The sequence below is a fragment of the Streptomyces gardneri genome (assembly GCF_006539185.1).
Lineage (GTDB): Bacteria > Actinomycetota > Actinomycetes > Streptomycetales > Streptomycetaceae > Streptomyces > Streptomyces gardneri.
The window spans coordinates 1-57,671 of record NZ_BJMN01000039.1 but is presented as its reverse complement, the minus strand read 5'-3'; the positions used below and the strand labels follow the sequence as shown (position 1 = coordinate 57,671).

Sequence of the window (57,671 nt, the reverse complement as noted above, 5' to 3'; positions counted from 1 at the left end):
CCGTCCATCTCCGGCATCTGCACGTCCATGAGAATGACGGCGAAGTCGTCGTGGTCGAGGAGCGCTTTGAGTGCCTCCTTGCCGGAGGAGACGGTGACGAGATCCTGGTCGAGTGTGGCGAGGACCGCCGTCATCGCGATCAGGTTGTCCGGCTGGTCGTCGACGACCAGGATCTTCGGCATCCGCTGGGACACCGCGGGGGCAGGCAGCGCGGGAGTGACCGTCTCCACGGCCTCCAGCTGCCGTTCCAGCAGATCACACCGGTGCTCGGCGGCGGCATGCAGTGCCTGCGCGTTGCGGAGATCCGTCTCCAGCCGCCGCACCTCGCTGCGCAGCGCGTCGCGCTCCTCCAGCAGGCCGGAGACGTCGGGGTGAGCCTCCGCGAGCTCGTCCGCCCGCCTCCGCTCGGCACTGCGGTCGGCCTCCAGCTGACTCAGCCGCACCTCAAGGTCCGCGATGCGGTGCGTGCGGTCCAGCAGCGCATCGCCCAGGACGTCACCATGCACACTGGAACGCCTGGAGTCCCGGTCCGCGTCCGCCAGCTGCTGCTCCAGGATCTCCACCGCATTGTTGGGCGAAGACCCGGCATCGACAGCCGACCCGTACAGCCCACGCACGAACTCGATGGCCTCAGGAGTCACCACCGTCCCACGATGCTCACCCAGATCCGCGAAGAGTTCATTGATCACCTGCCACGGCGGTAACCGGGTCCCGTTCAGATACCGGGAGAACGTCCCCGGATCGCGCTGGCGACGCGCGGCGTACCGGCGCACGGACAACTCCATCCCTTCGAACAGCTCCCGCAGAGCCATCGCCAGCGCCCGGGAAGCATCGTTGAGGCCATCCCCCAGCGGCCGGAGCTCACCCATTGCCCTGCTCCTCGTGCGAGCGCGCCACCACCGCGTGAGCGCACGGTGCGGCCTCGTCGGCCTCGGTGCCCACGAGACGGTTGAAGAAGGGCACCGCCAGCGCCGCGACGGCGAGGCCCGCGAGCACGCTGCGCGGCACCCCCTCGCCCGCAAGCACGGACAGGCCTCCAGCCGTGCCGCCGGCGAGGAGCGCGAGCAGAAGGACCAGGGTCGTTCTCAACGACAGCAGCGGCCGTTCCATCAAGATGTCCAATCTTCAACCCATAGCGGAGCAGGGGTACCTGTCACTCATCCGGCGGATTGCCGGAGGGGAGGATCCAAGAATGTAGGCCCCTGAAACCGTTGCCATGCGCGATCCAAGAACAGACGCAACAACGTGCCCTTGTTGCCGCCACCCCGAAATCGCCCCCACGGTACGTTCCGGCTGATCAAGTAGACGGAGTGATCACCTGTTGCCAGGCCGCTGCGCCGCAACACCCGCTGACCTCCGGCAACAGCCAGCCTGGACCGCTGCCCCAGGACTTGTTCGCGGTCGCTGCCTGCGCGGGTGGACGTCATGCCGCGTGAGGCCGCCGCCGGGGTGCAGTTCACCATGTGTGCCCTGTCCTTGACCGTGCCAGCCGACAGTCCCTGCGGAGAGCGGGAATCCCGGGCCTCTCCCGCGGGCGGTGAACACCCCGTGTCAGCGGTCCGCTGACACACCCTTCGGTGTCCCCAGACTTGCCTGGTCCGGGGTACTTCCCTCCCCGTACGCGCCTAATGCGGCATCAGCGCAGTATGTGGGGCAGGCCTTAGCCAGCAGAGGGTTGAGCGGGCGACGGCACGCCTCGCACACCAGGCTCCCCGTCGGAACCCGGGGCGGCGGAGGCACGGGGGCAGGCGCCTGGCGCGCCGCTCCTGGGCGGCCCGGATGGACTTTAACGTCGCCAACATCGACGGCAAGGTGGTCTTCTTCGACTTCCAGAGCGGAAAGGCCAACCCTGCCGCCCCGAGATACAGGCACTACTACCTCATGAGGACGAACTAGATGCTCGAGCAGGCACAAGCCATGGAGCGAGCCGCCGCCTTCCTGGCCGAGGAACGCCGCACCTGGCAGGCGAACAGCGTCAGGATCATCCAAGAGGACTGTTTCGTCGACAAAGGCCGACTCATCGCGCCCTACAACACCACCGACTACCTTGACCACGGTGTCGATGGTGCCCAGCTAGCCGGAAACCTCCCCATCGTCGTCGATCTTCAGACAGGCGGATGCTCGTTCATCAGCTGGGAAGAAGCCGAGGACTTCATGGACCGGGACATGCTCTGAGACACCTCGAGTGTGGAACAGGATGGTCCTGCGTCAACAGGCGCCTGTTCCCCGCACCCGCGGGGGTGGTCCCAGCCCCACCCGCGGACCACCCACCGCGCGTACGCTGTTCCCCGCACCCGCGGTGACGATCCCCACCGAGGGCGGCGGCATCGCTTGCTCCCGGACTCACGGGGCCGTTCCCGTCCGCAAGACAGTCTCCGGCAGATGGGCGACCGTTCCCCGCGGGGTTGTCGGTGATCTGGAAGCGGCCGGACACCGGAAACCAGGTAACCCTTCCGCTTGCAATGCGGCCTTCGTCGTCTACTTCTTCTGTTGGCCGCTGAGGTTGGAGGCCTTGGAAGGGGGCCGGTGGCCGCCCGGAAGGGGGCTGGTAGGGAAGATGATCACTGTGGGTGGCTACGGGAGGCAACTTCTATGCCCGATGCCACGTCTGGCAGTCCGTACCAACCCTTCCGGAATGGAGCCATTCGGTGCTCATAGGACTGCTGACCGCCATCGCCGCCTCGATCTGTTACGGCACGGGTTCCGTCCTGCAGGCCGTCGGGTCGCGCAAGTCCGCCCGGCGTGAGGCGGTCGCGGGCCGGCTCACGGAGCGCGGCGGGCCGAGTCTGTCCTCCACCGCGAAGGCGGCGACGACCTGGGAGTTCGTCGTCGGCACGATCCTGGACTTCATCGGTTTCGGTCTCGGGGCGCTCGCGGCCCGGCTGCTGCCGCTGTTCCTGTCCCAGACCGTGATCAGCGCAAATCTGGTCGTCACGGCGGTCCTGAGCGTCCGGCTGCTCGGGATCCGGCTCACCCGCGCGGAGTGGACATCGATCGGTGTGGTCTGCTCCGCGCTGGTACTCCTGGCGAGCGCCGCCGGCCCGGAGGGCAGCGGGCACACTCAGGGCGCCACGCACTGGTGGCTGCTCGCGATCTCCCTGCTCCTGATGGCCGGTGGCACAGTCCTCGTACGTCTCCTGGGCGGGCGGGCGGCGATCCTGGCCGGTCTGCTTTCTGGGCTCGGCTTCGGCGCGCTGGGCGTCGGGGTACGGATCCTGAACGGCATCGACCCCTTCGACCCCGGCACGCTCCTGACCGACCCCGCGCTGTACGCGATTCTCGTCGCCGGGATCGGCGGCATGTATCTGCACACCGTCGCGCTCCAGATCGGCTCGGTGAACGGGGCGACGGCAGCCTTGGTGGTCGGCGAGACGGTGCTCCCCGGCATGATCGGGGTGTGGTGGCTGGGCGATGCCTCACGTCCGGGCTTCGCCTGGCTCGCCGTCCTCGGCTTTGTCCTTGCGGTCGCGGGCGCGGTCGCGGTGGCGTGGTTCGGCGCGCCGCAGGGCCACGGGGCGGAGGACGGGGCTGCGCCGGAAAGCCTCGGGGCGGTGCCCGGGAGCCATCCCAGTCCTGTACGCGTTCCCTGAGTACGCGACCCGCAAGGGCCGGCACTGCGGACTGTCCTGGTGGATGTCGAGATACGCCGGCCGATCGACCTGCTGCCCGACCGGGAAGAGGACGGCGCCGAGCAGGTAAGTGAAGGATCTGTTGCGCGTTCTGTTCTTCGTCTCCGTGGGGTTGGCTCGGCGCGTGGGGGAGGAGATGCCTGGTTTGCCGGTTTCGGCGAAAGTGGTTCAGGTGCGGGTGCTTGTGCGATAGGACTGCAGGTCATCGAGTCTGCTCCCTGCTCGCGCGGGGATGGTCCCGAGACGACGAACGCCACGATCAGTCACCCTCGCTGCTCCCCGCATCCGCAGGGCTGTTCCCTCCTCGCCGGTATCACGGATGCCCTCCGGGTATCCGTCCAGGGTCTCCGCGAGCACGCTGTTTGCTTAACCCGTAAAGCAGTTGACGTGCTCGTTCCCTCCGTCGGGCTTCCCTGGGCGGCCGGGTCTGGGGCGGTACCAAGGTCTGGTCGTGGAGATGAGGCTGTCCCCGCGCCGTGAGGGACGGAGTTCGCGGGGACTGCCGGTCGGGAGGGGTCAGTGAAGAGCCTGGGTGATCCGCTGGCGGAGGAGGTCGTCGCTGATGGTGTCGATCTCGCGCCAGGCGGCGTCGGAGACTTCTTCGGTTTGGAGGTCGCCGATGTCGGCGGTGGTGCGGAAGAGGAAGCGGAAGTCGAAGTGCTGGTGGGCGGGTTCGTCCTTGGCGGGGTTGGCGTCGATGGGGTGGACGTCGATGTGGAGGGGGGTCTGGCTGTGCGGGGTGATGACGTGGGGCGGGATGCCGGTCTCCTCGGTGCGCTCGCGGCCGGCGGCCTGGAGAAGGGTGCCGTCTGAGGCTTCGAGATGGCCGCCGGGCAGCAGCCACTTCTGGGTGGCGTTGCGAAGACTGTGCAGGATGCGGCTATCGGGGTCGACGAGGATGGCGCCGGCGGTGACGTGTCCGGGCAGCGTCTTGCGGCTGGTGAGATCGTCGCCGTTGTCGTCCAGGAGGCCGAGGATGACGCCGAGCTCGGTCTTGGCGTCGGGGTGCTGGTCGAGGTAGTCGGCGAGGGTGGTGCGCCAGTACGAGAACCTCGCGGTCGATGACAGGCTTTCCCGCCGCGACCGGGCCAGATCCCGACTGTGGGTGGGGACCGCGCTGAGCAAGGACGGCCAACACGACTATGCGACCCGCGTGATGCGACCCGCGACCCGCGACCCGCGACTTCGAGGACCTCGCCGAACCGGAGGACTGGTCGGTGGCCCACCAGAAGATCGCCCTGGCCCACCGAGGCGCCGGAGACCTCTCATCCGCTCTGCACTTCATCACCGTCGCCCGCGGCACCGCCACCACCGACGCCCCCATGCAGAAGGTCCGCCTGGACACCGCCCACGGACACATCCTGCTGAGCGACTCCGCCACCCGCAATGATGGCCTTCACGTCCTTGACAAGGCCGCGACCATGGCCGCCCGCTTCGGGCTGTCCCACCAGCTGGCCAGCATCGAGAACATCAAGGCCATGAGCACGGGGCCGTCCGGCCCGGTCAACCGGTGACCAGGGAGACAACAGCGTGGGCGATAACCAGCAGACCATCACCGAGGAACAGTGGCGTCAGACCAAACTGATCTGGGACTACCACCTCATGGGCCACCAGCTGCGGCCCACCGACGTGGCGATCGGCCTGGGCAGCCACGACCTCGGCGTCGCCGCGGCCTCCGCCGATCTCTATCACCGCGGCCTGTTCCCGACGCTGGTGTTCACCGGCGGCAACAGCCTCACCACGAAGGGCCGGTTCCCCCGCGGCGAGGCCGTCCACTTCCGCGAGCACGCTCTCGAACTCGGCGTCCCCGACACGGCGATCCTCATCGAGCCGAGCGCCGCGAACACCGGCCAGAACATCACCCTCACCCGCGCCCTGCTGGCCGCGGCCGGCATCGACCCGGCGACGGTGATGCTGGTCTCCAAGCCGTATATGGAAAGGCGGTCCTTCGCGACCGCCCGCAAGCTATGGCCCGACGTCGAGATCGTGTGTGCGTCGGAGCCCCTGGAGCTGGACGACTACTTCAAGTCCATCGGCGACGAGAAGCTCGTGGTGGACATGCTCATCGGCGATCTCCAGCGAGTGATCGAGTATCCGAAGCAGGACTTCGCCATCGCCCAGGATGTCCCGGAGGACGTGCATGCCGCATACGAGTCCCTCATCCGCGACGGCTTCACCAGCCGCCTCATCTCCTGACCGGCCGCCCGGCGGGGTGTGCGCGATCCACCAGCCCAACCTGTTCCCGAGACTGACCACCCTCGCCAAGCTGTTCGCGGCGGACACCTGGATCGTCCTCGACGACGTCCAGTTCACCCGCCGCGACTACCAGCACCGCACCCGCCTGGCCGCCCTGTCAGACCCGGACCGAACCAAGTGGCTGTCCATATCCCCACCCACCTGCCCCAGGGCCGCCAGACCGTCATCCGCGACGCTCTGATCGCCGACCCTGCCTCCGCCCGGCGACGGACTGAGGCGATGATCCGGCAGGAATACCGGACCAGCCCCCACTGGCCCGCCCTCCAGTCCGCTGTGGAGCCGGTCTGGGACGCATTCGACATCGGCCGGATCGCCGCCGTCGCCGAGACCTCCACCCGCATCCTGCTCGACCTCCTCGGCTGGCTGGGCCGCGTCCTGACGGTAGGCGGACTGCCCGCCCGCTCCGAGCGATCCGAGCGGCTCGCCGACCTCACCGCCGCCGCCGGAGCCGGCACATATCTGTGCGGGACCGGCGGGATGACATATCTCGACCCGGCCCCGTTCGCCGCCCGCGACATCGCCGTCGCCCCGTTCCTGCCCCCAGCCGCCGGGATCTGGGCATCCGCCCGGCGCGTCACCTCCCTGTGGGCCCTGGCCCACCTCGGCCCCGCCGGCCTTGCCGCCCGACTCCGGGCCCACACCGCAGCCCCGGACTCGCTCGAAGCTGCGACCTGATTACGAATCGCTGTGCTCCCCGCTCCTGCGGGGATGGTCCCTGCGTGATGCGGTCGGTGATCGGGTCCCACAGCTGTTGCCCGCGCCAGTGGGGATGGTCGCGCCCGCATGGGGTCGACGTCCTAGCGTACGACCGCTCCTGTATCCGTAGGGATGGGTTCACGCTCACCTACGACCGCAAGGCCGGCTGCTCTCCGCTTCCGTTGGGAGCAGCTCCGACGGCATCCACGTGGCCGCCGGACACAACCCCTCCCGGCCCCTTCTTGTCCGGTCGTCACGCTGTCGAGTCCGTGTGTGGTGAGTGTGGCCAGCTTGTCGGTTGCGAGTTTCCCCCGTCTCGATTTTGCGTTCGACAGGAACACGCCCAGTCGTACAGCGTGTTCCTGCGGCTGATGGCGCTCTTTGAATCTCCTCAGGTGTTGCTCTTCAGGTGGCCAAACCTGCTCAGGTGATCTCCCCACCCATTGCGTGATCTTTTCCGGCGTGTCGAACTGGTGTCGGCGTGTCGTGGAGAGCCTGCGTGAGCACGGAGTTCGGCCTGTTTGAAGGGCCCTTGATGCTCACCTGGGAGGAAGACGCGGATGCTCACGCACTGCGTCGCCAGGGCTGGTCGATCTCGGCGATCGCCCGGCACCTGGGGCACGACCGCAAGACGATCCGCGCCTATCTGAACGGCGAGAGAATCTCCGGATATCGCCGCCAGTCGCCGGACGCGTTCATGCCCTTCTTGGAGTACTGCCGCCAACGACGACCCCCACTTGTGGGCCTCGACGCTCTTCGACGAAGTCGTCGAACTCGGCTATGCGGGCGGATACTCCACCTTCACCCGGGCCCTGCGGCGATACAAAGCACGTCCGCACTGCGAACCATGCCGGGCTTCGAGCGGCCGCGACGTGGCGATCATCGCGCATCCTCCGGGCGAGGAGATCCAGTTCGACTGGGTCGAGCTCCCGGACCCGCCCGCAGAGTGGGGCGTCGGTGCCAACGCGCATCTCCTCGTCGGTGCCCTGGCTCACTCGGGCCGATGGCGGGCCGTGCTCGCGGAAGCCGAGACCTTTCCGCACCTGGTCCAGGCCATCGACGCCGTCCTGCGGCGCCTGGGCGGAACCACCCGAAGGTGGCGGTTCGACCGGATGGCCACCGTCTGCCACCCGCCGACCGGACGGATCCTGCCGGCCTTCGCCGCCGTCGCGAAGTACTACGGAGCCGGCGTCGACATCTGCCCGCCGCGACGGGGCAACCGCAAGGGCGTGGTCGAAAAGGCCAACCACTCAGCAGCCCAACGCTGGTGGCGGACTGTCCCGGACGGCATCAGCATCGAGGCAAGCCAGAACGGCGTCGACAAGCTGGCCGTGTAGATGGACAGCCGCAAACGCAAGATCGACGGAGCGTCGACCACGGTCGCCGCGCTCGCCGAAGCCGAGCCGCTGCTGGAACTGCCGACCCGCCCGTTCCCCGCCGAACTGGAGCAGACCCGCGTCGTCAGCCCGCAAGGACTCATTTCCTTCGCCGGCAACCACTACTCCGTTCCGCCCGGGCTGACTGGCGCCCACGTCACCGTCCGGATCCGCCTCGGCGAGGACGACCTGCATGTGGTCACCGCCGGTCGCGCGGTCATCGCCCACCACCGCCGGGCACCGGATGGAGCCGGGCAGACCGTCCGGGACGCCGGACACGTCATCGCCCTCGAACGGGCCGTACTCGCCTCGTTCTCCGACAAGGCACCCTGCCGCACCAAGGTCCGGCGGCCCCCGTCGGCCGCGGCCCAGGCAGAAGCCGAAAAGCTTCGCGGCCGACCTGAATCGGACGTCGCGAACCGGGTCGTGATCGACCTGTCCCACTACGCCGCCGTCGCCGACCGGCTGCGGCAGGCCCCCACCCACGAGGACCAGGAGTGCGAGAGTGAGTGACACCATGCCTATGAGCGAGGCCCGCCGCTACCAGCAGCTGCGAGGCCACCTGTCCTATCTGAAACTCAACGACGCCGCCGAAGCCCTTCCCCGCGTCCTGGACCAGGCACGGGCCGAGCGGATGACCCTCACCACCGCCCTGGAGAAACTCCTCGAGATCGAGGTCGAGGCGACCGAGGCCCGCAAACTCTCCTCCCGTCTGCGGTTCGCCTGTCTGCCAGAACCATGGACCCTCAACGACTTCGACTTCGCCGCGCAGCCCGGCGTCGACGAGAAACTCATCCGCGACCTGGCCACCCTGAGGTTCCTCGACAACGCCTCCAATGTCCTGCTGGTCGGCCCGCCCGGCGTCGGCAAGACGATGCTGGCCGTTGCACGCGCCCGCTCCGCGGTCGATGCCGGCCACCGCGTCTACTTCACCACCGCAGCCGAACTCGCGGCCAAGTGCCACAAGGCCGCCCTCGAAGGCCGCTGGTCGAGCATCATGAGGTTCTTCGCCGGCCCCCGCCTGCTCGTGATCGACGAACTGGGCTATCTCCCGCTTCCGGGCGACGGCGCTTCAGCCCTCTTCCAGGTGATCAACCAGAGGTATCTGAAGTCGAGCACGATCCTGACGACCAATGTCGGTATTGCCGACTGGGCAGGCGCATTCGGCGACGCGACCGTTGCCGCTGCGATGCTCGACCGGCTCCTGCACCGTGCTGCCGTGGTCGGCATCGACGGACCGTCCTACCGTCTCCGCTCGCACCAGTCCCACGCTGACAACCTCCGCAAAGGGGTGACCGGACGTGCTGGTTGAATTCCGGGAGTGCCCCATCTGCTGGACGTCGTTCCAGGTCAACCGCAATGCGGCGGCTCGGCATACCTATTGCACCTCCCGCTGCAAAGCAGAGGCCGCTCGGCGTCGACGCCGCGAACGCGACGAAGCCGCCGACGTCGCTGAAGGCGAACCGATGACGCCAGCGCCGCCAGACCCGACACCACTCGCGCCCACGGCCGTCCGGAACTGCCCGCACTGCGACAAGCCCGTCACCATCGTCGCCCTGCTGGCCACTCCCGAGGCCGCGCGACCCACCATTCCAGCAGCAAGTCGGGACGTGATCCCGATGCGCAGAAGCTGACACCGTCCGATGGGAACCGGCAGGACACGATCAGTCGCCGTTCACTACTGTCACATGGGAAAGGATGTGGACATGGCACTGGTCAAAAAGGGATCGCGGCTCATCAACGTGGACGGCACCGCCTACCGATGGCGGCTCCGCGGACGGCCGACCTACGACCAGGGACTGGTCCGGTCACCCCTCACCTACGCGATCGAACATGCCGACACTCCGGGCACCACACTGGTGGTCACCACCAACCAGCCGCATCCGAGCAACTGGTTCGGAACACAAGGCAGCCCGATCCTGCCTGCCCAGGTGGCTGACAGCATCCGCACCGCTCTCACCGGCGGCTGGACGCCGGCGAGCCCCGGCTCACCATTCCACCTCGACAAGTCAGCGGGCTTCGTCTCGTCCCATTGACCCACCCCGCGCCCAAGGACTCACCGACCCAGCGATCGGTGAGTCCTTCTGCTTTCCGCTCCCCACATTCCTCAGTTGGTTCACTTCGTGAACCAACTGAGGCGAAGAGCAGCGGTGGGGAAAATTCGAGATCGGCATCACAGCGGCCTTTGGCTCAGCCGTCTGTCTCGGGAAGGCCATCTGAGGGTCTCCAGGGGACACGTAGAGACGATCGTGATCGGCCCAACGCGGCTTGCCCAGGATCGAGTGTCGTCGGCAGTTGCGCGGCTAACCCCCCACTCCTCCACAGTGCGGACCGCCGCGTCACCCGACCGGCATTCCGGACCCACTCAAGGGGGGACTCCCACGTCCACGACCACGCTCCTCATCCTGCTGCTCCTCGGTCGCACCTCGGACCCGTCCGCCCGAGGAACGACCACTGCCGTACGGCCGCGCATCTTCCCAACTCGAAGGAGATATCACCCCTAATGCACAAATGCGATGAAAGGCCCGACGCCTGGCCAACTCCGCCGCCATGCGGGAGACCACCGACGCGACTTGGGCGAAGGACTTGCCGCCCTCGCCTTTTCGTTCCTGCACCTTGCGGACGTGATAGCCGCTACGTCTCTACCCAGCAGGACGGGTCCTGAGGGTGGCCGAGCCCGCGCGCTGCGGCTTCCGCAACCCGTGGCCCGGCTCCGGAACCAGCTGATCCGTGCCCCCACGGTCGCGCCCTGAGTCCGCACACCCAGGGAGTGGCCACGGCGGCACGGCCAGCGCCGGGCCGACTACCGGAAGCAGAACATGCCCGCTCCGCCCCCGCCCCGTCCGGGAAAGAGAGTGCGCTGAGCCTGAGCCGAGGCGGATCATTGGCACCTGATCGGCCATCACCCGGTCGGCCGATCCTAGGAGTTGCTCATGAATGATGAAGCCCCGATGACCTGGGAAGAGCTGCTGGCCAGCCCGTTCAAGATATCCACGGTCACCACGCACAACAGCTGCTACCTGACCGAGACCCGGCGCATGTTCAACATGAGCGACGAGGCCTTCCACAAGATGATGCGGGTCGCTCACCGCCGGCTCACCGACGACCTCGAAGGCCACGGGATCTCGTACGACAGCCTGGCCAAGGCCCTGCTGCCCCAGCATGGCCGCAAGGAGACAGCGCTCCTCTTCGACTCCGAGGTGGCCTCCGCCCGGTCCAGGGGCTTCTACGGACACGACGTAGCCGAAGCATGGATACCGGCGCTGCCGAAAGTGAAGAGCGGCGTCCCGGTGAACTCGATCCTGCGCGGCGACATCCTCGAAGGCCCCCTCGACCAGATAGCTCTCGCGCTCCAGGAGAGCGTCATCCACCACCGGCCCCACAGGTACGTCCACCCGCGACAGATGTACTGCGTCTACATCAACAACCTCTCCCCGACGCAGGACCGTGAGCTGAGGCGCGCAGTCGAGGAGCACCCCGCCTACATCGGCTACGCGGATTGCTCTGGCCGTAACGCGCTGAAGCAGTACCTAGGCATGTCGCTGATGAACTCGGGCCTGCGTGTGGGCGACCAGATCCTCGACGGAGTCCTCCACGACGGCCGGAGCTTCGACGGCACACCCAACGCGGCCGGCCTGCCCTACAAGGAGAACGGCTTTACGCCGACCGCGATCCGCGAGTACCTGTTCCTGCCGTTCCTCAGTTACCGCATCAACAGCCATCTCACCGGCAGGAACGCGGAAGACGCGTATGCCGCACTGACGACGCTCTCGCCCGACGCGTATCTGGTGGAAAGCCCGGCGATCTGGATGACCCCCAGCCGGTACGAATACCTCCACGACGCCAGCAAGCACCTCGTCTCCCTCCAACGGGCCGGCCTGGATCACCTTGACCACCCCGCGCTGGAGGCCGTCGTCAGCAAGCTGGTCGCGCAGGGCCACATCTACAATCTGCGCTTCAACGAGTACGGTGCGCTCCTGTACACATCCATGGTCGAGGTCGACACGGGAGGCGGCGAGTACAAGACCTTCACCATCGGCCTGAAGTTCAACCCCGGGGACAAGCGCGTCGAGCTGATCACCTTCTTCTGAGTCGCCTCGGCCGGGGCTGGCCATTGACGCCATGGAGTTGATCACCGGCGTCAGGGCCGTATCGACGACACCGAGATCAGGTGTCCCTGCTTTGCCACGTTAGCCACGGCGGCATCCCAGTCATCATCGGATGGTCGCCCGTCACCACCGCCTGATCCGTACGGCCGTGGTCGCGCCCTGGGCCCGTCCACCCAGGGCATGGCCACGGCGGCACGGCTGACACCGGGGCGGCGACCGGAAGCACAACATGCACGCTCCGCCCCCGGCCCATCCGGGGAAATGGAGTGCGCCCAGGGCGCCGAGACCGGCGTTCTGACCGCCCGGCAGGCGGAGTACCTCGACTATGGGCGGTAGATCCGCAACGGCCGCGGAGTCCGGTCCCGGGCCAGGCCGTTTTCGACAAGGCCCAGCACATTGCGGCCGTCTCCCGCCGCCCGGCCCACCTCGACCTCTTCGTCCTGGGGGACGACAGCCACGTCTGGACCACGTACTGGAACCACCGGTCCGTCCAGTTCCGGCTCAGGTACTTCATCGAGAAGGAGTCGACGGACGACGTGCTCCAAGGAGCCAGCGACGAGGTGTACATGTCCGCGCTCGGCGTCGACTCCTCAACGGTCCGCGTACAGCCGGACGGCACGTACAGCGCCCCCGTCCTGCACGGCAGCGAGATCGGAGACGTCTCGGATGACGACGTACGGGACCGCTAGCGCGATCACCCGCACGTGCTCATGGAGTTCGACCTCGACGAGGACGGCCCCTGGCTGCACTCCTACACCACCACGCTGGTCCTCATCGAGCACGACAACGGCGACCTCAGGGACGGGGTTCGACGCCCTGTACGCCGCCTTCGGCAAGCAGATCCGGTCGGCCATCGTGAGTGCCGTCGAGTCGGCGGGAAGGGTCATCACCGGGGCCCTCATCTCGAGCGCGATCGGCGCATTGGCCGGGGCCGTCTTCGACGCGTTCAACGAAACGGTCCGATCGGGCCTGGCGGACGAGTCGTTCACCCCTCATCCCGCTCACCCTCACGGTCAACGATCCGGACCACTTCGCCAGGCATCCCTTCGTGGGCACCCAGCTCATCCAACGAGTCGAGCAGTTCGGAGGCGTGTACGAGTTTCTCTACGACTGGAACGTCACGTGAGGACAGCCACCGCTCAAGGCCAGGGTCTGTCCGGATAGTTCCGCCTGGCCCGCGGCGTCTGGCATGCTCGCTCGCCGCGTTGTCAGTGACGGGTGGGAGGCTGGATGGGTGATCACTCCACAACTGGCCGCGGCTTTTCTGGCCGATGAGACACGGCACAGCCCGATCCCGATGGCACCGGTCCGCTTCCAATACAAGTACAACCGGGACGCCAAACACGACTTCGTCTTCTTCGGGCATCAACCGGTACGCGCCTACAAGATGGCCAACCGGTGGAAGTTCGTCGAATCGGAGGTCCGGGCGGCAGGACGCGCGATCGCCGCCCTGGCCTGGGATCCGCACGACCTGGTCGACCCCCGCCCGGGCGGCGCCGGTCAGCAGGGCGGAAGCCGGCTCGAACCGACCGGGTGGCGCGCCCAGATCCACGGCTGGATCGTCAGAGCTGCTCGCACCGCACATGAAGAGACCGGCTGCTCCTGCGGCGCCGTGTGGGGGTATGGCTACGAGAAGAGCTGGGGCCTTCGGTGCGGCCTGACCGCAGATGCGTTGCGTGAGCAGTGCGGCGAGTACGCCATCGCCTGCGTCCTGCCCGTCGCCTCTCTGGCCTGGACGGACGACACCTGGCTCATTCCCCGGACGCTCGCGTTCATCCTCGACCGCCAGGAGGAGACCGACGAGAACCTCGGCCACACTCCCACACCCTGCAAGGTCTGCGGCACCGGCGTCACCGATCCCGGCCGACGCCCGGCAGCCGGCAGCGGCGGGAACGTACTCTGCCCCGCCTGTGCGCAGGCCACGCTGCTCAGCTACAGACAGCAGCTCGACGGCAAGCCCTACGCCAAGGTCCGCGAGAACGGACCTCCGGCCCAGGACTACCTGTGCACACTGTGCGACCCGCCACGGCCGGCCGCTGTCTGGGACCACTGCCACGACCACGGGCTGATCCGCGGACCCCTGTGCGTCAGCTGCAACACCATGGAGGGCCACGGCAAGGACTTCCTGACCCTGCAGGGCAGCACCGCCCACCTGCTGCGATGCACACACTGCCGCACCCGACGCTCCCTGCCCACGAATCACCAACTCGCCGCGCTCCGCCGCCATCTCCACCTTGAGCGAGGAACCCCAGGCTGCGACTGGCCCCTGCACATGTGTGTGACCCTCATCGATGCCGGCAGCAGCGGATTCGACTGCACGGTCAGATGTCCCGGAGAACAGCGAAACCGTTCCGCAGGCTTTCACCTGACTCCCGAAGAAGCGGACCGGATTCAGGCTCAGGCCGTCGAGGAGGGGCTCTCGGACTCTTCCTGACGCTGTTCAGGCGAGCGGCATACAGGACCCCGGAGACACACCGTGTGCCTGCCACGACACAGGAGGCCCGGTCTCGTCACCCGGGGCCCCCGAGGGCCCCTCCCGGCCTGGGGCGACCATGACGCGGTTCCTCGCACCCATGGGTGTTGCTCCCCGTTGCACGGCGATCGCTCACGTGTCCTTGTGCTTGTGCAGGGATGGTCCCAGCGCAATGACCCTCCAACCCTGCGGGTCGTCCTGCTCCCTGCTCGTGCGGGGATGGCCCTTGCGTGATGTGGTCGGTGATCGGGTCCCACAGCTGTTGCCCGCTTGTGCGGGGATGGTCTCGTTCTGCTCCCCACCTGCGCATGCCGGATATGCCGAAGAGGCCGCAGACGGGCGCATAGGCGACTACCGTTCTTCTCTGGTGATCAAGGGGGCAGGGATGCAGACGATGTCGCTGCGTAAGGGTGAGAACACGGGTCTGCTGACGGCGCGGACGGTGGTGTCGGTCTCTGTACAGGGGCTTTCCGCGGATGTGTCCGCGCTGCTGCTCGGGCCTGACGGCAAGGTTCGCGGCGATCATGATCTGGTCTTCTACAACCATCCGGCCCAGGACGGGGTCTCCGTTCAAGGCACGACGGTCACCGCAGAGCTTCCTCGCCTGCCGGCCGACGTGCACCGTGTCGTTGTCGTCGTGAGCGTCGATCCGCTGCAGCCAGGTGCTGTCTTCACCAGAGCACCTCAACTGACGATTACCCAGAGCGGAACCTCGCCGACGTCGTTCACAGCGCCAAGCTTCACGTCGGGGGAGACTGTCGTGGTCCTGGCGGAGCTGTACCGCCGCGGTGGCGACTGGAAGGTCCGGGCCGTGGGACAGGGCTACGCCTCAGGCCTTGCGGGGCTGGCAACCGACTACGGCGTCGATGTCGACCCCGAACCCACTGCCGCGCCACTTCCTACACCAACACGCACGACAGCGGGACAGGCTGCCGCGGTTGACCTGACGAAACTGGAGCGACAGGCCCCGGGCCTGCTGGCGCCCGCGCGACAGGCTGGCCAGGCCCTCGCAGACCGAGGCATCACGGGACGGCAAGCCGCTGTCTATCTCATCCTGGACCATGACTGGGACATGGAAGAACTCTACGAGTCGTTCGCCGTGCAGGCCTTTGCCGAACGCGTCCTGGCCCTGTCGGCAAACCTCGACGACGACGGCACGGTGCCGGTGATCTTCTCCAGCGGACGTGAGCCCTTCCTGGAGGAGATCCGGTTGGACAACTATCGAGGCCGTATCGGACAGCTGCATACTCAGGTCGACTGGGGGTGGGGCAACGTTGCCGATGCGATGCGCCGCGCTGTCAGTCACTATCAGGAGTCCGGAGCTGTAGATCCCGCCTTCGTCGTGACTCAAGTCGGTGATGAGCCCTGGGACAAAGCGGAGGTCCGCTCCATGCTCCAGAACACCGCCTCGCTCGGCATCTTCTGGCTCTTCGTCGGGTTCGGCCGGGGCAAGCTCGCCTTCTACAAGAACCTCAACGCTTCCGCCTCTGCCACCTTCACCAACGTCGCCTTCTACGACGCCAGCAAGAATCCAGGCTCGGTACCCGGCGAGCGCTTCTACACGGGCCTTGTCGACGCCTTCGCTACCTGGATGCGAACGTGAGGCCATAGCCGAGTCGAATCCGGCTGCTATCCACGCGCAGCCCCTCCGGCCAAGCTGCCTCACGATCACCTCGCCCAGTCCATGCCGAGAGGTGCTCCTAGCCGCGGAATGCTGCCGTGAGGCGCCGGCCGGGTTCCCGGCCCCGGGCCCGGCAGGCCGCTCCGGCCCGGCCGACGTCCCGGCATGGAGACGCGGAGAGGCACCGCTGCGCCCACGGGCGACGTCCGTCAGCTTCTGCCGTGCCGCGGTCGGCGACGTCCACAGGCACGGCACCGGCCGCTGCGGCAGACGGTGATCGATGGTGCGGCCAGGCGTGCGGTGGCCGCGCAAGCCAGGGCCGGAGACCGGCTCGATCGGGGGAGCAAAGCGATCCACGCGCCGAGGACCGTCCGCCAGAACGGCATCGGGACGAGGCCGATGGGCGGCCAGGAACCGAGTGATGGCCGATCCTTAAGGCAAGAGGCGAGGCTTATGTGGACATCGTGACGCCCCCCTCTGACAAAGCATCAGCGGTGAAAGCTTTCGCCTCTCTGCCCAGGGCACGAGAACGAGCCAACCCGAAAACGGCAGCACCACAAGCTCTCATGCCGCTCACCGGCCTCCACCGCTGTGTGCGGTCAGAATGCCAGGGGGCAGGGTACGAAAGCTGCCAAGTTTTGAAATGCCCGGGCATCGTTGTGCCGCCCTCCCTCGCACCGGCGCCCTGCCGATTCCGCGGCAGGGGCACAATCCAGTAGTGCCGTGAGGGTGGGGCTGGGCCCCCGGATCCGGCCATTGGCCAGGGATCTCGTTACGGGCTGCTCCTCGCACGCGATGATCGTCCCTACGCGGCCGCTGGCCGTGCCCCGGGAGTCCCCCTGCTGGCCTGGTGCTCGCGGGGGTGGATCACGGGCGGTTCTTCTTGTCCTTGCGTGAGGCGAGTACGGCTTGGTCGTCGTTGGGTGTCCGGGTGTCGGGCTGGGTGGCGGCCGTCTTGCGGCGTCGGCGGTGTTCTCGTTGGGCTTGGGCACGGGCGCATTCGCGGGTGCAGTACTTGATGCCGGTGGTGCGGTTCTGTCCGTACTCGGCACGGCCGCGCTGGCGGACGAAGGAGCGGTGGCAGGTCTCGTTGGCGCAGGTGCGGATGGTGGCGTTCTCGGCGAGGTGGTTGTACAGCTGGAGGAAGGTCACGGCCAGCAGGGTGGGGTAGCGGTCTTCGAGGCCGCCGATGCCGATGCTGAACGGCTTGAGGGCCGAGTTGAGTGTGCTGCGCAGGTTGCCGATCTTCAGCTCCAGCAAGAGTTCGCGCATGTGGGCCAGGTCGCGGGGCCACAGGTCTTCACTGTCACTGTTGGCTGCCTGCCATAGGGTGAGTTCCTCTTCGGTGCCTTCCGCCTCGACGAGTGCGTCCAGCCCCCCTTCTCGACGCAGGGCCAGCCACGTCGTGATGACCTCCTGGGCTTGGGAGACGAACAGTTCCGTCAGCTCGCCGTGGAGGGCGAACGGGCCGTGCTTCGGGTGGAGGCGGTCCTCCAGCTCCGTGTAGCGCTCGTGCTCCTCCACGTCCAGGCTCAGCGAGCCCACGCTGCCTCCGAGCTGCCCGTAGGTGCGCATCATGGCGGCCACCGCGTCGAGGTTGGTGGGGTCGAGCTCCATGAACTCGCGCAGGTAGAAGTCTTCCGGCAGGGCCATGGTGCCGTCGCCGGGGGAGCGGACCTGGGGGGACCAGACAATCCACTCGCCCTCCGCCCGTGCCGAGGCGAGAGGGCTCAACGCTGGTGCGGGGACCGGGGTCCCAGGCCACAGAGTGGGACGAAAGCGTGGGTCAACGTATTCCGTCATGTGCGGCATCCTAGCCCTCAATGGGGGAATACGAAAAGACAGGGCTTCGTATCACGCGGACGGAACTCGACAGAGGGGGAACGAACGTGACGCAGTGGCAGCACCGCAAGGCCGTTGGGGACATGCACGAACACAGGGTCGCCCACGCGCTGCGCGCCAGGGGCTGGACCGTCCACCCCTGCGGCCAGGGCACCTACCCGGAAGTCGTCCGCGAAGCCTTACGCCGGACCCGGTCCGCTCTGCGCCAGTTCCCGGACCTCATCGCCGCCCGCGCCGGCGAGATCGTCACCATCGACGCCAAGGACCGCATGCCCAGCACCGATACCAACCGCTACTCGATCAGCACCAGCACGGTCAACGCCGGCCTCCAGTTCACGGCCGTCCACGCACCGACCCCGCTGTACTACGTCTTCGGAGACCTGAAAGTCCTCACCCCCGCAGAAGTCCTCCACTACACCGAGCACGCCCTGCGTCACTCGAGCGGCGCCTACCACCTCGTCAGCACGTGTCATGCCCATAGCTTCGACAACGTCTTCGGCCCTGCAGATGCTCGAGCAGCCTGAACGGGCATGGCCGCCCCAGGCTGCCCTGTCGAGGAGCGAAACCGGCCCCGCTCACGAGTGCGGATCCGGCCGAACCCGCCCCGTGCTGCAGGGAATCCGACGTACGCGAACTCGCGGCACGGTGGTGCCCGGATTGGCGGGCATCCGACCGCCAGCGGCATCGCCCACTCCCTGCCCGTGTGGGGATGGTTCCGGTATCTGAGCTCTGTCGGTGGCGGGGGAATGGGCCTGCTTCTGGTTGCTGGCCCCCGTCGGGTCTGACGCTGTTCCCCGCCCCTGCCGGGATGATTCCACTGAACTCTCCAATTGGGGGGCTCACCCCCGCTACTCCCCGCGGGCGCCCCGCCCGCGGCCCCGGGGCGGGCCGGGGCGCCAGCCTCGCCTCGCACCCTGGGCAGAGAACCTGGTCCTCAGCTACATCATGGAAGGTGAAAGCCCGACCTGGCGGACCGCTTCCTCAGCGTTCCGGATGAGCACGAGGCAGCCCGATACCTCGAACCCCTGGCGGTCGAGGCGACCTACATTCACCGAAGGATGGGATACGCCCTTCGAACCAGACCTGGGACGTCCTTCCCACTCCAGGTCGCCCTCCTGGCGCACCAGCGTGACAAGAGCAAGGACACGACCGCCGAGGAGATCATCACCATGCGAGGCGGCTTCCGAAGAGCCACTCGGTGACAACTACCTCTGCGAAGTGCCAACTATCGCTGCGAGGCACACAAGCGGGCAAGCCCACCCGCACCCAGCCCGAGGACAGTTGCATCGGAAGGGGGCTGGAGGGTTGCTTCCACGGTTGCACTAGGAGGTGCACCGGAGGGGGGACCGGGAGTGGGACCCCCACTTTCACGATCCAGAACGTCGTGCCTGGTCAGACCCCGTGGGCAAGCCCCACCGTCACGACGACACCTCTTTGTACGCGATAGCCGTACGGAGAGGTTGGGTGTTCTCGGGCCGGGCGGGGTGGCGGTTGCTGACGGACTCACTGGATCGACTGTGACCCGGTGTGTGCGTCCCGCTACGGTGCCGTGATCGGCTCCGACTGCACGGGGGAACCCTGATGGTGACGGCTCGACACACACGCACAGCGGCGCCCGCGTTCGCGGCCCTGGCGCTCGTCCTCATGCTTGCCGGATGCGGCGGCGGAGACGGCGACGCGAAAGCGCCGGCCACCACCGCCCCGCCCACGACGTCCACGACCGCGCCCGCTCCGGCGACGTCGTCGGCCGACCCGGAGACGACGGAGAAGAAGGCCGTGCTCGCCGCCTACGGCTCGATGTGGGCGGAGCAGATGAAGGCGTACGGGAAGGCCGACGCCAAGGGCACGGCCTTGGAGAAGTACGCGAGCCTGGACGCGCTCGGACAGTTCCGTATCGACCTGGCCCGGATGAAGCAGGCCGGGACGATCGGCACGGGCAAGCTGGGGCACGCGCCGACGGTGACGATGCTCGACATGACCGGGAAACTGCCGAAGGCGACGATCGAGGACTGCCTTGACCTGTCGGGCTGGAAGGCGGTCCGGGTCAAGACCGGCGAGCCGATCCCGCTCCCGAGCAACCAGCCGCGCCGGTACATCGCCACGGCGACGGCGGAGAAGTGGCCGCAGGGGTGGATGGTCGTCACCTATGCCCCGGAGGGGGCACGCACATGCTGAGGCGCGCGGTGGTAGCCGCAGTGGTCCTCTCGGGCATCCTCGCCCCGGCTGCGCACGCGGACGGACCGGGCGGAGGGGTCTGCGACAACTCCGGGCTCCTGGTGACGGTGTGCGCCTCCGATAGCACCACGGCGCCCAGCGCGGGCGGCGGCTCGGGCTCGGGCTCGGGCGGTACGGCCGGCACTCCGGCCGGCACTTCGAGCGGCGGCTCGGCGAAGCCCGCGTGCACCTACGTTCGGCTCGAACCGCAGCCCCCGGCCGGGAACCTGGCATGGGAGGGCAAGACGGCCGAGGACGGAGCGCTCTACCAGGTGGAGTGTCCCGCCACCGGCCGCGTCGGCGTCACCTTCATCCCCACCGGCGGCGGCGCCCCTGCGCCCCGGATCGATCCGGAGGTGCTGGCGCGCCGCGCGGTCGATTCCATGCGGTTGGACGGTCCGTTGGTGGTCTCTCCGAGGGCGGCTGGGCGGTACGTGGTGGGCATGCCGATGTGGATGTGGGCCAGCCGGTCTCCGACGACGTACGGGCCCGTCACGGCTTCCGCGACGGCGGGCGGTGTCACGGTCACCGCGACCGCCCGGGTGTCCTCGATCCGGTGGGACATGGGAGACGGCACCACGGTCACCTGCGCCGGCCCGGGCACCCCCTACGACGCCACCCAGGGCAAGGCCCCGTCGCCGGACTGCGGCCACCGCTACAAGGCCCCGTCGACCGCCCAGAAGGGCGGGGCGTACGCCGGACGCGCTACCGCCACATGGACCGTGGAATGGACCGCGCCCGCTCTCGGCGATGCAGGCACCCTCACCGAGACCCGCGCGACACCGTTCACCGTCCGCGTCGTCGAGGTCCAGGTCCTCAACTGAGCGTGGTGGCCATGGCGGTGGCCCGGCTGATCCCGGCACCGCACCGGTCCCGTAGGGTCAGCGGCAGCCTGTGCCGATATGGCGTGCGCAGGTGAGGCCCGGCGCCCAGACGCGTTCTGGGAGCAGTACCGTCGGGCCGCCCCCAATCCACCGCCCCATCAGCGGTGCCGTGAGTCCGTTCTGCCTGAAGTGAGGGTGAGGACGGTATCCAGGGTTACGCGATGATGCCGGCGATGAAGACGAGAACGCCCCCGATTCCGGCGAGGAGGAAGGACAGCTGGACGTAGCGGTGCTTCTTCCACGCGATCGATCATGGTCGGTCTGTGGCTGCAAGAGGGCGGCGGTCCTCACGGCTGGTCGTCGTCGGCCCTGTCGTCAAAGCCCTCGGTGAAGCCGCGTAGGACGGGGTCGAGTTCGGCGGAGGCACCCGCACAGCGAGCAGAGCCGGACCCCGGGCCGCTCTGCCGCGCTGAGTGCCTGGTCCAGCGACAGCCGGGACACACCCTGCGGGGCCTCGGCGCAGTCGACGCCCTTCTTCGCGGGTGCCTTCTTCTTCGGCTTCGGTATCTCGTGCACGGTCGCCTCGCCCCCGCCGCCCGTCTTGCCGCGGCGTCGGGCAGGTAGGTATTCCGGCGCAGGCCGTTTACTGGGGTTCACCTGCGGTTTCCCCTCCGGTCCGCTCGCGGTGTAGCGATGTACGACCCCTGCCCAGAGCTGGACGTTAGGCACGGCGCCTACAGAACCTCGTCGGCAGACTTCCGGGATCCACCGCTGACGACGCCCCGGCCACTCCCGTCGAAACTCTGCAGCTTCTCCCCGGCGCTGGCACGCATCGCGCCACCCAGACCCTCAGCAGAAACTCGACCTCATCCGCGAGATCACCAACTCCTGGCGACCGGGGCAAACCGGATGTTGGAGGTCCCCAGGCAATGGCCGGGGACCTCCAACACTTGGTATGCAGCAGCTACTCCAAGCGCCCTGTGATGGCTGCGCGTAGGCGCTCGGTGCACGCGGCGCGGCTGCGGATCAAGTCGGATTCCCAGAACCGCAGGACGGTCCAACCGGCCTGTGAGAGCTTGCGGTCCTGGTAGGCGTCATTGGCCACGTTTCCGCGAACCCGGGGATCCTCGCGGTACTCCGGACGCAGGCCGTGCCAGTAGTCGCCATCGGCTTGCAGGATGAGCCGGAGGGAAGGGATGGCCGCGTCCACGGTCCACCGGTCCAGGAGAAGGTGCTGGCGCTCCCAGCTGAGATCCGGGGCTAGCTCCGCTACGGCCTCGTCGATGAGGGCGTAGAGGATGCGCTCCGGACGGGTCGGGGCCCGGGAGGTAAGTTGCTCGCGTCGGGCACGGGCGAGTACTGCGGACATCACGGGGTCGGTGCCCATGAACTTCACCCAGCAGGTACGGGAGCAGGTTCGCCGCTTCTCCTTGAGCGAGACAGGCACGGTGTACTGGACGCCGCACTGGGGGCACGTCTTGCTGACGCGATCCTGCTTGCCCAGGTGTCGGCAGGCGTTGGAGCAGTAGACGCCTCCGCCTTCATCGGCGACCGATTGCTTCGCCGCGAACTCGGCTCCGCACACGCGACAGGTGCAGGTCACCCGCCGCGCCGTGCACGCCTGTGAGCAGAAGGTGCCCCAGCCGCGTTCGAGGACGCTGCGTCTCGCACGGAACGGTTTCCCGCAGCTTTGGCAGGCGCGTTCGAGGGTGCCGTCGGCGAAGGTGTAGCACTCCTTGCTGCAATACGAGCCACGGCCGTTCTCGGCACGGGACAGCTTGATCTGAAACTCGGCGCTGCACTGGAGGCAGACACGGGTCACGCGGGTGCGCTGGGCGAGCCCCGAACAAGTTCTGGAGCAGAACTTCCCCTGGAGAGTGCCATCCGAAGAGGTGGGGCTCTTCGGGTAGAACGCAGCCCCGCACTGGGCGCAGGTCCGGGACCGTCGCGCGGTCGCGCTCAGGTGGCAGGCACGGGAGCCGTACGAGACGGCTCTGGCCTTTTGCTCCTTGCCCCGTACCTGGAAGGCGACGCCGCACTGTGCGCAGTTACACGTCGTCCACTCGGTGTCTTCGGTCTGCTGTGCCCGGAAGCAGGCCATGGAGCAGTACCGCCGGTCGGCCTGGGAAGGCGGTACGGAGAACTCTCGGCCGCAGCGGGAGCAGGTAAGTGAGACGGGCATGAGGCGGAGTGTTGCAGTCCCCACTGACAGGCAGCCCTTCGCCGGCTACGGGGCCCCGCTCCCAGCACTTCAAGATCATCCAGTTCGGCTGGACCCCAAGGAGAGCCGACAGCTCCTCCGCAGCAAGCTCGTTGGTCCCCACGGGGTGCCCGTTCACGGGGTGTCCCCCAGAAGCCCGGGAGCTCTCAGACAGCGATGCCCTCACGCTCCGACAGATGGGTCACGCTTGGGTCCGCGCTCCACACGGCCAGGTCCTCAAACCGCTGGCGGGCCGCGCGGCACACGCCAATTCGACATCCGTTGCCAACCGGGAGGTGACCTCGGTCTGCTCGCGTACGGCATCACTCGGGGGAGTAGGCACCGACTGGGCACGGTGCGCGCCCGTCAGGATTTCCATGGTTCGAGACTGTACGGGCGGCTTCGGACAGCGGGAGGGTCTCGGGCCTGACGGTCGAGACCACCGCCCTCTGGGTCCGTCCCGGCGTCGGCGGCGGGCCAGGGGCGCTGTCTTACGCCAGTGCCTTGCGGATCATCCCGGCGAACCCATGCGTCGTCGTCCGGTCGTCGAGCTTGCCCAGGAGGTCGGTGATCGCTGCCGCCTGGATTGCCGGCGCCCACCGAGTCTGCAGATCCATCATCGCCGGCAGGCTCTCGGCGTACACGGTCTCGTAGAAGCCGTGGTTTGAGATAACGGCCAGGCAGAACGGCACGGTGAGGCCCGGGGTCGTCTTGCGCCGGTAGATGTCCAGCCACAGGGATGTTTCGTCCGGCCTGCCGAGCACGCCCCACTTGTAATAGCCGGCCGCTTCGATGGCCTTGTCCCAGTCGTCGAGTTCCTCGAAAGGCGCGAGCGGGTCGGTGGGGAGTTGGCGCTGGACGGGCATCCGGTAGACCGCCTCGGCCCGCAGATCACCCCGCATAAGGCGGGCCCGCTGCAGGCGTTCGCGTACGACCTCCGGGAGCTCGGGAGAGGAAAGGCGTCAGTCGCCTGGATTGCCGGACACGAGGAGACCTCGGTCTCCAGGGCTGCCTTGTACGCGGCCTTGTCCGGCACTCGGCTGCCGACGGCGGAGACCGTCAGCACTCTCCTGAGGTGGTGGGCTGGCAGTCCCGAGGAAGAGGACTGAAATGTGGATGACTACTACCTGGAGCCCATCTGGGCCTGGACCCACAGGCTGCCTCGTCGGCACGCGGGCCAGCGGCTGATCGAGCAGTGGCGGACGCGGCACCGCGACCTGCTTCGAGCGCAGGAACGCCAGCAGCGGCCCAAGGCAAAGAGCGTTTCCATCGCCCTCCCGCCTGAACAGCGTCGGTTCATCGAACAGCTCGACGCCCTGATCCGTACGACGGGCCTCGAGGACGGACCCTGGCTTCTGTTCGGCAGCCGACACTCCGCAATCGAGAGGTACCGAGCGGGCGAGACGATTCCGACAGAGGACACATGTGGGTGGCTCACTGACCGGCTGGTGGCGCACTCGCCCGATCTGGACTTTGCCGAAGTGGAGCGCCGCTTGACGGCATCCGCCGAGGTCGCGAGAGCGGCGCGTGCACGAGACCGGCGCGCCGCCCGAGCAAAGCGCACGTAGATTCCGGCTGCTCCGGCTGCGTCAGGCCGCACTTCGGCTTGAGCTTCTTCTCGACGAACACCTCGTCCGTGAATTTGAGGTAGTGGCTGGGTGCCGTCGAAGCGGAAACCGTCCGGGTCGGAGACGTTCTTGCCGGTCTGGATGCACAGCAGGGCGTCGCGCGCGTAGGTGTAGTGCAAGTCGTTGGTGACGAGCGGCGGGATGCCGAGCTAGGGCAACTGGAGCGTCCCTCGTTCGGATGGCAGAAGATCATTCAAGACCCGGGCGACGGTCTTCGTGACGACACTGCGGTCCGTGTCCTCTTCCTCCTCACCACATCGAGCCCGCCTGCTCGGCGCCCTCGCCGTCCTGGCCGCCGTCTTTTTGAGCGGCTGCTCCACCGACTCCCCACCGCAGCACTCCGAGCGGCTGCAGAAGGCCGCCGGTCTGAAGACCTTCCACGTCGAGACCACCAAAGACCTGTGGGAGAAAACGTCGGACCAGAAGGGCCGGGGCGGCCCGGACCTGGAGCTGAAAAACACGACCAAGGAGCTCGACAACGGGCTGGTCCAGGTCGAGCTCACTGGGGTGAACCTGGCGAACTACCTGCGGATCCTGGACTACATGGCCCACGGCGGCACTGACTCCAAGAACCTCGGCAGGCATCACAGCGCGGAGTCCATCCGCATGTACGACGAGATCGCCGGCGTTCTCGACGGCATCAACAAGCGGCCCGACCCGAAGGACCCGCCCCCGCGCGTGGTCGTCGACACCGCCTTCCTCGAAGCGAAGGCGAAGAAGTAGCACCGTCCCGGCGCTCCTGCTCCCTGGAGCAGGAGCGCCGATACTTACCAGGCACTCCGCGCGCGAACGCCATCCGTACGGCATTCGTACGCCAAACGTACGCGCTTCGTGCGTTTTGTGGGCTAGAGTGCTCCCAGGAGGTGCTTCATGTCCGAGTTGTTCGACGCGGTCGACGCGCTGCTCGCGTCCCGCGCCACGCTCCCGCCGCCGGCGGAGCGCAAGAGGCTCCGCGCCGCGCACGGCCTGACGATCGACGAGGTAGCCACCGCGCTGAAGGTGCGCAGGGCCACGGTCAGTGGCTGGGAGTCCGGCAAGACCGAGCCCCGTCCGCCGGAGCGCGACGCCTACGCCCGTCTCCTCGACGGGCTCGCGAAGCTCTACCCCGCCGAGACCGACTCCCCGGCTCCGGCCGAGGACACGACAGTCCCGGACACGTTCACCACCCCGACGGCCCCGGCGGCGCAGGCTCTGTCAGCAGGCCAGGCGTCGGACGCTGCAGTCATGAACAAGGCCACGAACACCCAGCCCGTCGACGCTTCCGCTCCCGCCGCGCAGCCGGTGCCGCGCGCCACCAGGAGCACGTCGACGTCCCGCCGTCCCGCCGCGCGGAAGGCCGCTCCGGCTGGCACCCCGGCAACCGGCGTCGACGCGCGGTTCGCGAACGGGCCGCTCGCGGTCGTCGACGTCGACGACTCCGGTCAGGTGGTGGCGTACTGCCCGGGCGGCCTCGTCCTGGAGGTGCCGGCCAAGTCCCTGCCGTCGTTGGTGGAGTGGACGCTGACCGAGGGCAAGCTCGGGCAGCCCAAGCTCTCGGGTCCCGGCAAGGACGCCGACCCGCTTCTCGTCCTCACCGAGGCCGCGCTGGAGCGCTACGGCCTGCCGACGGCCCTGACTGCCGAGGAGCGGACCGCCGGGCGTATTCCGGAGGGCCACAAGGTCGTCAAGCAGCTGACGCGCGCGCAGTGGCAGTTGACGAAGAGGGGCTTCGGGCCGTGGGCGCGGATCTACCGCCCCGCGCAGGGCTCCGAGCGGGCCTGCGTCCAGCTGTGCATCCCGTCCTGGGACGCTCTCGACTCCCGCCACTGGGGCAATGCTGCCTCCCTGTCGCCGGCGGAGCTCGCCCGCGTGCTGGGCGTCTTCGCGGCCCGGGTGATGACGCCGCGCGGCTCGACCGCGGTGACCGGCCTGGAGCTGATGACCGCGCTGCACCCGCCGACCCGCGCCTCCGAGCCCGACACCGACGGCAAGCGGCACTCCGAGCACAACCCGGGCTCCTTGGGGAAGGAGCCGGTCGACCCCGCCCCGTGCGAGGCCATCGACGGCCACCCGCTCCTGGCGGACCTGCCGCGCTTCCACGTCCGGGGCCCCGAAGAGAAGATCTTCGAGGAGGCCTACGACTGGGCTCGGCCCCTCACCGACGACGAGTGCCTGCGGACCAACCTGGTGGGCCTCGACGTGAACATGGCCTTCGCCGCCGGCGCGAACGGGCTGATCGTGGGTCTCGGCGCACCGACCCACGTGAAGAACCCGGTCTTCGACCCGAAGGTGCCGGGGGCGTGGCTGGTCGACCTCTCCCACGTGGACATGTCGCGGGTGAAGGTCGGCAAGGAGTGGGTGGAGCTTCGCGGCGACCTGCTGCCGTCACCGTTCACGCCGAAGGGCGACCGCCCGGCCGGCCCGGCCTGGTATGCGACGCCGACCGTGGCGTACGCGCTGGAGCTCGGCTACGACGTGGCCCCGACCGAGGCGTACGTCCGGCACGACAACGGCCGCTACCTGGACAGCTGGTACAACCGGGTACGCGACGCGTACCTCGCCACGATGGCCGACCTCGGCGTCCACGCCGACACGGCCCCGGAGGACTTCCTCGCGGCGATGGACGGCTACAAGGACCGCGACCCAGAGCTCGCGATCGTCGTCTCGGCGATCAAGGCAACCGTGAAGGGCGGCCTGGGCAAGCTCCGCGAGCGGCCCCGCGGCGAGGGGTGGCGACCGGGCGAGCCGTGGCGGGCCCTGGCCCGCCCGACGTGGCGACCGGACATCCGAGCGGCGGTCATCTCCCGCACCCGCATCAACCTCCACCGCAAGATCGTCAAGCACGCGGCGTTCACCGGGCAGTACCCGGTCGCGATCCTGTCCGACTGCGTCGTCTACGCCGTCGACGGCACCAGCCCGCTGGACTTCCTGCCCTACCGACAGGGCAAGCCACTCCCGGGCGGCTTCAAGCTCGGCGTCAACCCGGGTCTGGTCAAACACGAGGGCACGCAGAGCGTCCTGTGGGGCGAGGGCGTCCGGGAGCAGTACGAGGCGCCCGAGCTCAACCTGGCCCGCTACATCAAGGCCGGCACCGTCACCGATGCCGACAATGGGGAGTAGGTAGACGATGGGTCAGTTCGGGGACGGACTGGACGCCGCGGTACACAAAACGTTTACCCGCCCGGCGCCGAAGAGCGCCGGCGCGCAGATGCGGTACCTGGTCAAACAGCTGGGCGGCACCAAGCCTGTCGCCCAGATGCTTCGGGTCTCCCAGCGCACCGTCGAGCGGTACGTGAAGGACCAGATCAAGAAGCCCCGGACCGGCCTCGCCGCGCGCATGGAGCGTGAGGTGAAAGCCCGGTGGCAGCCGCAGATCAAGGCGAAGGCCCGACAGAAGGCGGCATCGACCGGCGGAATCATCGTCGACATCCACGCCCGCTTCGGCTACACCGGGGCCCCAAAAGACGCCACGGACCAGGACCGCATCCGGCACCTCACCGTCGCCCTCCCGCCCCAACACGCCGCCCGCCTCTTCGACGCCCAGCAGCAGGGCGCCGACGAGGACGAACTGCAGCAGATCGCCGCTAACTCGCTGCGGGAGGTCTACTTCCAGGACGATGGCCGGCGCGCGGGCTCCCTGCGAGAAGTCGAGATCAACGACCTGCTGAGCCTGGAGTTCGAACTGTAGAGACCGCGTCCTTTAGCCACAGCAACAGATGAGTGTGACTGAGCGCTTTATTTGGCGAGTGAGTGTGTGAGTTGGCGACTGGAGCGTCTGTGTCGACGGTTCGGGTGAGCTGGGCGGCGCAGGCGTCGAACCGGACGGCCAGGTCCGGGACGGGGCCTGGTCGCCGAGCTCGCCGGGGCCGTTCTGAAGGTTTGGCTGCGCGGGGCTGTTGATCGTTTGCGCCAACAATGTCAGCCGTCTCCGGCCCAAGTCAGGGGGTCGTGGGCGTCAGGCACACACCATACGTTCCGCAGCCCGGCCCAGCGTGTGACCACGTGTCGTTCGCGTTACGGTCGAGACAGGGGCATAGATGGAGCAGCCATGGAGCGTGCTGTTGTTCTGATCGGAGTGCACAAATCTGGCGATCTTCCTAGGCTGGAAGCTGTCGATCGCGGAATCGATCACATGCATGACTGGGCGAAGAGTCAGGGCATTCCCGATACCTCAGTTCGGATTCTATCCGACACCGAGGGAGGCATCGTCCGAAGTTCGGCTATCTATGAGGCGGTGGAATCATTCGTTAATCGCCGAACCCTTGAGCAACTCATTGTGTACTTCTGCGGGCACGGAGTAAATAAAAACTACGGGGAGTACTGGTTGCTCTCGGACGCGCCAGACAATCCGAACGAGGCAGTCAACCTCGCTGTCAGCATGGCACTTGCGGAGCGCTGCAAGGTCCCCCACGTAGTGTTGATCTCAGATGCCTGCCGGACGGCGCCGGCGAGCATCAGGTGCGACAGCGTCTACGGGTCATCGATTTTTCCGAATCGCCCAACTGGCGGGGCAGCGGCCAGCACGGATGTCTTCTATGCTTGCAGGCTCGGCGATCCATCCTTTGAGGTCCCCGATCCCGATGTTTCGAGCGAGGCGTACCGCGCTCTTTACACCGAGGTCATCGCCAAGGCGCTGAAAGGCGGCTACCCTAAGCTACTCGAAGCTGCCGGGGATGGACGCGAGGAGTACGTGCGTCCGTTCCCGCTGAAGCATGCCCTCCCGGAGCTTCTGAGCCAGCACATCGGCGGACTCGGAGCTGCCTTGACTGTTAACCAAAGGCCCGACGGCACAGTCACCTCTGACCAGCAAGTCGCGTGGCTGTCGAGGTTCCTCAGGGGCGCAACGTCAAGCAGCTTGGGTCTTGAGGCCGCGAGCGACGACTCAGGCGGAGCAGGCGCGAGCGACGACTCAGGCGCGAGCGACAGCTCGGACACACCCGAGGAGACCCCCCCTCCAGCGGATCCAGTTTCCGCTGCCGCGGCTGCCGCCGCTGTTCGGCTCGCGCACTCGTTTGACCCAGGCGTAATCGACGCGCCGGCCGCTGTGCATGTGCGGGGTGCGACTTTTGAGTCGGTGTATCCCGGCAGGGTAGAAGCAAGCCAGCTGACCGACCAGCTCGTGCAGGTTCGGCTCACAAATCGCCAACCTGATTCCAGCGTTCTGCTGCATCTCGGTTCCGGTCACTGCGCCGTCGTTCCTGCGCTGCTTGGACGCGTGGCAACGATGACCGTCGAGGATGACCAGTTGGTTGATGTCTCGTATGCACCCCTGACCCAGGGGAATATGAGACGCAAGCAGCTTGACCCGATTTACATCGAGATGCGAGCGCGAATAGCTGCCGCCTCGCGGTTCGGTATTTCATGGTGGGAAGGAGCTTCCCCTGAAAATTTGGTAGAAATATTCGAGAAGTGCGGTGAATCCGATCCCTCTCTCGCGGTGTATTTTGCTCATGCACTGGCAAGCCTCAGCCGCCGGGATTTGGTAAGCCGACTGCAGCTGCGAAACAGTCGAATGCTCTTCGACGTCATGCTCATGGGGGACGGCTTTGATGGTCCAGTGGTTCCATTCCTGCCGCTACTTTCACGCGGTTGGGCACTACTCGGCCTGCTGACGCCAGATGTGAGGCTTAGCGCCCCGATTCCGCATAACTCACACTGGACGCTTTTCGCAGATACCGAGATTCCTCGCCTGCGAGAACTGCTGGATCTGCGGGAAGCAATGTGATGTGCAAGCTAATTCTCGTCCACGGGCGGTCTCAGCAATTCAAAAAAGCTGGCGGGCTGAAGCAGCAATGGAAGCAGGCTCTGCAATCAGGGCTAACCAAAGCGGGCGCCAGCCTAGAGATGCCGGACGAACAGATTCGCTTCCCCTATTATGGCGATACGCTACACCATTTGACCAAGAGCCTGCCTGGTGACGCACCAGATGTGATCATAAAAGGCTATGGGGAGCCAAGCGAAGGTGAGAGAGAGTTCATCGCTGCCGTCGTCGCGGAAGTGGTGAAGGCATCTGGAATATCAGAGGCCGACATCCGAGCCGCTGCAGAAACGCCCGCCATCATAGAGAAAGGCATGCAGAACTGGCGCTGGGTTATCGCGGCTTTGCGAGTCATAGACAAGATGCCCGGCCTCTCAAGCGCCAGCCTCGAACTCGCCACTCGTGACGTTTATGCCTACATGCATAACCACGGCATCCAGGCCGTCATCGAAGCCGGCATACGCAAGGCATTTACTCCTGACGAGAAGTGCGTTGTCGTCGCTCACTCGCTAGGTACGGTAATCGTCTACAATATGCTAAAGCGTGAAGCGGAAGCGCGAAACTGGAACGTACCCACCCTGATCACCCTGGGATCACCGCTGGCGGTGGGGCCGATCGTCGAAGCACTGCGTCCCATTGGTCGGCCATATGGGGTTGTCGACTGGTTTAACGCATTCGATCCGCGAGACGTGGTGGCTCTCCATCCGCTCGATTACAAACATTTCCCAGTTGACCCAGTTGTCGAGAATTTTAGCGGTATTCGCAATGAAACCCCCAACCGGCACGGAATTGCAGGATATCTAGATAACTCTGTAGTGGCCCTTCGGGTCCGAGACGCCTTGTCCAGATTGTAATTCAGGTTCACCTCGTCGAGGCTGTGCCTATCGGTGAAGCCACTCACCCCGGCCGCCGCGGGGTTCTGGGCTCAGCCTTCTTCGGCCGTTCGGCCGCGAGGCCTCTGCCCAGAGTTCGGATATGGTGCTCGGCTCACGTCGAAGGGACGCATGCCGGAACGGCTTTGGGTCCGTAGAGCCTGGCCACGGCCTGAAATCAGCAGGTCGCCGGAAGCGAGGGAGGGCAGCCGTGCACCCCACTCGCCATCGATGCGTGCCGGTGTCTGAGGTCTGGTACTGCCCGTCCGTGTCCCGATATCGAGCTAAAGAAAGATTCAACTCGCCAATTCAAGTGCTCAGTCACAACGAGGGCGCTGGCCGGGGGACAGCATGCATGAGGCCCGGATCCTGTGGATCCGGGCCTCATGCGTTCAGTAGCGGGGACAGGATTTGAACCTGCGACCTCTGGGTTATGAGCCCAGCGAGCTACCGAGCTGCTCCACCCCGCGTCGGTAGCCGCAACATTACGTCACCCGCGGCATCGCTAAGACCAGACGTCGATGTCATGCTCGCGACGGAGTGTCTGATGCCGCGCGCGGGGTCGGCACCCCGGCTTCCGGATGCGCGGCCGCGAGCGCGTGGAGGACGAAGTTCCGTACGAGCGCCGAGGTCTCGGCGACCGTGACGTCCTTCGTCCACTCCGCCTCATGCCACCAGCAGGACAGCTCGAAGCGGTACCTCCCGTGGGCGAGCTCCACGTTCTTCAGCCACGGCTCCCGCCGGCACCGGCGGGAACTGATGCGGTGGCGCTCGGTCGCCTCTACCTGCATCTGGGCGATCGCGGCGTGGTACCGGGCAGGCAAGGTACGTCGGTCCAGGCATCCGAGGCACTCCAGCAGGTGCAGCGCGGCGCCCTCATGGTCCTGCAGGAACGACTGCGGAGTGCTCTTCCCCTCGTAGGTGTTGCAGCTGCCGCACAGCGGGCCGCGGACGTAGCCGTGGTCGTGGCAGTGATCCCACGCCGCCGCCCGGGTCTCGGCGCACAGCCGGCACAGGTAGTCGTCGGCCCGGGTGCCGCGTGTGCGGGACGATTCGTACTGCACGCCGCGCAGGCGCCCGGTGTACCGCTGGAACGTCGCTCCTGAGCACGGCGGGCACAAGGTGTCGTAGCCGCGCGGGCTGGGGGTGCGCCAGCCGCCCCATCGCGGGCCCTGCGCCTGGCAGCGGCTGCAGGTCCGGGCCCGGTCAATGATGCCCTCTGTCACCTGCTCCCAGCGGTCGAGGAGTTCGGCGTAGGCCCTTGGCAGGAACAGGCTGCCGCCGGAACGGGTAATCAGCTGCAGCGGCCGGGTGTTGGCGATGGTCCGCCGGCAGTCGCTGGAGGCTGCGGCGAACTCCTCCCAGGTCAGCTCACCGGGAAGACCGTCCGGACCGATGCGCTGCCAGCTCTCATCGTTCCATTCCTCCGCTGGCCGCTCCAGCCGGTGCTTGTGGCGGGCGCGCCAGAACATCCACGCCGCGATGGTCCCCCGCCAGTCCGCCCGGCCTTGTTCCTCCGGGTCCTGCTCGTCGCGGTCGCGGTAGGGCGGGAGCTGGACTTCGATAACGTCGTCGAAGTCGATGGGGAAGTCCGTGAGAGCCCGGGCGGCGCGGCGGATGTCGCGTTCGTCGTAGGTCCACTTCGACTTGTTCTTGTAGCAGCGGATCGCGATGTCGCCAATGACGACGTGGCCGTGCTGGCGCAGCCGCACCATGCGCACGAGATCGTCCAGGTCGAGCGGGACGGCGGAGCCGGCGGAGATCTCCGCGAAGTAGGTGCGGGCGAGCTTGGGGCTGATCTGGGCCATGCCTGGATGGTGACAGCGAGCTCTGACAACACCGACCCAACAGCCGCACACATGCACGGATCGCCGTACGGTCGTCCGATTCGAGGAGGCCAGCGTGACTCACGCCCACCAGTCCAGACAGAACCACTCCACCGTCGTTCGATAGCACCTTCACGGGGACGCCCAAGATCACCTGGTGGGCTGTCAATCCGCAATAAAGCTCGGCGAGTTGTCTGATCATGCGATAGAGTCGCCCAGTCGGACAGGCATGCCTGCGCCGACCGCGCACACCGCCTCGGCTATTCGGAACCGCATCCCTCGCACACAAAAGGCAAGGGGTGAAGAGCGGCTGGCACCCGTCATTGGCGGGAGTCCGCGTCCATACCAGGACCGGCCGACCAGCAGCTCGCCTGGTTTTCGGGGAATGCCGGACGGCGCTGATCGAGCCGGACCAAGAGCCGGTACAGAGAAGCGACGGCGCTCGCCGCCCCCTGGGGCCGGCGCGCAGCGGGGTTCCGAGCACCAGCCCGGAACCGTGTGGGACCACGTCCCCTACAGCGCGCCCGTCTCGAGAGGGTGACTCAGGTGGCTTACCACAGCCCCGAATTCGAAACCTACGGCGACGAGCAGGGCGGCGCTCTGCCCCCGATCCTGCGGCGTCCGGACTCCGTACCCGGTCCCGTGCCCGTGACCCAGCTCCGTTCCGTACGCAAGGGGCTGCTGGTCAACCCCCGCGCCGCCCTCGACGACGAGGCAGCCAGCACCATCACCTCCGGCGCGGTGAACCCCGACGTGCTCGGCGCCCTGACGGCCGTTCACGGCAGTAGCGACTCTGCAGTCAACCTGCTGGTACCCAAGCCTGTCGTCAACGGCACCCTGTACGTCACCGCCCCGCACCAGCGGTTCACCGACCTGGACGTGCTCCCCGACTTCACGAACCAGCGCTGGCTGCACCAGCAGCGGACCGCGATGGACATCGTGCCGCCGGTAACCGCGGCGACGACGTACACCACGCACCACGCGACCATCGACGGCGAGCGGCGTCCGCTGGCCATTCTCGAGGTGCGCATGCGCGACCGCGCAGCCCTCGCCAAGGCCGTGACCGAGAGCATGCGTCAGACCATCAGCACCCACAAGGGGGCGAACGACTACACGGACAGTGTGCTCCAGCAGGGCGTCAAGGAGCCGGTGATGCTGTTCGTCGTACGAGTGGTCTACGACGATGGCACCGCAGAGACGTACCTCGTGGCCGGCGACGGCAACAGCAGGCTGGTGAGCATGTGGCTCGCGCGGACCGGCGGCGACATCGACGCCGCGGCGGCGGCCTGCGTGAACACCGTGATCGGGCCGGTCGGCCGCGGCGGCCGCAAGGCGGCGGACTACCGCGCCGCCCGCCGTGACGTCGAGCTGATGGCCGACCGTGTGCGCCGGGGCCTGGCCGAGGCGGTCCTGACGGAGGAAACCCGCCGCGAGGGGCACACGCTCACCCTCCCCGCAGTTGTCGTGGTCGGCGGCCGCGACAAGGACGGCGGACACCTCGGCGACCTGGTCACCGCCCGGGACGACCTGCTGGCCAGCATTCACATCCACGTCACCCCTTGGGCCGACGCGGCCCAGCACACCCAGGGCATGCAGCGCGTGTACCGGCGCGCAGCGGCCGCTGATGTCGTCTCGGCGGCGACCTCGCGCGTGCTGAGCGGAGACGTCGGCCCCGCCAAGATGCACGAGCTGCTCGGCGTTCCCGCACACAGGCTCTGGTCCGCCGCCGTCCACCAGCACACCGTGCTCGCCGGTGCTGCGGAGAGCATGAACGAGCTGATCCGCTCCGAGTTCGGCCGACGGAAGATCGACCGGCAGTGGCTGAGCGAGCGGCTGGCCACCGTCGCCCTGTCCGCCTACCGCAGCCAGGAAGGGCTGGAGCACGTACTGCGCGCCTTCGGCAACGGTGGAAACATCACCGACACCGTCTGGAAGACCTCCTGGACCCTGACCGCCGGTGCCGACCCCCACGCCGTACTCGACGAGGTGCTGGAGCGCGCCGTGAAGGGGGAGCAGAGCGCCGTCGCGGAGCTCACGGTGCTCGGCGGTACGGCGGCCATGCTCGCCGGTCTCATCACGCGCGACCGCGGATCCAAGCTCGGCGTCGAGCGCAACGACCGCAACGCGCCCTTCCGGGCCACCCCTAACCGCCTGCTGACGGTGCTGTCGCGCACGGTCGGCGGTCTGCGGATGCTGCACTCCATCGCCTCGGCGCACGTGGCCTCCGACGCCTCCGTGCAGCCCAAGATGTTCCACACGCGTACGCACGAGGTGGACGGGGTTCTCGTCCAGGACGGCGACCCGGTCACGGACCGGGCCGGCGCCCAGGTGACGCTGGTCTACGAGTGGGACCTGGTCTTCGCTGCCGATCAGAAGCAGGCCAAGGAGACCATCAGCTCCACCAAGCAGAGCACCAGCCAGTCCGGCGGCGGAGAAGCCGACGGTACCGGTGAGGCCGAGGACGTCAGGCTGCGCCGGCTCCTGGACACCTCCGTCACCGGCGCCATGAAGGCCGCCCAGGGGCTCAAGAGCCTCGTCTCCACTCAGGGGCGCGACGTGTTCGGCAGCGCCGAAGGGGTCGACGAGCTCACGGACCGCCTGGAGAAGATCACGAAGATCCTGATCCGGAACGCCCCGGAGCCCGCGGTCACGGTCAGCTTCGATGACGAGGACGACGAGTGAGCGGGGGCCAGCCGCGGATTCCGGCGCGGCTGCACCGCGAGGTCGCCGGTACGGCGCGGCTGCTGAAAGGTCTCGTACACCCGTCGCTGCCGCTCACGCTCGAAGCTCCCACCGGTGTGGCCCTGGAGTACCTCGCCTCGCGCGCCCTGCCTGATACCGTGCGCCGCCAGATCCGCTGTCGCTCTGCGGTCTACACCGCGTGGGACGTTCAGGGCCAGTGCCGGTACGTCGGCAGCGTCTGCCGCGGCGGGGCAACGGCCGTCGGTGACCGGCTGGCGGAGCACTTCCGTTACGTGGCCAAGGGGCAACGGCGCCGGGCCGACTGGGCGCTGCTGACGGTCATCCCCATCCGGCCCGATGCACCGCTCGACGTTGTCCGGGCGGCGGAAGGCTGGGCAGCGCGCCGCCTGGCCCCGCTCGACGGCAGTGCCCACCCCCGGATCGAACTGGACCGCCCGCCATCGGTTCTCGCCCGGGAACTCGACGCACACAGGCTTGTACACATCTGAGCCTACAGGGCAGAGGGTCGGACGCTGCGGAAGTCCGCGTCGGCCGACCCTCTGCCTGAAGTGAACGAAGCCGGCACCGGGCGAAACGCTCCGCCTGGTGCATGCCAGCACCCCTCGTTCTCGGTCCGAGGATGGTACGTCCGAGCGGCCCCGCCCGGACCCCGCGTACGAGGCCCGGGAAGCACGTCTGCGCAGACCACAGGCTCTTGCTTCCATGAGTCCCTGCGAGAGAAGGACTTCCAGGCCACGCCCTGCCCAGAATGCGGGAGCTACCGAATCGAGGGCACCTACAGCACATCCGTGGGCGTCCGGTACGCGGTGCTGCGCACCACCGTGGACTGCAAGGACTGCCGCAGCGAGATCCGGGCGCGCGAACCTAGCCCGGAAGAGCCGTCCGAGCGCTAGTCCTCGCCGCCGAAGCCGCGGTCGAAGCCCTTGAGGACCGGATCGAGTTCGGCCGCCGCGCCGCACAGGCAGCACAGCCGGGTGCCCGGGTGCTGCGCCGCGTCCAAGGCCCGGTCCAGGGTGAGATCTACTTCCAGGACCGCGGCCGCCGCGTCGGCGGCCTCGAGTTCGACCCGTAGGAGAAGAGCAGGCCGTCGGCCTTATCGGATCACAAAGGTGCAGGTCAGAGCCCGGGTGGGCTGCATACTCCCTTCCCGATCCTGGCGGATTCTGCTAGCGTGCGTCTCGCAGGTGGCCGCGCAAGCTGTCGCCCGTATCGCCTTAGACCCCGCCACTGAGCGGGGTCTTCGTGCGTCTAGGGGTACCAGACGCGCTGATGAACCACCCGAGGCTCGACTCTCGACCAGAGCAGCCGGTTGGCCTTCTTGGCCCGCGGATCGTTGTCCGCCGCGATGTGAACGCGGTGATGGAGGAAGGCAACGAGGTCGACGGCTTGAAGCAGCCGACTCGCCGAAGATGAGGCGAAGTGCATGGTGTCGACCACGGTGGTGATCTTCCGCGCCTTGTAGCCCCAGGTCCCAGTAGTCCGGTAGTGCCGCAGCTCTCGTCGGTAGTTGTCCTGTCCCTCGCACTCATCGGCGATGATCAAGGCCAACTCATCATGCCGCTTGGCGAACTCGTCCACACGCTCCAGCAAGTGCGTAAGCGTGATCGAGTGCGGGTGATCATGATTGCTGCCATAACGCTGCCGAAGACCGACGAGGTCCACACCAGTCAGAACGATCTTTACGTCGTGGTCTGCGATGGCCTGGAGGGCGTCGGCGTAGACACCAATCCGCGCCCTGGCCATGCCGGACAAGTGCTTCCAGTCCCCCTTGGCATGGAAGATGTCATATCCGTGCAGTTCGGTCTCCGGGGGTATCTGGCCGTAGGCATCAACGGCCTTCGCAACCACCTCATCGAGGGCTTCGGTAAGCGATATGGCCTCGGTTGCAGGGCAGAGCACAGCTCCGAGGAAGTACACCTCAGCCGAGTGGCTCTCATCGACGTATGTCAGCAGCACAGCGATAGATTATGCGGCGTCTCGGGCCGCACGCCTCAGCTTTCGAAGCCAGCATCGAAGCCCTTGAGGACCGGATCGAGTTCGGCCGCAGCCCCGCACAGGGAGCACAGCCGGGTGCCCGGGTGCTGCGCCGCACAGATGGCGTGTGGTGATCACGGCGGGCTTCCCGGACAGGCCGGTGCGGAACGCGAGCTCGCCCGGGCTGGTGTCCGATCAACGACTCACAGCAGCTGGCCCCGGGCCGCGGCAAGGTCCTGGCCGCCCTCGCACGGGCGGAGCGGAAGGCTTTCACCCGGCCCGCGCCGAAATCCGCAGCCCAGATGAAATTCCTCCTCACGCGCTCAAAGGGCTCGACCAGGGCCCTGGCCGAGCGCCTGGGCGTCTCCCGCCGCACGGTGGAGCGGCTACCCCGCCGGGACCCTGACGCCCCCGCAAAAGCGGTTCCAGGCCACCCTATGGAGGAGACCGAATCCGAGTGGCAACCGCAGGTCAGAGCCCAGATTCGCGAACAGGCGTCCACCACCAGCGGCATGATGGTGGACGTCACGGCGTACTTCGGATTCGTCGGCAAGGGCAGCTCGGACGACGGCCGCGAGCCGTTCCGAGCTGCTGTCGCTGACCGAGCTGCGGACGCGGTGGCGCACCTCGGCGATCCGGGCGTTCGGCGCCTGCACCGTCTACCGGCTCGCCGGACGGGTGCGGGCGGCGGCCGCGGCGGTGTGGGCGCGGGCGCGGCCGGTTGTCGATGTCGTCCTGGCGGCCGTGGACACCGTCGCCGTGGTCTACGTGATGCGCGGCGCTTTCGCGCGCCACCACCTGCTCGCCGAAGCCCGCCGCCACCTCGCCTACGCCCTGCGCGGCCGCCGCCATGAACCCGGCCTGGACGAACGGATCGTGCAGACGGTCGTCGACGACTACACCCGCCCCGTCGGGCGCGGTCGGAGGATGACCGCCGACCTGCGCCCTGTACCCGCGCGACACCGAGGACCAGGCCGTGCTGCGCCCGCTGACCCGCAAGCGGACCGCCCCGCCGTACGAGCGGGCCCGCCTCGCCGCCGACGCCCTGGCCCGCCCGGTCCACGCGGTGCGCCGTGCGGAACGCCTGAACTCCCGGCCCCGGCTGTACGCCGTCGCCGTGCCCACCGCTTCGAGGTCGTACCCGCGGCCGTTCCGTACCGGCCCGAGGGACGGCCGCCTCCTGGAGCCGGAGACCGGCGTCGACACGGTGGAACGGACGCGCCAGACCTTGGAAGCCGCCGCCGCGAAGGTGGCCGCCACGCTCCAGGACAGCCGGCGGTCGCGCGAAGCCGCCCACGGCCCCCGACCGCAGCCCACCCGGGCGACGGCCCCGCCGCCGCACACCCAGCAGCAGCCCGGCACCCAGCACACGCCGGGCCGAACCGCAGGAGGAGTCGCGTGAACACCCCGGAAGAACGCCCCAACCCCGACGACGCGCTTGCCCGTGCCCGTGCCGCCCGCGAGCAGATGGCCGCCGCGCTCACCGAGGACCAGGAGCCGGATCCCGACGAGCCCCTGGGCTGGCAGCCGATCTGGAAGCGTCCCCGGAAGCCGAAGTCGAAGGCCGCGAAGAAGGAGGAGCTGCGCAAGCAGCGCAAGCGACTCCAGGAAGCCGCGAAGCGCCGACTGGCCGCCTCGCAGTCGCGCCAGCCCCGACCTCGGCAGAACCGGATCGGCAACGCCGCCGCGCGCCGCGACGCCCGCGCCCTGTCCCGAGTGCGGGACTCCACTAGTGGCACGCATCAGACCTTGGAAACGATCCAAGGCAGACCCATGGTGACGACCAGACCGCCGAGGCCGGTTGCTGCACCAAGGACTACCCGCCAGACCAACTGCTCGACCCGGCGGCGACGCCGGGCGGACCGCACAGAGGTATAGGGCAGCTCCTGCCGCTCAGGACGGGCCTCTATGTCCGCGCCCCCGACCCGAAGCTGACGGCTGGCTACGCGATGTCAGTACGTTGAGACCGTGGCCGACAACGAGGCAGACCGCAGCCCTTTCCTAACAACATGTCCTGAATGCGGCGAGAATGAGTGGAGGGAGCCGTATCCGCCCGAGCGTGGTCGTGGGCGGCCGAGGGTCTACTGCTCGGAGGCCTGCCAGCGAAGAGCGAGACGGAAGTTCACGGCCCCGTACCAGCCCGGTGAAGACCGCCCCTGTGCCCACTGCGGTGAGAGCTTCGCCCCCCGGGCCACGACCGGCCGGCCGCCGCAGTACTGCTCACCCAGCTGCAGGCAAGGAGCCAACCAGCAACGCAAGTACGACGACTACCGCGCGTGGTCTCAGGTCGCAGCCGTCACTGCTCGCCTGGCTGACCTTCGCGACGACATCCACTCAAGGCGGACCCGGGGATCCGTCAAGGAGCTCCAGGACCTTGAGGCCGAGCTCAAGTCCCTGCTCACCGTGGTGCAGTACAGGCTCCACGCCGCATCCCTGGACGGGCCGCCGAATTAACCGCAGTTTCGTCAATGACGAAACTGCGGCGGAAAATTGTGGACCCCCTCCAGCGACCCGAACATCTTTGTAGCTCGCCCCGCGAGTTCTGAGTCCGACACCACTCCTTAAGGAGAGGTGCGGGCTCTTTCGCTTGTCCGGAGCCCTGCACCTTCCCCTCAGGAGTGCAGGGCTCCGGGCACTCCGCCTGGGGCTCACAGCAGAGCCTGCTCGCCCCCACCTGGACAGTGCGGCGAGCAGGCCCGAGCCGAAGGGCACAAGGATGAACACCTGGCACCTCGACCTGAACGCCATTGTCTTGCTCCTGGTCGGTCTCCTGGCTGCATACGCGGCCCACAAATGGAAGGAATTGGCGACACCCATCACCGTGGGCGCCATCGTCGTGACCCTCCTCGTCCTCCTGCTCCAAGGACAGGGAGGAGACACCCCTGAACAGCGCGGTGAGCAGCCGACCTGCTCACCGCGATCGGCTCCCGACTGCGACAACGGCAGGCCGAGTCGAAGCTGAGGAAGCAGTGACCAGGCCCTGCGACCCACGTTCAGGGCCACCGCTGGCTCTGCTTACGTCACAGGGCAGCGTTTCGGCAGCAGTTCGGGAGAGACACGCGCCCGCGCCGTGCTAGCGGGGGACTTCGGCTCCGCCGCCGCGGGCGGCGGCGGCCAGGACGGTGGTGTGGAAGCCGGTCAGGGCGCCGTCGGGTGCGGCGGTGGGGCTGCCGATGAGGGTGTACCACTCGTCGGCGCCGGTGTGCTGGACGGTGACGTCGACGAGGCCGCCGGCCTGGCGGTGGGTGCGGATGGTGAGGTCGCCGGTGATGACGCCGACCTCCGCGGTCATCGCTCCGCCCGGGCCAGCGGTGACGTTGCCCTCCAACGCCTCCGGCTCGGGTGTGGTCATCAGCTGGCGTCGCAGGTGTCGAGCATCTCGTACAGCGCGGTCTCCTCGTTCTCGGTGACGTTGAGCTGGTAGACGTGCTCCACGTCGATCCAGGCCCGCGAGTAGGTGCACCAGTAGGCTCGCAGCGGAGGCTTCCACAGGTCGGGGGTCTGGTCGCCCTTGGACCGGTTCGACGCCGCGGAGACGGCGATCAGCTGCGAGTGCTGCAAGTCGTTCGCGAAGGCCTTGCGCCGCGGGGTGTCCCACAGGTCGGCGCCGGCGCGCTCCTGCAGGCGCTCGGGATCTTCCAGCGGGCTACACCCGACCAGCTCTGGAAGCTGACCCGCCCCGGCAACAAGCACGACCGGCTCGTACGGGACAACCTCCTGGATCTGCAAGACCACCACCTGGTGAGGCCCGAACTGGTGAGGGACGACCAACGGCAGGTGTGGGTACTGACCAAGCTAGGACACGGAGAGGCGGCTCCAAGAGCACGGCGCGGGCGCGACGGTGTGGCGGCGGCTGGGAAGGAAGAACGAGCAGACGCTGACGGATGCGCTCGACAACCCCGACGGCCACGACCTCTACCGCGCCCAGGAGGCCCGCGCCGACGCGGAGGACAAGGAACGCCGCGCAGCGCAGCGGGAGACACAGCGCCCGGTCTGCGCGCGGTGCGGGCGGCAGTTCACCGACGAGCGCTGGGAGCAGGTCGCCGTGCACCGGACCGCCGTCCGAGCTGGGGACAAGTCGGTGTGCGGCTCGTGCCGGGCCGACGACGTCGCCCGCCTCGAGGTCGCCGCCGAAGCCGACCGCCTCGAGGCCGCCGTGCCGCCAGAGCCGGAGGACGACCCGGAGCCGGACCGCCGCGGCTGGTTCCGCCGACGGACCTGACCCGGGCAAGCCCAAGGGGAGCCTGGGCAAGCCGCCCCCACCACAGGCTGGCCCATCCCGGCCGGCCAGGCGGCTTCGGTCATGGCTATCCCCGGGCTTCCCGACGGGGCCGCGGCTGGCCGATGACCGGTCACCGCCTCGGCCGGGAGTTACATGGATCGGTCACGGCGCTGACATGCTGGTTGACCGATCGCGGGCACCGGATCGGTCACGACAGGCCCACCGACCGGTCACGAGGTCCGCTGGGCAAGCCCTCGGCACAGAGGGCTTGCCACGCATCCGGACCGCGTGGCGGGACGGCTCCCGAAGTCGTGGCGTCACCGTCTGGAACACGGCGGCCCGGAGCCGGCCGACGCCCCCCCCGCTGGCCGTACACCGGAGCCATGAGACGAAACAAGCAGGAGAACCCAGCCGGGCTTGGGCAGAGCGATGCGGGCGACATGTGGCTGGCCCTGGCACGCCTTCACGCCGCACACCGCGACTCGGTCGGCCGCCTCGTGCCGTTCGAGCGACCGGAGGCGATGTTGGCCCTCACTCAGCCGGACGACGTCCTCTTCACCGCGAGGGTGGAGCTGTCCGGGATGGAGACGATGGGCCACCTCCACGACCTCATCCGCACGGCCACGCACGGCGTCACAGCGGAACTGAGCTACGCCGGGCCCGGGGTCGCACTGGAGGTCATGGTCGGCAAGCGCCACGAACTCGCCCTGCACCCGGCCCACGTCCACGGCCTTACCCGGCTCCTGCGCCAGGCCGTCGACACCATCGGGGCCCGCAGCACGCCCGAGGGCGGCCGGTGCTTCCACTGCGACGGGACCGGCAGTGCCCGCCCGTTGTGGGAGTCGGCAGCCGGGCAAGCCTGACGCGCCCCTGGGCAAGCCCTCCGCGAGGGCGGCTTGCCCAGAGGGCCTATGGCTATGGGGCTTCCCGTCCAGGGCGCAGGACGTCGGCGTAGATCCGGGCCCGGACACCGGGCTCGCCGGGGTCCCGGCGCATCGGGCTGATGCCCGAGGTTGCCTAGCGCTCCTCCAGCGCGGCCATGACGGCCTGGACGGTGTCCTCGTCCCCGCCGGTGATGTCCAGGACCACCAGATCGGGCTCCGCGATGTGCTGCTCGTCGATCGGCTTCATGACCGCTCCGACGGCGGTGGAACCGCGGCGGTTCGCCGGCGGCCTCGGCTCCACCCGCACGAGGGATTGGAGCCTGGCTCCGCGCATCAGCATCCGGCAGGGCGCTCGCGTGGTGTCGGGGTGCGGCCCCCGTCGCGGCCCTGGTGGCCAGGGCCGTACCCCGTACCCCGAACGTACTCCGCGGCGGCCAGGTATCCGCCCGGCGGGGGGGAAGCACGGTCGGTCCTGCGCCTACAGCAGGAAGTCGACCGCGCAGCTGATGCGCTTCCCGAGGTCGGAGGCCGTGTACCGGGAGGCCGGCTGCAGCTCGGACAGATTCTTGCCCAGCTTGTACTGGATGCGGCGCTGGTGGGCGCCGATGCCTTGGAAGATCATCGGAACCATCTTGAGCATGTGGATGTCGGTGGGCCCCGGCGTGGTAAGCCAGCCGTTCGGGATCGGGAAGAAGCGGTCGAAGGCTTCGAGGGCCGTGGGGATCTCGTCGGCGGGGATGCCGGAGTACTCCGCCATCCACTCGAACTCCTCTCCCGTCCTGTCCTCGAGGTAGAACCCTCCCCATCCCCAGAGGAACTGCTGCCAGAAGGTCGCGTACCGCGTGAAGTTCGGCTGCTCCCGCAGCCACGCGATGCCGTCGTGGAACGTGCCCGGCAGGACGTGGTAGGTCAGCCCCTGGAAGAAGAAGGACTTCCCGTCCTCCGACGTGCGGAACTCGGGTGGGCCGTCGGGATGCGCGAGTGCGTAGTCCACGGCGGCTTTGAGGATGGCGAGCCGGGCTCGATGCTCCAGGTACATGCACGCCTGGAGCTCAGGGTGGCTGCCGTTGCGGAGCATCGCCTGATAACTCGGGCTGTCGCTGGTGGGCGCGTGCGGGTCGAACCCCTCCCCGTCGATCTCGCGGGCGTAGCCCAGGGTCAACTTAGGGTGGTCCCCGTACGCCTCGTAGAGCAGCGCCAGCGACTCCTCCGGGGCCCTGGCGAAGAACGTGCCGTTGTTGATCTGACGGTGGTACGTCTTCGCGGCCTTGGCCCCTTCGTGCCCGGCGCGCTCCTGCTGGTGGATGAGCTTGACGAACTTGCGCTCGACTCCGTACGAGTGCCGCCACAGATTGATGAGCCGCGGCTCCGCGAAGGAGCCGTACCCCTTCTCCGTGAACAGCTGCGGAGCGGCTTCGAAGTCGTCGAAGCACACGACGTCCAGGCCCAGGGGCTTCATCTTCCGCAGAGCGGACTCCCGGTCATCCCACTGGGTCATGAAGAAGGCCCCATGCTCAAGGTCCAGGTACTGCATCCACCCGACCACCTTGAACAGGTCCGTGAAGCCCCATCTCCCGCCCTTGACCTCGATCAGCCGCCGCAGAGCCTCGTCCGGTCCGTAGTAGGTCGCGAAGATGTCGAGCTCGAGGATGTCGGCCGGGTCCCTCTCGATGATCTGTTTCTCCACGAAGTGACCGGACGCCTGGAACAGTGCGGCGATGTAGTCCTCGAGGTCCTCGCCGGCCTTCGGGATCTCCGGCAGAGTCACGACCTTGTTGCTCATCAGCAACCCCCTTTGTGCCGGGCGACCCTATCGGCGCAACGTAGTCACCAGCCACGCCTTTCCGAAGATCCCGACGACAAGGGCACGCCCATGAGGGTTGCACCGGAAGGGGGCTGGAGAGGTGTCTGCACGGGTGCACTAGGCGGGGGACCGCAGGTGTGACCGGAGGTGGGACCCCCCGAATCCGGTGATCTTTCATTCGTGCAGGTCAGAACCCGTGGGCAAGCCCCCTTCGGAAAACGACACCTCTTACCTCGCGATAGCCGAGGGGAGAGGTCTATCCGGATCCCGGGGGCCGGCGGCGCCGCGGAGAGGTACATGTACCGGTATGGCTCGTGAACGGATCCGGTGGCCCCTCGTCGTGGAACGAGCCCGGCAGATCGTGGACGGGTACGCGCCGCTCAAGGTCACGTTGCGACAGGTGATGTACCGCCTCGCGGCCGAGGGCGTGCTGCCGCACACGCCGCCGATGTACCGCCGCCTGTCCTCGCAGCTGGCCCAGGCCCGCCGCGAGGGCCGCTTCCCCGACCTGATCGACACCGTCCGCGAAGTCCACGTCCCACCGGCCTGGACGGACGCGGACGCCTTCGTCGCCGAGATGCCCTCCTGGTTCCGCCTGGACCGCACGGCGGGCCAGGAGCACGCCCTGTACGTCGCGGCGGAGAAGGACACCCTGCGTCAGCAGCTGACCGGCTGGCTCGAGTTCGCGGGCATCCCCGTGCTCGTGGTCCGCGGCTTCAGCTCCCAGTCCTACGCCGACGTCGTCCGCGACCGCGTCGTCCACGAGCAACGCAAAGCCCACCTTGCCGTGGTCGGTGATTTCGACTGCTCGGGTGAGGACATCGAGCGGGACTGGGTGGAGCGGACGGGCTGCTGGAGCTCGGTGACCCGCGTGCTACTCACCTACGAGCAGGTGCGCGCGTACGGCCTTCCGGCGACCGAGGGCAAGCGCGGCGACCCGAGATGGCCGGCCTTCGCCCGACGCTACGGCTTCGACATCGAGCACCCGGTCCAGTGGGAAGTGGAGGCGCTGGAGCCGGGCGAACTCCGGCGCCTGGTCCTCGCCGCCGTCGATCCGTACATCGACCGCGACGTCCTCGCGCGGCAGATCGCCCGCGAGGAACAGCAGCGCCGCGCCCTGGAGGGGTTCGCCGGTCGGTGGGGTATGCGGAATGAGGAGCCGTAGGCCGGGGCCTGTGCGGGTCCGGCTCGGAGGGTCAGCGGCTCCTGATGGTGCCGCGGACGAGGGCGTAGGGGATCACGCAGAAGGCGCCGAGGTTGGTGGCGACGATCAGGGTGAGGAACAGCCAGTAGGAGAAGCCGTGGCCGTTGGAGGAGGCGAGGAGCCACCCGTAGGTGAGGGCGGTGAGGATGCCAGTGAGGGCGATGCCGGCTGCCCAGCCCGTTTTGCTCAGCCCGAGGCCGAGGCCGATGTAGGCCCAGAACAGGGTGGGGCCGGCGATGGCCGCGATGGCCAGGAACACCGGGAAGTCGATGTCTCGGCCGCTCATGTAGTCCGTGAGCTCAGGCACGGAGATGAAGGCCAATAAGCTCATGTAGGCGACGCCGAAGACGACGGCGACGATCGTGATCACACGGGCGGCACGGGTGGCGGGAGAGGTGTTAGCAGCGTCGGTCATGAGGCGGTGGACTCCTTCTCCTACGGCGGGCAGGGCAGTCGGCCCCGCACCGGTATAGCCGCTCCGGACCGCAGGGGCGTGCACTTCCCGGCAAGGCACCCCCGGCCGCGACGAACGCGCCACCCGAAGCGGTGACGATCGCGCCACCGCTGCAACGCACTCACCCCGGCCGTGCAACACCGACGCTGCAACACGACTGCGCGTTGCACCCCTGACCTGCACAAACGCGACCCAACAGCCGTCAAAGGGCCGTGTAGCAGCCTGTGTTGCACCACCATCCGGTCCCGGGGACAAGCCGAAGGCCCCGGGGGTCACGACGTCCCGGGGCCTCCACTTCGCTTACCTTCCGGCTCAACGCCGGGGAAGGCGGTGTGTCACTCCCTCCGGGGAGGTGGGCTTGTTCGGGTCGGCGAGCCGGTGCCGTAGGAGGATCGTGGAATTGCGTGGTGATGGCAGGGCACGTCCCTTTAGCGTGTGGGTGGCCGACAGCGGCCGGCAATTGAACTGGAGAACCGATGGCTCTGCCCGCACGGCTCACCGCCGCCCTGGGACGGCACCCTGACAACCTCACCGAGGCCGATCTGCAGCGCGCGGTCGACAACCGGATACCCGAAGGCGTCGATCTTGACTGGAAGAAGGACTTCTACCCGGGCAGTGACGCGGGCAAGAAGGAACTGGCCAAGGACGTGGCGGCCATGGCGAATACGGTCGGCGGTCTGCTCGTCATTGGGGTCGACGATGGCAAGCAGGACCACGCCCACGCTCTAGCTCCCTTCGAGCCGGCTCCCGGCCGTGGTGAGGAGTGGATCCGTTCGGTCCTCGCTAACTGGATCCAGCCCGTCGTCCCGAATGTGGGCGTGCGCTCCCTGCCGGCCGCCGACGAAGGCAGGATCTACTGGGTGATCACGGTGCCGCCGAGCACCCAGATGCCCCACGCTGTTGCGGCGCCCGGCAACGACTACAACTTCCGCGTGCATGTCCGGCACGGCACCACTACACGCACTCTCGCCCAATCCGAGATCGCCCAGCGCTACCGCGACCGCTTCCACGCGGCGGCCACGGACGTCGACTGGGTACACGACCTTGCCGTGGCCGGCACCGACCACCTCACCGCCTACGCGACGGCACGTGTACCCGCTGGTGGCAGCCGGGCGGCCTGGTACCCGGTCTGGGTCAGCTTGACCGCCGTCCCAGCGGTCCGCGGCGATTACCCCCTGACCACGCAGCACGAACGCGACGCGGCCCTGGACCGCTTCGCCAAGCTTGCCTATCTGGCTATCACCCACCACATGAAGCCGGATCACCCCGCCCTGGTGGGCCGCCGGCAGGTCCGATTCGAAGGATCACCCACCGGCCAGCTCCACCAGGACGGATCCAGCTACGCCGCGCTGCCCCTCAACATCAAAAAGAACCCGCGCGAACCGGGAGACCCCAAGCAGCTGGACCAGCGCGAACTCGAGCTTGAGCTCGTAGTCCAAGTGCAAACCGCCGCCGCCTGGGCCGCGGAGACAGGCGGCGCTGGAGACCTCATGCTCTCCGCAGCGCTCCACCGCTTCGACGACGACCTCATTCCGCTGCGACTCGTCGTGTCCGAGAGCGCCTTCCAGCACGGTCCCGCCAGCCCGATCTCCAGGACACCTGCGCAGACCACGGCGAACCTAACAGCGCTCATCGCCGATAAGCGTGAGGCCGTCAGCACGGCTTACTCCCTCGTCGCCGACCTTCTTGCCGACATGGGCACCCATCAGCCCCACGTGCTGACCCCCGAGGGCGACATTCGAGTGGACCGGCTCGATGGCCCTGACCGCAGCGCCCTGACGGGCTGGTAGGACGAGACGAACCCCTTGACGGCGATGAGGCCAGCGACCGACACGAAGGCCCCCGAGACCGACTCCGGGGGCCTTCGCACACTCGCGTGACCTGACACCACCTACGGGCCGGTGTCACGCCCAGTCCATGCCCAGCGCGGCGAGGGCGGCGAGCTGTTCCGCGGTGAGCTTGTCGCGCCTCGACTTGGTGTTCGAGACCCACACGCCGAGCTTCACGGTCACCGGCTCCGTCTCGCCGGCGACCGTTATTTCCTCGCTGTGGCCGCGCGGCACCGGCCGGTCGGCGCCTTCCCGCTCCACCTACTGCGTGAGGGCTGCCAGGCCCCGCTGGAACGCCTCCTGCGCCTTGCTGGGTCCCTTCCCGCCGCGCGGGGGCGCCGCCGGGGCCGGAGAGGGCTTCTCCAGCGGCTTGATGCCCAGCGCGGTCAGCCGTTCCTGCTGCTCGGGCAGGAGCCGCGCCCAGGCGGCTGGCTGGGACTGCTGCTGGAGCCACTTGCCGATGTCGTCGCCGTCCATGAGCACGCCGGGCTGGATCTCGGGCAGGCTGCCGTCGGCGTCGACGAGGTCGGCGAGCACCCGGTAGTGGCACCGCCAGTTCAGCGGCCACGGGCAGTTCCAGTCGGGGTCGATCTCCGTCAGCTGTGCCGCGTGCTCGGCGGCCCGCTTCGGGCCCTTGCCCAGGCCGCCCTTGCGGCGCAGGTTGGCCATGTGCTGCCCGATGGGCACCATCGTCTCGCCCTCGCCCCACACCGCGTCCTGGCGTGGCGCGAGGTGCCTGGTCGCCCGCCGGAACGACCGCAGCGCGGTGTGAGTGAGTGCGGCGGTGGCACTGCTCGGTCGTCAGCAGGGGATGGGCAGCTGTCTCTGTGCATGCTGCGCAGTGATAGTGATCATGGCTGCCACGAGGTGACCGGGCTGCTGCTGTCAGGCGTCCATCGTGAGGATGGCTGGCTGCCATGAGTGTGCCTGTTCACACCAGCCTTGAAGCGGGGTCCGGCTCACAGCGGTACAGGAACCGGCCGCCTGGGTGGCGGCCGTGGTTGCTGATGATCGCAGTCCAGGGATTCAAGGTTCTCAAGGTCGACGTTGGCCCCGCTGTCCCTCCATGGGCCCGCCTTGGAGCTCCCGTGCGTATCGGTCCACCACGGCCGCCCGACAGTACGACACCTGCCGGGCGGCTACTGCCTCACGTCGCTGGCCGAAGACCGCACGCATCATCCTCTTGATCGGGAGAATCGATCGGCGTTACCGTCGCCCTTTACTTTGTGTTACGAGAAAAGCACCACCCGCATGTGCAGGGGGACGGGTGCTTCCCGGGGGGTGTCGTGCCAGAGCGTACTGCGATGGCGGCTGGTCTACCGCCGATCAGTTTCGTTGCTCATCAGATGCGTACGGGCGGGATGGGCGGTGCCCGGGACGACTTCGAGAAAATGATCACTGAGCTTGCGGACGCCACGATGCCCGGTGTCCGCACCATCACCGCCAACCCCGGTGACTGGGGCATCGACGCGTTCGCTGGCGACCTTGGCGGCTCCATCACGGTCTGGCAGTCCAAGTACTTCTATCCCGTCACCGCGGCCACCCACCAGCGGACGATCAGGGAGTCCTTCCAGTCGGTGATCAAGCAGGCGGCCGAGCACGGGCACACGGTGAGGCTGTGGATCCTGTGCATTCCTTCCAGCATGGATGGGCCGACCACGAAGTGGTGGGATAAGTGGAAGAGGAACCAGGAACGTGACCACAACCTGGTCATCGACTTGTGGGACGAGACGCAGTTGACGGTCAGACTGCGGACCCCAGAAGCCGATCATGTGCGCCGCGCTTACTACGAACCCTTCACGGCAGCGCCTCCCGCCCCTGAGGAAGCTCGGACCGTCCTGGAAGTAGACGAGGACAAGGCGGCTGCCTTCGACTCTGCGCTCTTCGTCAGACAGATGAAGGAGGCTGGCCACCTTGAGCTCGATGGCGCCAAGCGCCAGTTCTTCAACGCGGACCTGGTCGCACGCGAAATCGCACACAAGGGCGTGCCCTCGGAGGTCAACGCCCTGGTATCCACGGACGCGACCCTCCACGGCGTGTGGGAAACCCGCTTCAACGAGTGCCTCGCCGACGACAGCCTGCGCAAGTTGCACAGTCTGGTCTGGGCCGATGTCCGGACCGAGCACTCCCAGCTGCCCAAGCAACTGAGGCTGGAGGTCGCGCACGCCTGGGGACTGGTTCACCGGCTCGTGGACAACCGAAAGGCCGGCTGGGTCAAGCACTGGCGCACCGTTGCCGCCGCGCACTGCGAAACCGATCCACCCAGTCAGCAGCCCCCGCATGAGCCTCCAACCGACGATGAGGAGTCGCCGTGGACACCGACCGCCCGGTAGTTATGCCGGAGGACGAGGTCCAGTTCCGGCTGGCTCAGCTCCTTCTCCTCATGAATGCCATGGCCGACCAGAAGCCGTACGGCGCGAACCTGGAACGGATCGCTTACTACGACTTCCTCTCCGCCAACCCCTTCCTGGTGGTGGAACCGGACAGCCGGGAGGCATCCCTGCTGCGTCTCGCGGGCTTCGACCCGAGGGTGCTCTCATACGCCTCCTCGGGACAGCGGTTCACCAGCCGCCGAGAACGCATTCAGCACGACCTGAGCCTGCTGGTGGCCTACGGATGCTGCAGCGCCGCGAATGAACAGGGCGGGCTCGTCTACCGCATTACCTCTGCCGGACGTGAGCTGAGCACTCACCTCACCACGACCTACGCCAGATCTTTCACCACCGCAGCCGAAATGGTTGTCGGAAAGCTACGTCGCCTCAGTGACGCCCGCCTGCGCAAGGAGACCGCAGGCTGGGTGCGTGTCGACGGCAATAACCGGCCCGCCGCGGCTCTCGCCAGCGTTCTTGGGACCGTAGACAACGGCAGCACAGTACTTCAACCACTTGACCAGCCCTTCGCGGAGGACGACCGATGACCGAAGCACATGGCATCCGCGTACGACGTCTGCGCCTGGTGGGTATCGGCCGTAACTACGACATCGACTTCACCACAGAGGGCCGCGTCCAAGACCTCTCTGTCATCTCGGGAGCCTTCAGCTCCGGCAAGACAGCTGTCCTGGAGTTCGTTGCCTATGGTCTCGGTGCCAAGAACCACCCCAGACACCCCGAAGTCCTCCGCAAGGTCCGCTCGGCCTTGCTGGAAGTCGAGCTCTCCGGCGACAGCCACATCATCGAACGCGCCGTAGGCGAGCCCTCCACCGTGGCCTTCGTCCGCCGCGGACGACTGGACCAGCCCTCCTTCTCCGCCATCGATAAGAAGGTCATTGCCCCGGCCGGCGACCCCCAAAGCCTGTCCTCTCTCCTGCTGAGCCACTGCAAGCTGGAAGGCGTAGAACTGCGAGAGGCGCCAACCAACGCAGAATCACGCACCGACCCGCTCAGCATCCGCGACCTGATGTGGCTGACCTTCCTGCCCAACGAACGGGTCGCTGACAAGAACTTCCTCTTCGAAAACAGCCCCCCGCGCAAGCACAAGCTGCGCCAGGTCGTCGACGTTGTCTTCGGCGTCCACGACGACCGCGCCGTAGAGCTCGGATCACGCATTAAGCAGCTCGAGGGACGCCTCAACCGTTCGAGAGCCGAGCTAGCCGCAGCCACCGCCTTCGTCGCTGAACAAGACGGGGAAACGGCTACCGACCCGCAGACCCGCCTGACTGCCGAACGCCAGCTGACGGCGATCACCACACAGCTTGAAGTACTCGACCAGCAGGCCCACGCCGCCACCAGCTTCGCCGAAGAGCTGCGCCAGACCCACCGGCGTTCTGCAGAAGAAGCCCGCACAACCTCCGCCGTTCTGCGTGACCGGGAAACGCAGCTTGCACGCATGCTTCCCCTGCGCGCCCAATACGCCGACGACCTCCTCAAACTCGGCATGCTGGCTCAAGCACGACAGCTGTTCGATCCGCTCCGCGTCCGCACGTGTCCCGCCTGCCTGAACCCGTTGTCCGCCCCGCCCCACGCCCACGACGGGCACTGCAGCATGTGCGACCACGACCTGCCGGAGACGCCTGATCTCACTCTCGGCGCCGCGGCCGACAGCAGCGCACAAGCCGAGCAGCTGGACGTCGCGGCCGAGATTCGTTCGACAAAGGCCCGGCTCAAAGAGATCACCACGTACATCGAGGAACTCGATGCCTCGCTCTCCTCTGCCAGGCAGCGAGCTCAGACCGCCAGCTTGGAAGAACAACGTGCGGCGAAAGCCCTCGACGAAGCCACCTCACCCACCGTCTCCACCTTCCTCGTGGCCCGAGACGAGCTGCACCGCCGCAAAGAGGTGGCCACCCGCCAGATCGATCAGTTGAACACCGCCTTCAAACTCCAAGAAGGCCTGGCCAAGCGGGCCGGAGTCGTGAACCGCCAAGAGGCGAACCTGAGCCAGCTTCGCGAGGAACTTGCGCAACTGGGTGATGCCACCGAAGACCGAAATGAGGTACTCCGACAGATCAGCACACGGTTTGGCCGTCTCCTCGCTGAATGGCATTACCCCAAACTCAGCCAGGCCCACATGGCGAATGACCTGACGCCCTTTGTGCGTGGCGAGCCCTATCAAGTGGCATCTTCAGGAGCCAGAACGCTCATCACCCTCGCCTGGCAACTGGCCGTCTTCGAAACCGCCTACGAAAGCGGAGCAGCACACCCCGGATTCCTCATGATCGACAGCCCTCAGAAGAATCTCGGTCACGGCACCGGCCGTGACACCCTCATCGCGGACGCTGTCAGCACCGACGACTTCTACCGACACCTCACACAATGGCTGGCACATCATGGCAACGGAGCGCAGGTTATCGTCGCCGACAACAGCCCACCCGAGCTGATCGAGGACCGCGTCATCGTCCGCTTCAGCCGTGACGAGACAGAACCGCCCTACGGCTTGATCGACGACGAGACGGGCTGAAAACAAGACCACCCGAATCAGGTGCTGCCTGGAAACCAGCCAGGACCTGAAGTCCGGGGTCACGCCCACCGCATGCCCAGTTTCGCGAGGGCGGCGAGTTGGTCGGCGGTGAGCTTGTCGCGTCGACTCTTGGTGTTGGAGACCCATACGCCCAGCTTCACGACCACCGGCTCCGCCTCGCCCTCGACCGTGATCTTCTCCCCGTGGGCGCGGGGGACCGGCCGGTGGGCGCCTTCGCGTTCCACCCACTGGGTGAGGGCCTCCAGGCCGCGCTGGAATGCCTGCTGCGCCTTGCTCGGGCCCTTCGCCCCGCGACTGGCCGTGGGGGCGGGAGACGGCGCCTGGTCGGGCTGCACGCCCAGCGCGGTCAGCCGCTCCTGCTGCTCGGGCAGCAGGAGCACCCAGTTGGCTGGCTGCTTCTGCTGCTGGAGCCACCGGCCGACGTCGTCGCCGTCGAAGACGACGCCCGGCGCGATGTGGGGCAGGACGCCGTCGGCGTCGACCAGGTCGGCCAGGATCCGGTAGTGGCGCTGCCAGTCCAGCGGCCACGGGCAGTCCCAGTCCTCGTCGATCGCGGTCAGCTGCGCCGCACGCTCCGCCGCCCGGTCCGGGTCCTTGCCTAGGCCGTTCTTCGCGCCCTTCCGCCGGAGGTTGGCCATGTGCTGCCCGACGGGCACCATCGCCTCGCCCTCGCCCCATACCGCGTCCTGCCGGGGGGCGAGGTGCCCGGTGGCCCGCCGGTAGGTCCGGAGCGCGGCGAGCTTGGCCTCCCACGCTTCCTCGCCTGGCTCCCAGAGCATCCCTGCCTCCGGCGTGTCCAGGAGGATCTTGCGCCGGTCCTCGAGTTCGCCGGCGCGCAGGGCCTTGCGCTGCTGGTGCACCCATCGCCCGAGGGGGAAGTTCTTGGTGACGCCGATCTCGACCTCGACGTCGTAGGGGACGGCGTAGACGCCGGTGATCTCGTTCTCGGCGCGCCACCGGATCAGGGCCTGGTAGCCCTCCAGCCACACCAGCGACTCCGGCCGGTAGACCCGCGTACGGAGGAAGGCCGCGATGGTCGCCGCGTCGCGCGGGCTGGAGAAGTGCAGTAGCGCCGCTTCGGCCGCGGCCTGCGTGTCGTCCTGCTCCTGGTCCTCGCCGTCGCCCTCGCCGCCGGCCCCGATGATCCGGCCGTTCTCGTCACGCCGGACGTGCACCTTGCGCTTGCCGCTGGTGAGCGCGCGGGAGGCGAGTTGCTCGACCAGGCGCTCATCGTGGCTGCGCAGGCCCTGGAGCACGGCCACGAGCGGCTTGAAGCTCGCGGAGGCGACCATGTCGGTCGGGTCCTCGCCGGGCTCCAGGAACACCGGCACGAGGATCCGCGCGACCTTGGTGGAGCCGTCCTTGTTGAGCCGCAGCGCCCGACCGATGTTCTGCACGATCTCCACCTGCGAACCGCGGGTGTCCGCAAAGCACACGGCCTCGACGCCCCGCTCACCGGTGATGTCCACGCCCTCACCAAGCACGCGAACGCTCGCGAGGAAGGCGCGGTGCACCCGGTGCCCGGCCGCATCGATGCCGTTGGCGAACTGCCGCAGCACCTCCCGGCGCTCGGCCACCAGGTGGTCGCCGCACAGCCACGCCGACCACACCCGGTCCGGCGGGACGTGGCGACCGGCTTCGAGCTCGTAGAACTCCGCGTCGATCGAGGACTTCGGCAGCTTGTCCGCGGCGGCCAGGTCCTCGTCCGAGGCGTCGTTGACGTACAGCTCGGCGGCAGTCTCCGGCAGCTTCTCCGCGAACGCCGCGGCCTCCTCCACCTTCTGGTGGAACGTCATGACGGTCTTGAGGTTCCACTTCGCCGCGTGCTCCAGGAGCGCGGTCTGCAGGAGCGCCAGGCGCCGGCCGCGCCGCGCCTCCTCGGACTCCCCGAGGATGGGGGAGGGGTCGCGGATCTCCAGGACGTCGATCTCGAACCCGGCGAGGATCTCCCGCTCGATCGCCTCGCTCAGACCGAGTTCGGCGAGCCACGCCCCGTACGTACCGTCCGGATCATCGGCCATGCTCGCGATCTCCGCCTCCTGGCCGTCCGCGCCCTTCTGAGGCCGGGCCGCGGCGAGGATGCGGGGGGTCGCGGTCAGGTAGAGCCGGAAGTCCGCCGGGATCCGGGCGTTGTCGTGGATCGCCGCCCACGGCCGACCAAGATCACCAGCAGTGCCGTGCGCCTCATCCACGATCGCGAGGTCGAACCCGTCCATGCGCTGGCCGTACAGGCGCTCCCCGCCCGCCAGCGCGGCCTCCAGCGGCCCGCGAACCTTCCGCTGGCCCTCGGGTGCGTCGATGTCCTCGCGGTCCACCAGGGAGGCGTACGTGGCGAACACGACTGTTGGCCCGTGCCCGGCCCACAGGGCGAGCTGGATCGGGTTGGTGGTGGTGCGCACTCCCAGCTCGTTCAGCACCGCGTCGTTCTCCAGCGAGCACACCGCGACCATCGGGGCTCGGTGCCCCACCAGGCGCCACGCCTGGGCGGTCTGCGCGAGCAGGTCCAGGGTCGGGACGGTCACGAGGATCCGGCCGTCCGCGAAGCTCTCCAACGCGCACGCGGCGGCCGTGATCGTCTTGCCCGAGCCGGTCGCGGACACGATCGTGCCCCGCGCACCCTGCGGGGGCACTGATGATCTTGCAGGGAATCCTGCCCATTTCCGAAACGCAGAGCGCTGGTCTACCTGGTGTTCCTTGAGCTGAATCGCTGACATTTCCTTGTCTCCCCGATGCCTGAATTCCGGTGGTCTTTCAGATGGCCGCGTGCGGAATGCAGGCCGCACCGGAGTCGTTCCAGATGGACGAGTTGCACCGGTGCCAGCCTCCGGGCCGGCCGCCCGTGGGCTTGTCGGTGGGGTCGTAGTGGCCAGCGTCGCGGGTGCACAGGATGATGTCGCCGGTCGACAGCTCCACCGTCTGGGCCGTGCACAGGCCGCCGGCCTCGCCCAGGGCGTTGAGCACCCACCGCCGGCTCATGGTGTGCGGAGAGGTCGCCGGGAGGACCGATTCCCGGACGAACGACTGGAGTCGCTCCAGGTCAGCGCGTTCGCGCTGCCGGATGTACGCGAAATGTACGGTCAGCTCACCAGCCGAGGCCGACCCGCCCGCACGCCGCTCCCAGCCCCGATCGGCGATACGCACCAGAGCATCGCTGACAGCCTTCACTCCCTCGTCCCAGCCGTCCTCGAACTCGGTGCCCCGCTCGCCCGGCGCCAGCCCGTCGAACTCGACGACCTCGCACTGCGCCCCGGCGACCGCTCCGGCCTCCAGCGCGGCCACCAGGTCGTCCGCCTCCTCCGCGGACACGCCCTGCGCCTCCAGGAGCGCGAACAGCCGCAGCCGGGCGTTCACGGGCGCGGCCTGACGGGCGCGCAGCGGCCGGCTTCCCTCAACTCCTGGAGCGCAGCGGAGGGAGCTGGCCCACGCGCCGCGGCGGCGGTCTGGTACTGCGTCACCCTGTGCAGGGGATCGCTGCTGAGCTCTTCGGCCAGGGGCGTGGTCGCGTGTCCGGTCATCGCCCGGCCTCCAGCTCTCGCAAGTCCAGGCCGTGGTGGGTGAGGTGTTCGAGGAGGAGGCGGGGTAGGGCGCGGGAGGGGTCGCTGGTGTGCAGCGAGGTGTCGCCCTTCTCGGTGCCGAACGGGAACCCGAAGCAGGGAAGACGACCGCCCGGGTGAAGAAGTCGCACAGGGTCCCGTACATCTCCGAGTGTGGGACCCCCGTGATGACCTCTACCGTCTCGGCCTGAGCGGCCGTCATCACCCAGGTAACGAACCGCCGGCGGGCCTCCTCCAGTTCGCGCTCTTCGTTCAGCGGGCTCTCCTCAGCGACCTCCACCACGCGGTAGAGCCCCTGGTCCCCGTACACGCAGCCCGGCCCCTCGTGAGCCTGACGCACCTTCGACACGGCCTCTTCCACCGACCGCGCGAACGCGAAGTGAGTGAGCGTGGCGGCCCCCTCGTGCTCCGCGACGGTCCGCTGCGCCACGACCCGATAGCGGGTCAGGCCAGGATCCCCGCTCTTCTCTGCGTCCATTCCGGCAATCCTGCCTTCCGAGAAAAGAGAAACTGACTCGACACCACGGCTCCCGCCCCGATGATCTGGGGTGTCCCATGTTTCCGCCAACGGTACATGCTGCATCAACCTGAGGCGCCCACTACACTAAAACCCAACACGAACGAGCGACCCCCACCTCCCATAGCCAGCTCGGCCCGCGCCAGCGGGCCCCAAAGGGACTGGAGGCGCAGCCGGAGGGACCGTCAGGCGGGGGAGCGCAGCGGACCCGCCCAGGAACGCAACGCGCTCCCCAACTCCACAACCATAAAGCCCACTAGCCGCACCATCAGACCCCGATCGACCCAGCCGCGCACCGCGCGGCCT

The 57,671-nt window shown here is 67.9% G+C and carries 46 protein-coding genes, 1 tRNA gene and 8 pseudogenes (1 of these 55 running past the window's edge); 36 read left to right on the top strand and 19 right to left on the bottom strand.

Annotation, left to right across the window (positions count from 1 at the left end; all coding sequences use genetic code 11):
- Both SGA01_RS28145 and SGA01_RS28140 read right to left on the bottom strand, forming a co-directional pair.
- Positions 1-869, bottom strand: partial view of a response regulator gene (locus SGA01_RS28145; RefSeq protein WP_167534202.1) — the 5' portion only. Its footprint begins 211 nt before the window's first position; only the first 869 of its 1,080 coding nucleotides appear in the window; its start codon is at positions 867-869; its stop codon lies beyond the left edge, outside the window.
- Entirely contained in the window at positions 862-1,122 is a 261-nt protein-coding gene (locus SGA01_RS28140) for a hypothetical protein (protein WP_141299646.1), read from the bottom strand. The genes SGA01_RS28145 and SGA01_RS28140 overlap by 8 nt, the downstream gene beginning before the upstream one ends.
- Positions 1,123-1,896: 774 nt before the next feature.
- Between SGA01_RS28140 and SGA01_RS28135 the strand changes: the two genes are divergently transcribed.
- Both SGA01_RS28135 and SGA01_RS28130 read left to right on the top strand, forming a co-directional pair.
- Positions 1,897-2,175 (top strand): YrhB domain-containing protein, encoded by a 279-nt coding sequence (locus tag SGA01_RS28135; RefSeq protein ID WP_141299643.1) that lies wholly within the window; start codon positions 1,897-1,899, stop codon positions 2,173-2,175.
- 473 nt (positions 2,176-2,648) lie between these two features.
- Entirely contained in the window at positions 2,649-3,590 is a 942-nt protein-coding gene (locus tag SGA01_RS28130; protein WP_229918519.1) for a DMT family transporter, read from the top strand.
- A gap of 555 nt (positions 3,591-4,145) precedes the next feature.
- Here the strand turns inward: SGA01_RS28130 and SGA01_RS28125 are convergent.
- Positions 4,146-4,754 carry an NUDIX hydrolase gene (locus SGA01_RS28125; protein ID WP_308699076.1) on the bottom strand — a complete coding sequence of 203 codons (609 nt, stop codon included), beginning with the start codon at positions 4,752-4,754 and terminating at the stop codon, positions 4,146-4,148.
- Between SGA01_RS28125 and SGA01_RS28120 the strand changes: the two are divergent.
- The 13 genes and pseudogenes from SGA01_RS28120 to SGA01_RS28070 all read left to right on the top strand — a co-directional run.
- Positions 4,666-5,143: pseudogene (locus SGA01_RS28120) on the top strand (hypothetical protein); the annotation flags it as partial. The gene SGA01_RS28125 and the pseudogene SGA01_RS28120 sit on opposite strands and share 89 nt — an antisense overlap.
- A gap of 16 nt (positions 5,144-5,159) precedes the next feature.
- Complete coding sequence (locus SGA01_RS28115; protein WP_141299641.1) at positions 5,160-5,825, top strand: YdcF family protein; 666 nt, start codon at positions 5,160-5,162, stop codon at positions 5,823-5,825.
- Positions 5,826-5,841: 16 nt separating this feature from the next.
- Positions 5,842-6,066, top strand: a complete 225-nt coding sequence (locus tag SGA01_RS42705) for a WbqC family protein (protein ID WP_308699075.1) — start codon at positions 5,842-5,844, stop codon at positions 6,064-6,066.
- On the top strand, positions 6,003-6,560 hold the full coding sequence (locus SGA01_RS28110; protein ID WP_308699074.1) for a WbqC family protein: 558 nt from the start codon (positions 6,003-6,005) through the stop codon (positions 6,558-6,560). Before SGA01_RS42705 ends, SGA01_RS28110 begins: the two co-directional genes overlap by 64 nt.
- An 893-nt stretch (positions 6,561-7,453) precedes the next feature.
- Positions 7,454-7,918, top strand: a complete 465-nt coding sequence (locus SGA01_RS42245; protein WP_229918518.1) for a hypothetical protein — start codon at positions 7,454-7,456, stop codon at positions 7,916-7,918.
- Entirely contained in the window at positions 7,919-8,470 is a 552-nt protein-coding gene (locus SGA01_RS42240; protein WP_229918517.1) for a Mu transposase domain-containing protein, read from the top strand.
- Positions 8,471-8,480: 10 nt separating this feature from the next.
- On the top strand, positions 8,481-9,269 hold the full coding sequence (gene istB / locus SGA01_RS28095) for an IS21-like element helper ATPase IstB (RefSeq protein ID WP_229918516.1): 789 nt from the start codon (positions 8,481-8,483) through the stop codon (positions 9,267-9,269).
- Positions 9,259-9,591, top strand: a complete 333-nt coding sequence (locus tag SGA01_RS28090) for a hypothetical protein (RefSeq protein ID WP_141299637.1) — start codon at positions 9,259-9,261, stop codon at positions 9,589-9,591. The genes istB and SGA01_RS28090 overlap by 11 nt, the downstream gene beginning before the upstream one ends.
- A gap of 72 nt (positions 9,592-9,663) precedes the next feature.
- On the top strand, positions 9,664-9,993 hold the full coding sequence (locus SGA01_RS28085) for a hypothetical protein (RefSeq protein ID WP_141299635.1): 330 nt from the start codon (positions 9,664-9,666) through the stop codon (positions 9,991-9,993).
- An 897-nt stretch (positions 9,994-10,890) separates the two neighbouring features.
- Positions 10,891-12,048 carry a hypothetical protein gene (locus tag SGA01_RS28080; protein ID WP_141299633.1) on the top strand — a complete coding sequence of 386 codons (1,158 nt, stop codon included), beginning with the start codon at positions 10,891-10,893 and terminating at the stop codon, positions 12,046-12,048.
- A 554-nt stretch (positions 12,049-12,602) separates the two neighbouring features.
- Positions 12,603-12,755 carry a hypothetical protein gene (locus SGA01_RS41205; protein ID WP_167534201.1) on the top strand — a complete coding sequence of 51 codons (153 nt, stop codon included), beginning with the start codon at positions 12,603-12,605 and terminating at the stop codon, positions 12,753-12,755.
- A 608-nt stretch (positions 12,756-13,363) separates the two neighbouring features.
- Positions 13,364-14,500 carry an endonuclease domain-containing protein gene (locus tag SGA01_RS28075; RefSeq protein WP_167534200.1) on the top strand — a complete coding sequence of 379 codons (1,137 nt, stop codon included), beginning with the start codon at positions 13,364-13,366 and terminating at the stop codon, positions 14,498-14,500.
- Positions 14,501-14,774: 274 nt separating this feature from the next.
- Positions 14,775-16,142, top strand: coding sequence for a VWA domain-containing protein (locus SGA01_RS28070; protein WP_229918524.1), 1,368 nt, complete (start codon positions 14,775-14,777; stop codon positions 16,140-16,142).
- An 885-nt stretch (positions 16,143-17,027) separates the two neighbouring features.
- On the opposite strand, the gene SGA01_RS28065 is transcribed toward SGA01_RS28070, so the two are convergent.
- A complete protein-coding gene (locus tag SGA01_RS28065; RefSeq protein ID WP_229918515.1) occupies positions 17,028-17,813 on the bottom strand; it encodes a hypothetical protein in 786 nt (261 codons plus the stop codon).
- Between the two features lie 272 nt (positions 17,814-18,085).
- Between SGA01_RS28065 and SGA01_RS28060 the strand changes: the two genes are divergently transcribed.
- The 3 genes from SGA01_RS28060 (at position 18,086) to SGA01_RS28050 (ending at position 21,040) form a co-directional block, all read left to right on the top strand.
- Complete coding sequence (locus SGA01_RS28060; RefSeq protein ID WP_229918514.1) at positions 18,086-18,526, top strand: hypothetical protein; 441 nt, start codon at positions 18,086-18,088, stop codon at positions 18,524-18,526.
- A 1,057-nt stretch (positions 18,527-19,583) separates the two neighbouring features.
- Positions 19,584-20,177, top strand: a complete 594-nt coding sequence (locus SGA01_RS28055; RefSeq protein WP_141299627.1) for a hypothetical protein — start codon at positions 19,584-19,586, stop codon at positions 20,175-20,177.
- A complete protein-coding gene (locus tag SGA01_RS28050; protein WP_174867528.1) occupies positions 20,171-21,040 on the top strand; it encodes an ATP/GTP-binding protein in 870 nt (289 codons plus the stop codon). The genes SGA01_RS28055 and SGA01_RS28050 overlap by 7 nt, the downstream gene beginning before the upstream one ends.
- A gap of 375 nt (positions 21,041-21,415) precedes the next feature.
- On the opposite strand, the gene SGA01_RS42235 is transcribed toward SGA01_RS28050, so the two are convergent.
- The 3 genes from SGA01_RS42235 to SGA01_RS28040 form a co-directional block, all read right to left on the bottom strand.
- Complete coding sequence (locus tag SGA01_RS42235) at positions 21,416-21,541, bottom strand: hypothetical protein (protein WP_229918523.1); 126 nt, start codon at positions 21,539-21,541, stop codon at positions 21,416-21,418.
- 463 nt (positions 21,542-22,004) lie between these two features.
- The gene (locus SGA01_RS28045) at positions 22,005-22,862 is read right to left on the bottom strand and encodes a DUF559 domain-containing protein (protein ID WP_167534199.1); all 858 of its coding nucleotides are present in this window, start codon (positions 22,860-22,862) and stop codon (positions 22,005-22,007) included.
- Positions 22,863-23,731: 869 nt separating this feature from the next.
- Entirely contained in the window at positions 23,732-24,106 is a 375-nt protein-coding gene (locus tag SGA01_RS28040) for a hypothetical protein (RefSeq protein ID WP_141299623.1), read from the bottom strand.
- Positions 24,107-24,352: 246 nt separating this feature from the next.
- On the opposite strand from SGA01_RS28040, the gene SGA01_RS28035 reads away from it, so the two are divergent.
- The 6 genes from SGA01_RS28035 (at position 24,353) to SGA01_RS28010 (ending at position 31,459) form a co-directional block, all read left to right on the top strand.
- Positions 24,353-24,808, top strand: coding sequence for a hypothetical protein (locus tag SGA01_RS28035; protein ID WP_141299621.1), 456 nt, complete (start codon positions 24,353-24,355; stop codon positions 24,806-24,808).
- A 294-nt stretch (positions 24,809-25,102) separates the two neighbouring features.
- A complete protein-coding gene (locus tag SGA01_RS28030) occupies positions 25,103-25,591 on the top strand; it encodes a hypothetical protein (protein WP_141299620.1) in 489 nt (162 codons plus the stop codon).
- A gap of 147 nt (positions 25,592-25,738) precedes the next feature.
- Complete coding sequence (gene tap / locus SGA01_RS28025; RefSeq protein WP_141299618.1) at positions 25,739-27,967, top strand: telomere-associated protein Tap; 2,229 nt, start codon at positions 25,739-25,741, stop codon at positions 27,965-27,967.
- 7 nt (positions 27,968-27,974) lie between these two features.
- Positions 27,975-28,535 (top strand): telomere-protecting terminal protein Tpg, encoded by a 561-nt coding sequence (gene tpg, locus SGA01_RS28020; RefSeq protein WP_141299616.1) that lies wholly within the window; start codon positions 27,975-27,977, stop codon positions 28,533-28,535.
- Between the two features lie 360 nt (positions 28,536-28,895).
- Positions 28,896-30,572: a caspase family protein gene (locus SGA01_RS28015; RefSeq protein ID WP_141299613.1), complete on the top strand. Its 1,677-nt coding sequence runs from the start codon at positions 28,896-28,898 to the stop codon at positions 30,570-30,572.
- Positions 30,572-31,459, top strand: coding sequence for a hypothetical protein (locus tag SGA01_RS28010; protein ID WP_141299610.1), 888 nt, complete (start codon positions 30,572-30,574; stop codon positions 31,457-31,459). Before SGA01_RS28015 ends, SGA01_RS28010 begins: the two co-directional genes overlap by 1 nt.
- A 414-nt stretch (positions 31,460-31,873) precedes the next feature.
- Here SGA01_RS28010 and SGA01_RS28005 read toward each other — a convergent pair.
- A tRNA-Met gene (locus SGA01_RS28005) sits at positions 31,874-31,947 on the bottom strand.
- Positions 31,948-32,001: 54 nt separating this feature from the next.
- Positions 32,002-33,285 (bottom strand): endonuclease domain-containing protein, encoded by a 1,284-nt coding sequence (locus SGA01_RS28000; protein WP_141299607.1) that lies wholly within the window; start codon positions 33,283-33,285, stop codon positions 32,002-32,004.
- A gap of 564 nt (positions 33,286-33,849) precedes the next feature.
- Here SGA01_RS28000 and SGA01_RS27995 point away from each other — a divergent pair.
- Together SGA01_RS27995 and SGA01_RS27990 are read left to right on the top strand one after the other, a co-directional pair.
- On the top strand, positions 33,850-35,985 hold the full coding sequence (locus tag SGA01_RS27995) for a hypothetical protein (RefSeq protein ID WP_141299604.1): 2,136 nt from the start codon (positions 33,850-33,852) through the stop codon (positions 35,983-35,985).
- Complete coding sequence (locus tag SGA01_RS27990; protein WP_141299601.1) at positions 35,982-36,494, top strand: hypothetical protein; 513 nt, start codon at positions 35,982-35,984, stop codon at positions 36,492-36,494. The genes SGA01_RS27995 and SGA01_RS27990 overlap by 4 nt, the downstream gene beginning before the upstream one ends.
- A gap of 760 nt (positions 36,495-37,254) precedes the next feature.
- Here the strand turns inward: SGA01_RS27990 and SGA01_RS27985 are convergent.
- A complete protein-coding gene (locus SGA01_RS27985) occupies positions 37,255-37,962 on the bottom strand; it encodes a DUF3800 domain-containing protein (RefSeq protein WP_141299598.1) in 708 nt (235 codons plus the stop codon).
- Between the two features lie 35 nt (positions 37,963-37,997).
- Positions 37,998-38,105, bottom strand: a pseudogene (locus SGA01_RS43095) (DUF6233 domain-containing protein); the annotation flags it as partial.
- Between the two features lie 69 nt (positions 38,106-38,174).
- On the opposite strand from SGA01_RS43095, the pseudogene SGA01_RS43090 reads away from it, so the two are divergent.
- The 3 pseudogenes from SGA01_RS43090 to SGA01_RS27970 all read left to right on the top strand — a co-directional run.
- A pseudogene (locus SGA01_RS43090) lies at positions 38,175-38,498 on the top strand (telomere-protecting terminal protein Tpg); the annotation flags it as partial.
- Between the two features lie 61 nt (positions 38,499-38,559).
- Positions 38,560-39,382: pseudogene (locus SGA01_RS27975) on the top strand (MobF family relaxase); the annotation flags it as partial.
- Positions 39,379-39,714, top strand: a pseudogene (locus tag SGA01_RS27970) (hypothetical protein); the annotation flags it as partial. The pseudogenes SGA01_RS27975 and SGA01_RS27970, both read left to right, overlap by 4 nt.
- A 1,339-nt stretch (positions 39,715-41,053) precedes the next feature.
- Here the strand turns inward: SGA01_RS27970 and SGA01_RS27965 are convergent.
- Both SGA01_RS27965 and SGA01_RS27960 read right to left on the bottom strand, forming a co-directional pair.
- A complete protein-coding gene (locus SGA01_RS27965) occupies positions 41,054-41,332 on the bottom strand; it encodes a hypothetical protein (protein WP_141299595.1) in 279 nt (92 codons plus the stop codon).
- Positions 41,332-41,595 (bottom strand): annotated as a pseudogene (locus tag SGA01_RS27960) (HNH endonuclease); the annotation flags it as partial. The gene SGA01_RS27965 and the pseudogene SGA01_RS27960, both read right to left, overlap by 1 nt.
- Before the next feature lie 226 nt (positions 41,596-41,821).
- Here SGA01_RS27960 and SGA01_RS27955 point away from each other — a divergent pair.
- Together SGA01_RS27955 and SGA01_RS27950 are read left to right on the top strand one after the other, a co-directional pair.
- On the top strand, positions 41,822-42,202 hold the full coding sequence (locus SGA01_RS27955) for a hypothetical protein (protein WP_141299592.1): 381 nt from the start codon (positions 41,822-41,824) through the stop codon (positions 42,200-42,202).
- 383 nt (positions 42,203-42,585) lie between these two features.
- Complete coding sequence (locus SGA01_RS27950) at positions 42,586-43,065, top strand: hypothetical protein (RefSeq protein WP_141299589.1); 480 nt, start codon at positions 42,586-42,588, stop codon at positions 43,063-43,065.
- Between the two features lie 52 nt (positions 43,066-43,117).
- Here the strand turns inward: SGA01_RS27950 and SGA01_RS27945 are convergent.
- Positions 43,118-43,333 (bottom strand): annotated as a pseudogene (locus tag SGA01_RS27945) (DUF6207 family protein).
- Between the two features lie 231 nt (positions 43,334-43,564).
- Positions 43,565-44,869, bottom strand: a complete 1,305-nt coding sequence (locus SGA01_RS27940) for a hypothetical protein (protein ID WP_141299586.1) — start codon at positions 44,867-44,869, stop codon at positions 43,565-43,567.
- Between the two features lie 328 nt (positions 44,870-45,197).
- On the opposite strand from SGA01_RS27940, the gene SGA01_RS27935 reads away from it, so the two are divergent.
- The gene (locus SGA01_RS27935; protein ID WP_141299583.1) at positions 45,198-46,055 is read left to right on the top strand and encodes a hypothetical protein; all 858 of its coding nucleotides are present in this window, start codon (positions 45,198-45,200) and stop codon (positions 46,053-46,055) included.
- A gap of 31 nt (positions 46,056-46,086) precedes the next feature.
- On the opposite strand, the gene SGA01_RS27930 is transcribed toward SGA01_RS27935, so the two are convergent.
- Entirely contained in the window at positions 46,087-46,509 is a 423-nt protein-coding gene (locus tag SGA01_RS27930) for a hypothetical protein (RefSeq protein ID WP_141299580.1), read from the bottom strand.
- A 515-nt stretch (positions 46,510-47,024) separates the two neighbouring features.
- Between SGA01_RS27930 and SGA01_RS27925 the strand changes: the two genes are divergently transcribed.
- The gene (locus SGA01_RS27925; protein ID WP_141299577.1) at positions 47,025-48,338 is read left to right on the top strand and encodes an AlbA family DNA-binding domain-containing protein; all 1,314 of its coding nucleotides are present in this window, start codon (positions 47,025-47,027) and stop codon (positions 48,336-48,338) included.
- Between the two features lie 114 nt (positions 48,339-48,452).
- On the opposite strand, the pseudogene SGA01_RS27920 reads toward SGA01_RS27925, so the two are convergent.
- Positions 48,453-49,142, bottom strand: a pseudogene (locus SGA01_RS27920) (helicase associated domain-containing protein); the annotation flags it as partial.
- 521 nt (positions 49,143-49,663) lie between these two features.
- On the opposite strand from SGA01_RS27920, the gene SGA01_RS27915 reads away from it, so the two are divergent.
- From SGA01_RS27915 to SGA01_RS27905, 3 genes are read left to right on the top strand one after another with little or no spacing between them, the layout of a single operon-like run.
- Positions 49,664-50,710 carry a serine/threonine protein kinase gene (locus tag SGA01_RS27915; protein WP_229918512.1) on the top strand — a complete coding sequence of 349 codons (1,047 nt, stop codon included), beginning with the start codon at positions 49,664-49,666 and terminating at the stop codon, positions 50,708-50,710.
- Positions 50,689-51,294, top strand: coding sequence for an ABC-three component system middle component 2 (locus SGA01_RS27910; protein WP_141299575.1), 606 nt, complete (start codon positions 50,689-50,691; stop codon positions 51,292-51,294). The genes SGA01_RS27915 and SGA01_RS27910 overlap by 22 nt, the downstream gene beginning before the upstream one ends.
- Positions 51,291-53,273 carry a DNA recombination protein RecN gene (locus tag SGA01_RS27905; RefSeq protein ID WP_141299573.1) on the top strand — a complete coding sequence of 661 codons (1,983 nt, stop codon included), beginning with the start codon at positions 51,291-51,293 and terminating at the stop codon, positions 53,271-53,273. The genes SGA01_RS27910 and SGA01_RS27905 overlap by 4 nt, the downstream gene beginning before the upstream one ends.
- Before the next feature lie 59 nt (positions 53,274-53,332).
- On the opposite strand, the gene SGA01_RS27900 is transcribed toward SGA01_RS27905, so the two are convergent.
- Positions 53,333-56,008, bottom strand: coding sequence for a DEAD/DEAH box helicase (locus SGA01_RS27900; protein WP_141299569.1), 2,676 nt, complete (start codon positions 56,006-56,008; stop codon positions 53,333-53,335).
- A gap of 37 nt (positions 56,009-56,045) precedes the next feature.
- Positions 56,046-56,645, bottom strand: coding sequence for a hypothetical protein (locus SGA01_RS27895; protein WP_141299566.1), 600 nt, complete (start codon positions 56,643-56,645; stop codon positions 56,046-56,048).
- Positions 56,646-57,671 lie beyond the last annotated feature (1,026 nt).

What these genes read in the sequence shown, in the direction of transcription:
- SGA01_RS28135 (WP_141299643.1), top strand. Translation starts at nt 1,897, where the DNA reads ATGCTCGAGCAGGCACAAGCCATGGAGCGAGCCGCCGCCTTCCTGGCC.
- SGA01_RS42240 (WP_229918517.1), top strand. Translation starts at nt 7,919, where the DNA reads ATGGACAGCCGCAAACGCAAGATCGACGGAGCGTCGACCACGGTCGCC.
- istB (WP_229918516.1), top strand. Translation starts at nt 8,481, where the DNA reads ATGAGCGAGGCCCGCCGCTACCAGCAGCTGCGAGGCCACCTGTCCTAT.
- SGA01_RS28085 (WP_141299635.1), top strand. Translation starts at nt 9,664, where the DNA reads ATGGCACTGGTCAAAAAGGGATCGCGGCTCATCAACGTGGACGGCACC.
- SGA01_RS28080 (WP_141299633.1), top strand. Translation starts at nt 10,891, where the DNA reads ATGAATGATGAAGCCCCGATGACCTGGGAAGAGCTGCTGGCCAGCCCG.
- SGA01_RS28075 (WP_167534200.1), top strand. Translation starts at nt 13,364, where the DNA reads ATGGCACCGGTCCGCTTCCAATACAAGTACAACCGGGACGCCAAACAC.
- SGA01_RS28065 (WP_229918515.1), bottom strand. Translation starts at nt 17,813, where the DNA reads ATGGCCCTGCCGGAAGACTTCTACCTGCGCGAGTTCATGGAGCTCGAC.
- SGA01_RS28060 (WP_229918514.1), top strand. Translation starts at nt 18,086, where the DNA reads ATGCACGAACACAGGGTCGCCCACGCGCTGCGCGCCAGGGGCTGGACC.
- SGA01_RS28055 (WP_141299627.1), top strand. Translation starts at nt 19,584, where the DNA reads ATGGTGACGGCTCGACACACACGCACAGCGGCGCCCGCGTTCGCGGCC.
- SGA01_RS28050 (WP_174867528.1), top strand. Translation starts at nt 20,171, where the DNA reads ATGCTGAGGCGCGCGGTGGTAGCCGCAGTGGTCCTCTCGGGCATCCTC.
- SGA01_RS28040 (WP_141299623.1), bottom strand. Translation starts at nt 24,106, where the DNA reads ATGCCCGTCCAGCGCCAACTCCCCACCGACCCGCTCGCGCCTTTCGAG.
- tap (WP_141299618.1), top strand. Translation starts at nt 25,739, where the DNA reads ATGTCCGAGTTGTTCGACGCGGTCGACGCGCTGCTCGCGTCCCGCGCC.
- tpg (WP_141299616.1), top strand. Translation starts at nt 27,975, where the DNA reads ATGGGTCAGTTCGGGGACGGACTGGACGCCGCGGTACACAAAACGTTT.
- SGA01_RS28015 (WP_141299613.1), top strand. Translation starts at nt 28,896, where the DNA reads ATGGAGCGTGCTGTTGTTCTGATCGGAGTGCACAAATCTGGCGATCTT.
- SGA01_RS28010 (WP_141299610.1), top strand. Translation starts at nt 30,572, where the DNA reads ATGTGCAAGCTAATTCTCGTCCACGGGCGGTCTCAGCAATTCAAAAAA.
- SGA01_RS28000 (WP_141299607.1), bottom strand. Translation starts at nt 33,285, where the DNA reads ATGGCCCAGATCAGCCCCAAGCTCGCCCGCACCTACTTCGCGGAGATC.
- SGA01_RS27965 (WP_141299595.1), bottom strand. Translation starts at nt 41,332, where the DNA reads ATGACCACACCCGAGCCGGAGGCGTTGGAGGGCAACGTCACCGCTGGC.
- SGA01_RS27950 (WP_141299589.1), top strand. Translation starts at nt 42,586, where the DNA reads ATGAGACGAAACAAGCAGGAGAACCCAGCCGGGCTTGGGCAGAGCGAT.
- SGA01_RS27940 (WP_141299586.1), bottom strand. Translation starts at nt 44,869, where the DNA reads ATGAGCAACAAGGTCGTGACTCTGCCGGAGATCCCGAAGGCCGGCGAG.
- SGA01_RS27935 (WP_141299583.1), top strand. Translation starts at nt 45,198, where the DNA reads ATGGCTCGTGAACGGATCCGGTGGCCCCTCGTCGTGGAACGAGCCCGG.
- SGA01_RS27930 (WP_141299580.1), bottom strand. Translation starts at nt 46,509, where the DNA reads ATGACCGACGCTGCTAACACCTCTCCCGCCACCCGTGCCGCCCGTGTG.
- SGA01_RS27925 (WP_141299577.1), top strand. Translation starts at nt 47,025, where the DNA reads ATGGCTCTGCCCGCACGGCTCACCGCCGCCCTGGGACGGCACCCTGAC.
- SGA01_RS27905 (WP_141299573.1), top strand. Translation starts at nt 51,291, where the DNA reads ATGACCGAAGCACATGGCATCCGCGTACGACGTCTGCGCCTGGTGGGT.
- SGA01_RS27900 (WP_141299569.1), bottom strand. Translation starts at nt 56,008, where the DNA reads ATGTCAGCGATTCAGCTCAAGGAACACCAGGTAGACCAGCGCTCTGCG.